At 43.9% G+C, this 57,671-nt stretch carries 57 protein-coding genes (2 of these 57 running past the window's edge); 36 read left to right on the top strand and 21 right to left on the bottom strand.

Going from position 1 to position 57,671, the window contains the following annotated elements:
* Positions 1-602: the 3' portion of a thiopurine S-methyltransferase gene (locus Q4486_RS07080; protein ID WP_303416117.1), read on the top strand. It extends 37 nt beyond the left edge of the window; the window shows 602 of its 639 coding nt (coding positions 38-639); the start codon falls outside the window, past its left edge; the stop codon is at positions 600-602.
* Here Q4486_RS07080 and ispB read toward each other — a convergent pair.
* Complete coding sequence (ispB, locus tag Q4486_RS07075; RefSeq protein WP_303518897.1) at positions 599-1,567, bottom strand: octaprenyl diphosphate synthase; 969 nt, start codon at positions 1,565-1,567, stop codon at positions 599-601. The genes Q4486_RS07080 and ispB overlap by 4 nt on opposite strands.
* A gap of 287 nt (positions 1,568-1,854) precedes the next feature.
* On the opposite strand from ispB, the gene rplU reads away from it, so the two are divergent.
* The 4 genes from rplU (at position 1,855) to proB (ending at position 4,984) form a co-directional block, all read left to right on the top strand.
* Entirely contained in the window at positions 1,855-2,166 is a 312-nt protein-coding gene (rplU, locus tag Q4486_RS07070; RefSeq protein WP_067862785.1) for a 50S ribosomal protein L21, read from the top strand.
* A gap of 26 nt (positions 2,167-2,192) precedes the next feature.
* Positions 2,193-2,450 carry a 50S ribosomal protein L27 gene (gene rpmA, locus Q4486_RS07065; protein ID WP_303416119.1) on the top strand — a complete coding sequence of 86 codons (258 nt, stop codon included), beginning with the start codon at positions 2,193-2,195 and terminating at the stop codon, positions 2,448-2,450.
* Between the two features lie 154 nt (positions 2,451-2,604).
* Positions 2,605-3,804 (top strand): Obg family GTPase CgtA, encoded by a 1,200-nt coding sequence (cgtA, locus tag Q4486_RS07060; protein WP_303518896.1) that lies wholly within the window; start codon positions 2,605-2,607, stop codon positions 3,802-3,804.
* A gap of 55 nt (positions 3,805-3,859) precedes the next feature.
* Positions 3,860-4,984 (top strand): glutamate 5-kinase, encoded by a 1,125-nt coding sequence (gene proB, locus Q4486_RS07055; protein WP_303518895.1) that lies wholly within the window; start codon positions 3,860-3,862, stop codon positions 4,982-4,984.
* A 58-nt stretch (positions 4,985-5,042) separates the two neighbouring features.
* Here the strand turns inward: proB and rpsT are convergent, their stop codons facing one another.
* The gene (rpsT, locus tag Q4486_RS07050) at positions 5,043-5,306 is read right to left on the bottom strand and encodes a 30S ribosomal protein S20 (protein WP_067862774.1); all 264 of its coding nucleotides are present in this window, start codon (positions 5,304-5,306) and stop codon (positions 5,043-5,045) included.
* A gap of 176 nt (positions 5,307-5,482) precedes the next feature.
* Here rpsT and murJ point away from each other — a divergent pair, with 176 nt between their 5' ends.
* From murJ to thiO, 13 genes are all read left to right on the top strand, one after another.
* On the top strand, positions 5,483-7,060 hold the full coding sequence (gene murJ, locus Q4486_RS07045; RefSeq protein ID WP_303518894.1) for a murein biosynthesis integral membrane protein MurJ: 1,578 nt from the start codon (positions 5,483-5,485) through the stop codon (positions 7,058-7,060).
* Positions 7,061-7,181: 121 nt separating this feature from the next.
* Entirely contained in the window at positions 7,182-8,114 is a 933-nt protein-coding gene (ribF, locus tag Q4486_RS07040) for a bifunctional riboflavin kinase/FAD synthetase (protein ID WP_303416125.1), read from the top strand.
* A 17-nt stretch (positions 8,115-8,131) separates the two neighbouring features.
* A complete protein-coding gene (gene ileS / locus Q4486_RS07035; RefSeq protein ID WP_303518892.1) occupies positions 8,132-10,951 on the top strand; it encodes an isoleucine--tRNA ligase in 2,820 nt (939 codons plus the stop codon).
* Positions 10,951-11,493, top strand: a complete 543-nt coding sequence (lspA, locus tag Q4486_RS07030) for a signal peptidase II (RefSeq protein ID WP_368389430.1) — start codon at positions 10,951-10,953, stop codon at positions 11,491-11,493. The genes ileS and lspA overlap by 1 nt, the downstream gene beginning before the upstream one ends.
* Positions 11,494-11,922, top strand: a complete 429-nt coding sequence (locus Q4486_RS07025; RefSeq protein WP_067983882.1) for a peptidylprolyl isomerase — start codon at positions 11,494-11,496, stop codon at positions 11,920-11,922.
* Between the two features lie 163 nt (positions 11,923-12,085).
* Positions 12,086-12,592 carry a GspH/FimT family pseudopilin gene (locus tag Q4486_RS07020; protein ID WP_303518890.1) on the top strand — a complete coding sequence of 169 codons (507 nt, stop codon included), beginning with the start codon at positions 12,086-12,088 and terminating at the stop codon, positions 12,590-12,592.
* A complete protein-coding gene (gene pilV, locus Q4486_RS07015; protein ID WP_067862761.1) occupies positions 12,589-13,035 on the top strand; it encodes a type IV pilus modification protein PilV in 447 nt (148 codons plus the stop codon). The genes Q4486_RS07020 and pilV overlap by 4 nt, the downstream gene beginning before the upstream one ends.
* Before the next feature lie 3 nt (positions 13,036-13,038).
* On the top strand, positions 13,039-13,998 hold the full coding sequence (locus Q4486_RS07010) for a PilW family protein (RefSeq protein ID WP_067862759.1): 960 nt from the start codon (positions 13,039-13,041) through the stop codon (positions 13,996-13,998).
* The gene (locus Q4486_RS07005) at positions 13,995-14,438 is read left to right on the top strand and encodes a PilX N-terminal domain-containing pilus assembly protein (RefSeq protein WP_067862757.1); all 444 of its coding nucleotides are present in this window, start codon (positions 13,995-13,997) and stop codon (positions 14,436-14,438) included. Before Q4486_RS07010 ends, Q4486_RS07005 begins: the two co-directional genes overlap by 4 nt.
* A gap of 31 nt (positions 14,439-14,469) precedes the next feature.
* On the top strand, positions 14,470-19,014 hold the full coding sequence (locus tag Q4486_RS07000; RefSeq protein WP_303518888.1) for a pilus assembly protein: 4,545 nt from the start codon (positions 14,470-14,472) through the stop codon (positions 19,012-19,014).
* Positions 19,014-19,406, top strand: coding sequence for a type IV pilin protein (locus Q4486_RS06995; RefSeq protein ID WP_303518916.1), 393 nt, complete (start codon positions 19,014-19,016; stop codon positions 19,404-19,406). The genes Q4486_RS07000 and Q4486_RS06995 overlap by 1 nt, the downstream gene beginning before the upstream one ends.
* A gap of 51 nt (positions 19,407-19,457) precedes the next feature.
* Positions 19,458-20,012, top strand: coding sequence for a GspH/FimT family protein (locus Q4486_RS06990; protein WP_303416132.1), 555 nt, complete (start codon positions 19,458-19,460; stop codon positions 20,010-20,012).
* A gap of 77 nt (positions 20,013-20,089) precedes the next feature.
* Positions 20,090-21,175 (top strand): glycine oxidase ThiO, encoded by a 1,086-nt coding sequence (gene thiO, locus Q4486_RS06985; RefSeq protein ID WP_303518887.1) that lies wholly within the window; start codon positions 20,090-20,092, stop codon positions 21,173-21,175.
* 104 nt (positions 21,176-21,279) lie between these two features.
* Here thiO and nadE read toward each other — a convergent pair whose 3' ends face one another.
* Positions 21,280-22,113, bottom strand: coding sequence for an ammonia-dependent NAD(+) synthetase (nadE, locus tag Q4486_RS06980; protein ID WP_303518886.1), 834 nt, complete (start codon positions 22,111-22,113; stop codon positions 21,280-21,282).
* 126 nt (positions 22,114-22,239) lie between these two features.
* Positions 22,240-23,160, bottom strand: coding sequence for an outer membrane protein assembly factor BamD (locus Q4486_RS06975; protein WP_368389431.1), 921 nt, complete (start codon positions 23,158-23,160; stop codon positions 22,240-22,242).
* A 155-nt stretch (positions 23,161-23,315) separates the two neighbouring features.
* Here Q4486_RS06975 and rluD point away from each other — a divergent pair, with 155 nt between their 5' ends.
* From rluD to Q4486_RS06925, 10 genes are all read left to right on the top strand, one after another.
* Positions 23,316-24,284 (top strand): 23S rRNA pseudouridine(1911/1915/1917) synthase RluD, encoded by a 969-nt coding sequence (gene rluD / locus Q4486_RS06970; protein WP_303416138.1) that lies wholly within the window; start codon positions 23,316-23,318, stop codon positions 24,282-24,284.
* Between the two features lie 6 nt (positions 24,285-24,290).
* Positions 24,291-25,022 carry a peptidoglycan editing factor PgeF gene (gene pgeF / locus Q4486_RS06965; RefSeq protein WP_303518885.1) on the top strand — a complete coding sequence of 244 codons (732 nt, stop codon included), beginning with the start codon at positions 24,291-24,293 and terminating at the stop codon, positions 25,020-25,022.
* Between the two features lie 47 nt (positions 25,023-25,069).
* The gene (locus Q4486_RS06960; protein ID WP_303416140.1) at positions 25,070-25,696 is read left to right on the top strand and encodes a M15 family metallopeptidase; all 627 of its coding nucleotides are present in this window, start codon (positions 25,070-25,072) and stop codon (positions 25,694-25,696) included.
* A 316-nt stretch (positions 25,697-26,012) separates the two neighbouring features.
* The gene (locus tag Q4486_RS06955; protein WP_303518884.1) at positions 26,013-26,975 is read left to right on the top strand and encodes an ATP/GTP-binding protein; all 963 of its coding nucleotides are present in this window, start codon (positions 26,013-26,015) and stop codon (positions 26,973-26,975) included.
* Positions 26,972-27,322 carry a hypothetical protein gene (locus Q4486_RS06950; protein WP_303518883.1) on the top strand — a complete coding sequence of 117 codons (351 nt, stop codon included), beginning with the start codon at positions 26,972-26,974 and terminating at the stop codon, positions 27,320-27,322. Before Q4486_RS06955 ends, Q4486_RS06950 begins: the two co-directional genes overlap by 4 nt.
* Before the next feature lie 201 nt (positions 27,323-27,523).
* A complete protein-coding gene (locus Q4486_RS06945) occupies positions 27,524-28,480 on the top strand; it encodes an ATP/GTP-binding protein (RefSeq protein WP_303518882.1) in 957 nt (318 codons plus the stop codon).
* Positions 28,464-28,790, top strand: a complete 327-nt coding sequence (locus tag Q4486_RS06940) for a hypothetical protein (protein ID WP_303416144.1) — start codon at positions 28,464-28,466, stop codon at positions 28,788-28,790. Before Q4486_RS06945 ends, Q4486_RS06940 begins: the two co-directional genes overlap by 17 nt.
* A 170-nt stretch (positions 28,791-28,960) precedes the next feature.
* Positions 28,961-31,540: an ATP-dependent chaperone ClpB gene (clpB, locus tag Q4486_RS06935; protein WP_303518881.1), complete on the top strand. Its 2,580-nt coding sequence runs from the start codon at positions 28,961-28,963 to the stop codon at positions 31,538-31,540.
* Between the two features lie 117 nt (positions 31,541-31,657).
* Positions 31,658-32,338, top strand: a complete 681-nt coding sequence (locus Q4486_RS06930) for a hypothetical protein (RefSeq protein ID WP_303518880.1) — start codon at positions 31,658-31,660, stop codon at positions 32,336-32,338.
* Positions 32,339-32,469: 131 nt separating this feature from the next.
* Positions 32,470-33,255, top strand: a complete 786-nt coding sequence (locus Q4486_RS06925) for a response regulator (protein WP_303518879.1) — start codon at positions 32,470-32,472, stop codon at positions 33,253-33,255.
* A gap of 76 nt (positions 33,256-33,331) precedes the next feature.
* On the opposite strand, the gene Q4486_RS06920 is transcribed toward Q4486_RS06925, so the two are convergent.
* The gene (locus Q4486_RS06920) at positions 33,332-33,598 is read right to left on the bottom strand and encodes a hypothetical protein (protein ID WP_067983930.1); all 267 of its coding nucleotides are present in this window, start codon (positions 33,596-33,598) and stop codon (positions 33,332-33,334) included.
* Positions 33,599-34,057: 459 nt separating this feature from the next.
* On the opposite strand from Q4486_RS06920, the gene Q4486_RS06915 reads away from it, so the two are divergent.
* Positions 34,058-35,779: an acetolactate synthase 3 large subunit gene (locus tag Q4486_RS06915; protein WP_303416148.1), complete on the top strand. Its 1,722-nt coding sequence runs from the start codon at positions 34,058-34,060 to the stop codon at positions 35,777-35,779.
* Between the two features lie 2 nt (positions 35,780-35,781).
* Positions 35,782-36,276 (top strand): acetolactate synthase small subunit, encoded by a 495-nt coding sequence (ilvN, locus tag Q4486_RS06910; protein WP_067862709.1) that lies wholly within the window; start codon positions 35,782-35,784, stop codon positions 36,274-36,276.
* A gap of 141 nt (positions 36,277-36,417) precedes the next feature.
* Here ilvN and Q4486_RS06905 read toward each other — a convergent pair whose 3' ends face one another.
* Both Q4486_RS06905 and Q4486_RS06900 read right to left on the bottom strand, forming a co-directional pair.
* Complete coding sequence (locus tag Q4486_RS06905; RefSeq protein WP_303518878.1) at positions 36,418-36,696, bottom strand: hypothetical protein; 279 nt, start codon at positions 36,694-36,696, stop codon at positions 36,418-36,420.
* A gap of 138 nt (positions 36,697-36,834) precedes the next feature.
* A complete protein-coding gene (locus Q4486_RS06900) occupies positions 36,835-38,007 on the bottom strand; it encodes a cytochrome-c peroxidase (protein WP_303518877.1) in 1,173 nt (390 codons plus the stop codon).
* A gap of 176 nt (positions 38,008-38,183) precedes the next feature.
* Between Q4486_RS06900 and Q4486_RS06895 the strand changes: the two genes are divergently transcribed.
* On the top strand, positions 38,184-39,620 hold the full coding sequence (locus Q4486_RS06895; protein WP_303518876.1) for a sensor domain-containing diguanylate cyclase: 1,437 nt from the start codon (positions 38,184-38,186) through the stop codon (positions 39,618-39,620).
* On the opposite strand, the gene Q4486_RS06890 is transcribed toward Q4486_RS06895, so the two are convergent.
* The 3 genes from Q4486_RS06890 to Q4486_RS06880 all read right to left on the bottom strand — a co-directional run bounded on the left by Q4486_RS06890 (position 39,621) and on the right by Q4486_RS06880 (position 43,102).
* A complete protein-coding gene (locus tag Q4486_RS06890; protein ID WP_303416152.1) occupies positions 39,621-39,902 on the bottom strand; it encodes a peptidylprolyl isomerase in 282 nt (93 codons plus the stop codon). It abuts the gene before it with no gap.
* 84 nt (positions 39,903-39,986) lie between these two features.
* Positions 39,987-40,814 (bottom strand): NAD-dependent protein deacetylase, encoded by an 828-nt coding sequence (locus tag Q4486_RS06885; protein ID WP_303416154.1) that lies wholly within the window; start codon positions 40,812-40,814, stop codon positions 39,987-39,989.
* Between the two features lie 110 nt (positions 40,815-40,924).
* On the bottom strand, positions 40,925-43,102 hold the full coding sequence (locus Q4486_RS06880; RefSeq protein ID WP_303518875.1) for a malate synthase G: 2,178 nt from the start codon (positions 43,100-43,102) through the stop codon (positions 40,925-40,927).
* A gap of 276 nt (positions 43,103-43,378) precedes the next feature.
* Between Q4486_RS06880 and Q4486_RS06875 the strand changes: the two genes are divergently transcribed.
* A complete protein-coding gene (locus Q4486_RS06875; protein ID WP_303518874.1) occupies positions 43,379-44,353 on the top strand; it encodes an alpha/beta hydrolase in 975 nt (324 codons plus the stop codon).
* A gap of 54 nt (positions 44,354-44,407) precedes the next feature.
* On the opposite strand, the gene serA is transcribed toward Q4486_RS06875, so the two are convergent.
* The 3 genes from serA to Q4486_RS06860 form a co-directional block, all read right to left on the bottom strand.
* Positions 44,408-45,640, bottom strand: coding sequence for a phosphoglycerate dehydrogenase (gene serA / locus Q4486_RS06870; RefSeq protein ID WP_303518873.1), 1,233 nt, complete (start codon positions 45,638-45,640; stop codon positions 44,408-44,410).
* Between the two features lie 258 nt (positions 45,641-45,898).
* The gene (locus Q4486_RS06865; protein WP_067862691.1) at positions 45,899-46,180 is read right to left on the bottom strand and encodes a pyrimidine/purine nucleoside phosphorylase; all 282 of its coding nucleotides are present in this window, start codon (positions 46,178-46,180) and stop codon (positions 45,899-45,901) included.
* A 65-nt stretch (positions 46,181-46,245) separates the two neighbouring features.
* Positions 46,246-47,145 carry a LysR family transcriptional regulator gene (locus Q4486_RS06860; RefSeq protein ID WP_303518872.1) on the bottom strand — a complete coding sequence of 300 codons (900 nt, stop codon included), beginning with the start codon at positions 47,143-47,145 and terminating at the stop codon, positions 46,246-46,248.
* 92 nt (positions 47,146-47,237) lie between these two features.
* Between Q4486_RS06860 and Q4486_RS06855 the strand changes: the two genes are divergently transcribed.
* The 4 genes from Q4486_RS06855 to Q4486_RS06840 are packed head-to-tail and all read left to right on the top strand — an operon-like array spanning position 47,238 to position 50,355.
* Entirely contained in the window at positions 47,238-48,443 is a 1,206-nt protein-coding gene (locus Q4486_RS06855) for an MFS transporter (protein ID WP_303518871.1), read from the top strand.
* A gap of 43 nt (positions 48,444-48,486) precedes the next feature.
* A complete protein-coding gene (locus tag Q4486_RS06850) occupies positions 48,487-49,149 on the top strand; it encodes a fumarylacetoacetate hydrolase family protein (RefSeq protein ID WP_303518869.1) in 663 nt (220 codons plus the stop codon).
* Positions 49,150-49,202: 53 nt separating this feature from the next.
* Positions 49,203-49,931: a DUF2927 domain-containing protein gene (locus Q4486_RS06845; protein ID WP_303518868.1), complete on the top strand. Its 729-nt coding sequence runs from the start codon at positions 49,203-49,205 to the stop codon at positions 49,929-49,931.
* A gap of 10 nt (positions 49,932-49,941) precedes the next feature.
* Positions 49,942-50,355, top strand: a complete 414-nt coding sequence (locus Q4486_RS06840; protein WP_303416161.1) for a CopD family protein — start codon at positions 49,942-49,944, stop codon at positions 50,353-50,355.
* A gap of 28 nt (positions 50,356-50,383) precedes the next feature.
* Here the strand turns inward: Q4486_RS06840 and Q4486_RS06835 are convergent, their stop codons facing one another.
* From Q4486_RS06835 to Q4486_RS06800, 8 genes are all read right to left on the bottom strand, one after another.
* Entirely contained in the window at positions 50,384-50,995 is a 612-nt protein-coding gene (locus Q4486_RS06835; protein WP_303518867.1) for an SCP2 domain-containing protein, read from the bottom strand.
* 10 nt (positions 50,996-51,005) lie between these two features.
* On the bottom strand, positions 51,006-51,764 hold the full coding sequence (gene ubiE, locus Q4486_RS06830) for a bifunctional demethylmenaquinone methyltransferase/2-methoxy-6-polyprenyl-1,4-benzoquinol methylase UbiE (protein ID WP_303416163.1): 759 nt from the start codon (positions 51,762-51,764) through the stop codon (positions 51,006-51,008).
* A gap of 105 nt (positions 51,765-51,869) precedes the next feature.
* Entirely contained in the window at positions 51,870-52,253 is a 384-nt protein-coding gene (locus Q4486_RS06825; protein ID WP_303416164.1) for a DUF971 domain-containing protein, read from the bottom strand.
* 16 nt (positions 52,254-52,269) lie between these two features.
* On the bottom strand, positions 52,270-53,610 hold the full coding sequence (gene hslU / locus Q4486_RS06820; RefSeq protein WP_303416165.1) for an ATP-dependent protease ATPase subunit HslU: 1,341 nt from the start codon (positions 53,608-53,610) through the stop codon (positions 52,270-52,272).
* A 15-nt stretch (positions 53,611-53,625) separates the two neighbouring features.
* Positions 53,626-54,159, bottom strand: coding sequence for an ATP-dependent protease subunit HslV (gene hslV / locus Q4486_RS06815; protein WP_303416166.1), 534 nt, complete (start codon positions 54,157-54,159; stop codon positions 53,626-53,628).
* 182 nt (positions 54,160-54,341) lie between these two features.
* Positions 54,342-54,983, bottom strand: coding sequence for an SPOR domain-containing protein (locus Q4486_RS06810; protein ID WP_303416167.1), 642 nt, complete (start codon positions 54,981-54,983; stop codon positions 54,342-54,344).
* Positions 54,984-54,987: 4 nt separating this feature from the next.
* Positions 54,988-56,673: an arginine--tRNA ligase gene (argS, locus tag Q4486_RS06805; protein ID WP_303518866.1), complete on the bottom strand. Its 1,686-nt coding sequence runs from the start codon at positions 56,671-56,673 to the stop codon at positions 54,988-54,990.
* A 166-nt stretch (positions 56,674-56,839) separates the two neighbouring features.
* Positions 56,840-57,671: the 3' portion of a primosomal protein N' gene (locus tag Q4486_RS06800; protein ID WP_303518865.1), read on the bottom strand. The gene runs 1,364 nt beyond the window's last position; only the last 832 of its 2,196 coding nucleotides appear in the window; the start codon falls outside the window, past its right edge; it ends in the stop codon at positions 56,840-56,842.

The raw sequence follows: 57,671 nt of genomic DNA, 5'->3' as shown, positions 1-57,671 counted from the left end.
AGCGTATTGGCTTTCATCAGCCCGAGGTAAATAAATATCTAGAAAAGTTTTTTGAAAGGCTTAATTTGGCCGATTCTGAGCAGGTTTTCGTGCCTTTATGCGGGAAAAGTTTAGATATGCTGTGGTTGCGAGAGCAAAATTGCAGCGTTTTAGGTGTTGAAATCAGTGAGACTGCCTGTGCTAGTTTTTTTTCAGAAAACGGTATTGATATCGAGGCTTGCCCTCAGGGGGATTTTTCAGCGAGAGAAGTGGATAGTATAAAGCTGCTATGTGGTGATTTTTTTAGACTAAGCGCAGATGAATTGGTGAGCGTTTCTGCTGTTTATGATCGGGCAGCTTTAATTGCGTTACCGAAAGAGATGCGATTGCGCTATGTGCAGCGATTGTTGGATATTCTGCCGGCGGGGGTGAAAATCTTATTAATTACTTTGGAGTTTGAGGGTGAGCAAGGCCCGCCTTTCAATGTGCCTGCGAACGAGGTGAATGAGCTTTTTTCTCCTCGATTCCATATAACTCGTTTGTATGAAGAGCGCCCAGCGGATCCTAAGGATGCTGGGCGTACCGAGGTGGTTTGGTTGCTATCCGATAAGATGACTAATTAGCTTTTGCGTTTAACGGCTATATTAGCTAATTGAATGAGTGTTTCCTTAAAGGAACTGCTAGGCAAGGCTGATAAGGCGTCGATTGCGGCGTCTGCTTCAGTTTGGGCTTTTTGTTGGGTATATTCTATTGCGCCAGTCTCTTTGACTATATCCATAATGGGTTGTAGATCGTCTAGGCCGCCTTTGCGGATGGCTTGGCGTACTAAAAGCCGCTGCTCTTCCGTTCCTGTACGCATAGCATGAATAATAGGTAGGGTTGCTTTTCCTTCTGCTAGATCATCACCAACATTTTTACCCATCTCTTCTGCTGTGGATAGGTAATCCATGACATCATCAATAAGCTGGAAGGCTATGCCTAAATGGAGCCCATATAAGCGTAATGCTTCACGTTCATTAGTCGTGCTTTCGGCTAGAATGGCACCCGCTTCAGTTGCGGCCTCAAATAGCATGGCGGTTTTTCCGAGAATAACCTGCATATAGGCTTCTTCGGTTGTATCAGGGTTCTTAGTGTTGAGTAACTGTAACACTTCGCCTTCAGCAATTACGTTGGTTGCATTGGAGATAACTGACATGATCTCCATTGAGCCTATATCAACTAGGATTTGGAACGCGCGAGAGTAAAGGAAGTCACCCACTAAAACGCTAGGTGCGTTGCCCCATTTGGCGTTTGCGGTGTCTTTGCCACGGCGTAAATCAGAATTATCTACAACATCATCATGTAGTAGTGTTGCGGTATGGATAAATTCAATGATCGCGGCCAGAGGTATGTGAGCCGAGCCTTGATAGCCTGCAGCATTTGCGGCTAATAAAACGAGCAGTGGGCGAATTCTTTTTCCGCCGCTTTCGACTATATAGTGGCCAATTTTTTCCACCAACGGCACATTGGAGCCTAAGTGGTTGATAATATAATCATTTACGGCTTCAAATTGTGGTTCAATGGCCGGATTTAGTTGGTGTGGCTGCATAATATTGGCTGCTACTTACTTGGCGAATATTGGAGTTGTAGCGCGAATGCTAGGGGGCGGGCCGGATACTGTCAAGAAATGCGCCTGTAAACCAGCTGTATTGATTTGATCATGTTGTGTTTTTGGCGTGAATAGGCCTTTACGGTAGATTCCTGCTTGTGTCTGTTTTCTGTTTGAATTATAATCGCGCGCCCTGACCCATCCAAAATGGCTCCCTACCATATGGTGTATCCATTAGAAGTAGGCCTTTTTCATAGTAGCTGGTTGGGCAATAAACGGAGAAAATCATGTACGCAGTAATCGTAAGCGGTGGTAAACAGTACCGTGTCCAGGAAGGTGAAACCCTTAAACTGGAAAAGCTGCCAGTAGATGCAGGATCAAATGTAGATTTTGATCGTGTTCTATTAGTAGGCAATGGCGACGATTTAAAAATCGGCGCGCCTGTTGTAGAAGGTGCTAAAGTGACTGCTGAAGTTGTTCAGCATGGCCGCGCTAAGAAAGTTGAGATCATCAAGTTCAAGCGTCGTAAGCATCACATGAAACGTCAGGGCCACCGTCAGTGGTTTACTGAAGTTAAAATTACTGGCATTTCTGCCTAACTATAACCGATCTGGGAGACAGATAGATGGCTCATAAGAAAGCTGGTGGTTCTACTAAGAACGGTCGCGATTCCGAGTCGAAACGACTTGGTGTCAAGCGTTTCGGCGGACAAGCTGTAATTGCTGGAAACATCCTTATTCGTCAGCGTGGAACTAAATTTCATGCGGGTACGAACGTAGGCTGTGGTAAAGACCACACATTATTTGCGAAAGCAGATGGCGTTGTTAAATTTGAAGTTAAAGGCCCGCAGAAACGCAAATACATCTCTGTTGTAGATGCGTAAGTAAGGTTTTTACTTTTTAAAAAAGCTCCGCTATGGCGGAGCTTTTTTGTTTATGATGTTTTTTTGTAAAATTTAGGGTATCTACCGCTGAGTCTTGAAAATAAAGGCAGGGCTTAATTGTAGATTATCCTAGTGATAACTTTTGGGAGATAAAATGAAATTTGTCGATGAGGCGGTCATTACGGTGGAAGCCGGTAAGGGCGGCAACGGTTGTATGAGCTTTCGGCGTGAGAAGTATATCCCCCGAGGTGGCCCTGATGGCGGTGATGGCGGTGATGGCGGTTCTATCTTTTTTGAGGCAGATGAGAACTTAAATACGCTAATCGATTTCCGTTTCACCCGGCATTATAGTTCGGATAATGGTAAGAATGGTACAAGCCGAAATTGCACCGGTCCTAAAGGCGAAGACCTTGTTTTAAAGGTTCCTGTAGGTACGACTATTATTGATACGGATACTGAAGAGATCTTAGCTGATATGACCGAGATTGGTCAGCTAGAAAAGGTTGCTCAGGGCGGTTTTCATGGTTTAGGTAATACCCGTTTTAAAAGCAGTGTGAATCGCGCCCCTCGTCAGACAACGAAAGGGTCGATGGGTGAAATTCGTAACCTTAAGTTAGAGCTTAAAGTGTTGGCGGATGTTGGTCTGTTGGGCTTGCCTAATGCGGGTAAGTCTACATTGATTCGTGCGGTTTCTGCGGCTAAGCCTAAAGTGGCGAATTATCCTTTTACCACCTTAGTGCCTAACCTTGGTGTTGTTCGTATTGAGCAGGAGCGTAGCTTTGTTATTGCTGATATTCCGGGCATTATCGAAGGCGCGGCTGAAGGTGCCGGTTTAGGGATTCGTTTCCTTAAACATCTTGCGCGTAACCGTTTGTTATTGCATCTGGTTGATATGGCGCCTTGGGATGATGTAACGCCCGCACAGGCGGCAGAAGTGGCGGTGAATGAGTTAACTAAATTTAGTGCGACTTTGTCAGAGCAGCCCCGTTGGTTGGTGTTGAATAAGCTTGATATGGTGACCGAAGAGGAGCGTGAAGAGCGCTGTCAGGCGGTCATTGATGCCTTAGATTGGAAAGGGCCTGTTTATCGTATATCTGCGTTGAGTAAGCAAGGTACGGACGAGATGATGCGCGACATACAGATGTTCCTTGATAAGCGTCTTGAGGCGATAGAGGAAGATCCAAGCATCATCGAGCAGGAACAAGCTATCCGCGAGAAAGTTGATACTGAGGCACGTGAGCGTGTTGAGCGGATGCGTGCTGAAATGCGAGCGCGTAGGGAAGCAGATAATCTTGATGATGACGACTTTGACGATGATGATTACGATGTTGAAGTTGAATATGTGCGTGAGTAGAAAAACCTAAATGCTCGGTGTTTTTGCGGCTGTAGATAAAAGTCGGGGTGGTTAAGTGTCGTTGGGTAGGGAAAAGCTTAAGCGCAGTAAGCGCTGGGTTGTAAAAATTGGTAGTGCGCTACTAACGAATGATGGTCAAGGCCTTGATCTTGCGGCGATTGCACGCTGGGTTGATCAGATTGCTGCGTTGAAGCGATCGGGTATAGAGGTTGTTTTGGTTTCATCTGGCTCTGTTGCTGAAGGGATGACACGCTTGGGTTGGAGTGATCGGCCGCAGGAGGTGTACAAACTGCAGGCGGCAGCGGCGGTGGGTCAGATGGGGTTAGTGCAGGCCTATGAGACTAATTTTCGGCGTCACGACACCCATACTGCACAAATACTCCTAACCCATGAAGACCATTCAAATCGCAAGCGCTACCTTAATGCGCAGGCTACGTTACGTGCTTTGTTGGGTATGGGGGTTGTTCCGGTTGTTAATGAAAACGATACGGTTGTCACCAAAGAGATTCGTTTTGGTGACAATGATACCTTAGGTGCGTTGGTTGCTAATTTGGTTGAAGCGGATGCGTTGATTCTTTTGACGGATCAGCAGGGCTTATTTACCGCTGATCCGCGTCAGGATCCAACCGCAACATTGATTTCGGAAGCACGTACTGAGGACGACGCATTGGTGGCTATGGCTGGTGATGGTGGAAAGCTGGGTCGTGGTGGTATGGCAACCAAAGTGCGTGCAGCGAAGCTTGCAGCGCGCTCAGGGGCAGTAACAGTCATTGCGAGTGGTCGAGAAGAGAGTGTGCTGCTGCGGATACGGGATGCTGAATCTATAGGGACCTTGTTGGTGCCAGAGCAAAGTCCAGTTGTGGCTCGTAAGCAGTGGATCGCAGGCCATCTTCAGGCACGAGGCAATCTTGTGTTAGATGAGGGGGCTGTAAAAGCATTAAAAGAGCGTGGTAAAAGCTTGTTGCCTGCGGGTGTGCGTAGTGTGAGTGGTGATTTCTCTCGTGGAGAGATGGTCATTATTAGTGATGAGCTGGGTAGGATTGTAGCGCGTGGTTTAGTTAACTATGGTTTAGAGGATGCTGAGAAGATTATCGGTAAGCCTAGTCGTGAAATTGAATCGATTTTAGGGTTTATGGGTGAAGAGGAGTTAGTGCATCGCGATAACTTGGTGTTGGCTTAAATTTTAGATATAAAAAAACCGGCATATGCCGGTTTTTTTAATGTTGGGGCTGCTTAAATTAAGCGATACCAACGATCTGTTTTACCATGCGGCTCTTAGTGCGGGCGATCTTGTTTTTATGGAAGATGCCTTTGTTTACAGAACCGTCCAAGATAGGCTGTGCAGTTTTAAATGCTGCTTCTGCTGCTGCTTTGTCGCCAGCTTCAATAGCTACTTGAACTTTTTTGATATAGGTACGTACCATGGAACGCAGGCTAGCGTTATGCTGGCGACGCTTCTCTGCCTGGCGAGCACGTTTACGAGATCCTGCGGAATTTGCCACAGTTCGGCTCCTTAAAATTAGTTAGTGTGCAATATATCGGCTTAGCGCCGAAAAATAAGAGGCGAGATTATTCATATTTGTTGGCCCGCTGTCAATAAAACTACAGAAATTTTCTTGTTGAAGCAGTAATATGCCCATTCTCATGAGTGGAATTCATTTAATAACGGAATTTGTCAGTGCAGCAAGATAAACCACAAAAAGAGATTGAACCTCAAAAAACGGGCGGTTTGCTACGTTCTAGTGCGGTTGTTGGGGTGATGACGATGTTGTCTCGCGTATTGGGTTTGGCGCGGGATGTGGTGGTTGCTAATTATTTTGGTGCTAGCAGTAGTGCGGATGCATTTTTTGTGGCCTTTAAGATTCCAAATTTTATGCGTCGCCTCTTTGCGGAAGGTGCTTTTTCTCAAGCCTTTGTGCCTGTTTTGTCGGAATATCGTTCGCAGCGCGACCTGCAATCCGTTCAGCAGCTTGTAAATTATGTCGCGGGTACCTTAGGCAGTGTACTTATCGCTATTGTGGTACTTGGGGTTGTGGGTGCCCCTATGTTGACTGCGCTGTTTGCTCCAGGCTTTTATGTTGAAGATGGTGGTAAGTTTGAATTGGCGGCGCAGATGTTACGGATTACCTTTCCTTATCTTTTGCTGATCTCCTTAACAGCATTTGCAGGGGCGGTGTTGAATAGTTATGGGCGTTTTGCTATTCCTGCTTTTACGCCGGTGTTGTTGAATATTTCTTTAATCGGCTCGGCTATTTTTTTAAGCCCGCTGTTTGATCCCCCAGTGTTAGCTTTGGCGTGGGGGGTTATGATCGCTGGCTGTGCACAGTTGATTTTTCAATTACCTTTTATGGCTCAGATGCGTTTGCTTCCAAAGCCTCGTTGGGGCTGGAATGATCCGGGTGTTCGTCGAATAATGACTCTTATGGTACCCGCGCTGTTTGGTGTGTCGGTTACTCAGATTAATCTTTTATTAGATACTGTGCTGGCTTCTTTTTTACAAACCGGTAGTGTCTCGTGGTTGTATTACTCTGATCGATTGGCGGAATTGCCTTTAGGAGTTTTTGGTATCGCTATAGCTACAGTGATTTTGCCGAGCCTTTCTCGACGGCATGCAGGGGACTCTAAAGAGTCCTTTTCCTCTACTTTGAACTGGGCTATGCAGATGGTTATGTTGATCGGTATTCCTGCTGCTGTAGCTCTATTTATTCTTGCTGAACCTATGCTTATCACGCTGTTTCACTATGGCGCGCTTAGTGATCGTGATGTGATTATGGCTGCCATGAGCTTGCGGGCTTATGCTTGTGGGCTATTAGCTTTTATGCTGATCAAAGTTTTGGCGACAGGTTACTTCTCCCGACAGGATACAAAAACACCCGTAAAAATTGGTATTCAAGCGGCGGTCGTCAATATGATTTTTAATCTGTTGTTGATAGGGCCGTTTGATCATGTGGGCTTGGCTGCCGCAACGGCAGTATCTGCATTTATGAATGCAGGGCTTTTGCTGTATGGATTGATTAAGTCCGGTGTGTTCTCTTGGAGTCCGGGTTGGGGGATGTCTATTATTCGGATGCTTATGGCCAATTTAATGATGGCAATTGTGCTTGTGTGGCTGATGAAGTCTCCATCCCTATGGTTGGAATTGGGGTTGTGGCAGCGAGTTATTGAGATGGGAATCTTGGTAGTAGTTGGTATTGCTGTTTATGTCTTGGTCTTGATTGTTTTTGGTTTAAGGCCTCGGCATTTGAAACATAGTTAGCCTCAACCTTTAGGTTTGTTGAAAACAACTTTGCTCAGTGGTACTCGTTGGTCATTATCTGGGCTATAATGCCGCGTTTATTTTTAGCCAATAATGTTTAGGCAGCAATTAAGAGTTCTTAATGGAATTAATTCGCGGATTACATAACCTGCGGGAGAAACACCGAGGGTGCGTCGCGACAATCGGCAACTTTGATGGTGTGCATCTTGGTCATCGTCAGGTTTTGAGGCAGGTTAAAGCAAAAGCGGATGAGCTGGGTTTACCTTCAGTTGTAATTACGTTTGAGCCCCAGCCACGAGAGTTCTTTGCTGGCAGTGACGCTCCGCCACGGTTAACACGATTTAGTGAAAAACATCGTTTGTTGGCCGCAGAGGAGATTGATCGTCACCTTTGTCTTACATTCAATGAGCGTCTGCGTTCCATGACGGCAGATGCTTTTGTTGAAGAGTTGTTACTTAGAGGGCTTGCGGTTGAGCATTTTGTTGTCGGGGATGACTTTCGTTTTGGTTGTGACCGCTTAGGTGATTACAACATGCTACGAGCAGCCGGTGAAAAACATGGCTTTTCTGTGGTAAATACTGAAACGTTTCTTAGAGCGGATGAACGTGTGAGTAGCTCGCGCATTCGCCAGGCGCTTGAAAAAAACCTATTTGATGAAGCCGCCCTATTGCTAGGTAGGCCTTATACGGTTGCTGGGCGTGTTATGCATGGGCAGAAGCTTGGGCGCCAACTAGGTGTGCCTACGGCTAATGTGAGAATGCATCGTTTTCCTTGTCCTTTACGGGGTGTTTATGCTGTAGAGGTAACAGGGGAGGGCATTAAATCTCAAGGGGTTTGTAATGTAGGAATGAGGCCAACAGTAGGTGGTCGACAGCCTGTATTAGAAGCGCACTTGTTTGATTTTGAAGAAGATATTTATGGGCGGCTGTTAACCGTTGAATTTAAGCAGTTTATTCGTGCTGAACAAAAATTTGATGGATTAGAGCAGCTCAAACAACAGATTTTTGCAGATATTGATGAAGTGCGGGCTTTTTTTGCCCGTACTTGCAGTTAATTCGGAACTTACTAACCATGACCGATTACAAAGCAACGCTAAACCTTCCTGAAACTCCTTTCCCTATGCGTGGCAATTTAGCTCAACGCGAGCCTGAAATGCTCAAGGGTTGGCAGAAAATGGATCTGTACCAGAAAATTCGTGAGGCTAGTGCAGGCCGTAATAAATTTATCCTGCATGATGGGCCTCCGTACGCAAATGGTAATATCCATATTGGTCATTCGGTTAATAAGATCCTTAAAGATATTATTATCAAATCCAAAACAATGAGTGGCTTTGATGCGCCTTATATCCCTGGTTGGGATTGTCATGGTCTACCGATAGAACACAAGGTAGAAACCAAAGTTGGTAAGGCGGGTGTAAAAGTTTCCCATAAAGAGTTCCGTCAGAAATGTCGTGAATATGCACGTAAGCAAGTTGAAGGTCAGAAAAAAGACTTTATTCGCTTGGGAGTGCAGGGCGATTGGGATAATCCTTATTTAACAATGAATTTTGATACTGAAGCGAACATTATCCGTGCGCTAGGTAAAATTGTTGAAAATGGACACCTTGTTAAAGGTTTTAAACCGGTTTACTGGAGTGTTGTAGGTGGTTCTGCATTGGCTGAGGCTGAAGTGGAATATCAAGATAAAACCTCAACCGCTGTTGATGTGCGTTTTACTCCTGTAGATCCGAGCGGGTTTCTCTCCCGTTTTGACGATGCCGCATCGGGTGCTGGCGATATATCTGTTGTGATCTGGACAACCACACCTTGGACTTTGCCATCTAACCAAGCTGTATCTTTGAATGCTGAATTAGATTATGTCCTTGTTCAATTGGATCTAGGTCAGGGCCAGGAACGTATTCTTCTGGCTGAAGGTCTAGTGAAAGACGTGATGGTTCGTTACGGGGTGGATGATTACGCAATCGTCGGTCGCTGTCAGGGCGCTGCCCTAGAAAATATTGCGTTAGAACATCCATTTGCCGAACGCCAAGTTCCTATTATCTTAGGTGATCATGTAACCCTTGATGCGGGTACAGGTGCAGTGCATACCGCACCAGATCATGGTGTAGAAGATTTTGAAGTAGGTCGTAAATATGGCATAGGTACATTAAACCTAGTCAATGCTGCTGGTGTTTTAGGTGAAGGTGCGGGTGTCTTTGCTGGTGAACATGTTTACAAAGTTGATGATAAGGTTGTTGCGCTTCTGCAAGAGAAAGGCAAGTTGGTACTTGAGCATAAATTCCAACATAGTTATCCACACTGCTGGCGTACAAAAACACCGTTGATCTACCGTGCAACTCCCCAGTGGTTTATCAGCATGGAAAAAAATGGTCTTAAAGCCGCTGCGTTAGATGCGATTAAAGGTGTTGAGTGGTTCCCAGAGTGGGGACAAAATCGTATAGAGTCTATGGTAGAGCAAAGCCCTGATTGGTGTGTTTCACGTCAGCGTACTTGGGGCGTGCCAATTGCTTTGTTTATACACAAGGAAACACAGCAGTTACATCCAAATACAGCTGAGCTAATTGAACAAGTTGCTCTTCGTGTAGAGCAGGAAGGTATTGATGCCTGGTTTGATCTCGATGCAGCTGAGCTGTTAGGTGGTGAGGCGGATCAGTATGAGAAAGTAACCGATACCCTAGATGTTTGGTTTGACTCGGGCGTTACCCACTACTCAGTTATCGATCAACGGGATGAGCTTACTTTTCCTGCTGATATGTACTTGGAAGGCTCCGATCAGCATCGTGGCTGGTTCCAATCCTCTTTGAAAACCGGCATTGCAATCAAAGGTTGTGCTCCCTATAAGCAAGTACTTACTCACGGTTTTACTGTGGATGGACAAGGCCGGAAGATGTCAAAATCTGTAGGTAACGTTGTTGCGCCTCAGGAAGTGATGAATAAATACGGTGCTGATATTCTCCGTCTTTGGGTTGCTTCTACTGATTATAGTGGCGAGATGACCTGTTCCGATGATATTTTGAAACGAGCTGCTGATGCTTACCGTCGTATTCGTAATACAGCGCGCTTTTTCCTTGCTAACCTGAACGGTTTCAATCCCGAAACAGATATGGTGCCAACTGAAAAGATGGTGGCTTTAGATGCATGGGCTGTAGATCGTGCAGCACGTTTACAGGACGAGCTGTTAGGTCATTATGATCAATATGAGTTTTTGCTCGTATTCCAGAAGATCTCTCATTTCTGCTCTCAGGATATGGGTGGTTTCTATCTCGATATTATTAAAGACCGTCAATATACTGCTGCGACAAATTCCGCTGCACGTAAATCAGCACAAACTGCGCTGTATCACATAGTTGAAGCGCTAGTACGTTGGATTGCCCCTATCTGTAGTTTTACTGCAGAAGAGATCTGGACAACCTTAGCCGGTGATCGAGCACAATCAGTGCACTTGGATACTTGGTATCAGGGTTTAACAAAACTGCCTGAAGATAGCCCGTTCGGTAATGCGTATTGGGCGCAGGTTATGGCAGTGAAAGATGCGGTGAATAAGCAGCTAGAAGAGCAGCGTAATGCCGGTAATGTTGGCGGTAGTCTTGAAGCTGAAGTGACATTATATTGTGATGACGACCTATTGCAGACGCTGTCTCAACTTAAAGATGAATTGCGTTTTGTCTTGATCACTTCTCAAGCCCATATAGCACCCCTGGCTGATGCGGTTGATGCTCAGCAAACTGAGTTATCCGGCTTGCAGCTTAAGGTTGTTAAAAGCGCTGCTGATAAGTGCCCTCGTTGCTGGCATTATCGTGAAGATGTTGGTCAGCATGCTGATGAGCCTGAGCTTTGTGGTCGCTGTGTTGAAAATGTTCACGGTGACGGCGAAAGTCGTAGCTTTGCTTAATGACGAAGCCCACTGAGAGTATGGCAATGGAACCATCAAGCGAAATTAAAAACAGCTGCTTCATATGGGTGTGGTTTTCGTTTTTGGTGGTTTTACTTGATTTAGGTAGTAAACAGCTTGCTGATGCTTATCTAAGCTACGCTGAACCAAACCCGTTATTACCAGTATTTGATCTGACGCTGCTATATAACAAAGGTGCGGCGTTTAGCTTTTTGTCCGATGCGGGTGGTTGGCAGCGTTGGTTGTTTGCATTTATTGCTGTGCTCGTCAGTGTTGTGATTGTGATCTGGCTGCGCCGTATAGAGCGTAACCAATGGTGGTTGGGTTTGGCGCTTTCAATGGTCTTGGGTGGTGCGCTTGGAAACCTTTATGACCGTGTAGTTCTGGGATATGTAATTGATTTTATCTCTTTGCATTATCAAGGTTATTATTTCCCAGCGTTCAATTTGGCCGATTCAGCTATCACTTTAGGCGCTGTAATACTTATTTTTGATATGCTGTTTCTAGAAGCTAAGCGAAAACCCTCTAAAGAGAAAATGTAAATGAGTAAATTGATCGGTCCCGGAAAAACAGTCACCTTGAATTTTGCAATTAAGTTGGCAGACGGTCAGATTGTTGATTCCACTTTTGATAAAGAGCCTGCTACGTTTACGGTTGGTGATGGTAATCTACTCGAAGGATTTGAAAAAGCACTCTTTGGTTTGGAGGAAGGCGCAAAGCAAACGCTGAAAATTCTTCCGGAAAATGGTTTTGGTATGTCTAATCCTAGCAATATCCATAATGTTCCCCGTTCGCAGTTTAAGGATGTGGAACTTGAACTAGGTTTAGTGATCTCGTTTTCAGATGCTGGAAACGGAGAGCTACCTGGAGTAATATCGGAATTTGACGATAAGATGGTAGCGGTTGATTTTAATCATCCATTAGCAGGGAAACAGCTCGACTTTGAAGTAGAAATACTTCAAGTGAGCTAAGCGATAAACATGCCGCCCGAATAAAATTATTCGGGTTTTTTGTATTTTGATAATCTTAGGTCTATGCTTCTTTAAGACCCCCTCACATGTTTGTATGGCGTATGTTTCCCTAAACGACTAATCTTAGGTATATAAGAGAATTTTTATTTACTGGATGTAGGTAATGTCTAAACGGGAAAATGGTTTCACCTTATTAGAGTTGATGATCGCTATAGTGATATTAGGGATCATTCTCGGTCTTGGTGTACCTAGCTATAATTCAATTACCGAGTCATCCAGACTTCGGGCAGCCACTCATAGTTTAAATTCTGCTATTCAGCTTGCGCGTTCAGAGGCTTTGACTCGGCGAGAAACTGCGGCTGCCTGTCGATCTAATCTTGCATTCACAGCTTGTGAGTTCGGTGCTGATTGGAGTCGTGGGTGGATGGTTGTTACACAGCAGGGTGCAGATTTAGAGACGGCTGCCGATGTAACTGTAATACGTATTTGGGATAGCATTAATCTAGTTGCTTCTGGTGCAGCGAATGGTTTTGTGTTTGACCGTTTGGGGCGAGGAGAGGTTACAGGAGCTTTGCGGATTCAGAATGATACAGATCACCGGTGTTTGTCCACTAATGTAACTGGGCGTACGGCTGTACAAGAGATTAGTCCGGGGGATAGTTGTCCATGATGCATGGCCAAAATTATTTACAAAAGAAACAGCAAGGTACAACGCTGATTGAAGTTTTAATTGCTGTGGTAATTATTTCTATTGGATTATTGTCGGTAGCGGCTTTACAGACGGTTGCGTTAAAAAGTAACAATGGTTCGTACTATCGATCACAGGCGACATTTTTGGCTTATGATTTAGCCGATAGAATTCGAGCAGCTCCTGAGTCGGCTGAGGATGGGGATTACGACGATGGTCAAGCGGGTGATCGAGCTGAGTGGGATGCGCGGGTAGTAGATCGGCTTGGTTCTGGCGCTGTAGGGCAGGTTGTTATAGTTAGTGGCTCGACGGCGAATCAAGCATCCATCACTATACAATGGAATGATAATAGAGCGAGAATTCGTGCTGCTAGCGATGCTGATGATGCTACTGTGACGAGCTTTAATTATCGAATGGAGTTTTAGTTCATGTTGGTAAAGGATAGGCCGCTAGAAAAAGGTTTTAGTTTAATTGAGCTGATGATCGCCTTGGTCTTAGGCTTATTTCTCATTGGCGGTGTTATTTCTGTATTTATGGGGAGCTCTCGGAGTTTTAATTCTAATGAGGCGTTATCACGCGTGCAAGAGAATGGTCGTTTTGCTTTAGAGTTGATCGCTCAAGATGTTCGTAATACGGGTTACAAAGGCAATTGTTTCGTTGATGCCCTTGATATTATTGATACGAGTGATTCGGATTATAAAGCTGATGCTTATGATATTAATGATCCAATCAAAGGCTGGGATGACCCCACCGGAGAATTTTTTGTTGGGGATTTGACCGACTATGTAGCAGGCACTGATCTTATACTGGTTAAGCATGCGGCGGAGGATGCAGGAGCTGTGCTTTCAGTTAATGTTGATGCTACAGATAGTACATTTATTACCGTTGGAGGAGAAACGCCTGGTGCAATATTAGTAATGTCTGATGCAGCGGGTTGTGATATGTTCCAAAATACTGCAGCGAGTGATACTGCTGATCTGCAGCGAGGCACCGCAGGACAAACAATTAATAACCAATCAGTCGCCGCGAAGCCATTAAGTCATGCATATCTTGCTGGAGGAGGTACGAGTATTTCACTGTTCTCTAGCACGCTTTTTTATATAGGTTCAGGTTTGACCTCGTCAAGTGCTTTACGAAGTATTAGTTATGATAATGGTGCTCCTAATGATCAAGAGTTGGTTGAAGGTGTCAGTGATTTGACTATCACTTATGGTATTGCTTCAGGTGCAGGGTCTACGTTGGATTACTCTAATACGGCTACTCAGGTTCAAGCCGCTGGGGATTGGGATGATGTAGTTGCTGTTAGGGTAACTATAGATGTCGATGGTGATCAAAATATATCGCATCAGTTCTCTACAACCATTGCATTAAGGAACCGTTTAAGATGAAGCCTCAGTGCCAGAATAAAGTTAATGAAAAGGGCGCTGTCTTAGTTATAGCGCTAATATTTTTATTGATCTTGTCTTTGATCGGTGTGAGTTCTATGCAAGGGACGACCATGCAAGAAAAAATGTCGGGTAATTTGCGGGATCACTATTCTGCTTTTAATGCAGCTGAGGCTGCGTTGAGGGATGGAGAGCGGCAAGCGCGTACTGATTACTTTAATGATACATTGGATGAAGATACGTCTATTAATGGTGTTTATGCTTCATCATTTTCGTCAGCGGCTATACCAACGTGGAATGCTGAGTTGTTAGCAGAAATTTATGTGAGTACAGGTATAGATGCAGAGCCCTCTGGAGCTGTAATTAGGGTAACAGCATCATCAGCCGGTTTTACTGGACAGTCAGATGTTCGACTTGAATCAATTTATGTAGTGGAAGAGTAAGAGTATTAACTCTGCTATAGGAGACTTTTCAATGAAAAAAATTATACATACAAGCCCCTGTTGGTTAGTCTCTGTGCTTGTTTCTACTGGTATTTTGTTTTCTGCTAATAGCGGCGCTGATACCGTTGCCCAAACCCCGCTTTTTTTGGGTGAAGGTAATGTTCCAGGCAATTTAGCCCTGACACCATCTGTTGAGTACCCGACAGTAATGAGTGTTGCTAACTTGGGGAACTATGATGAGACGGTTAAAAGCGTAGGATATTTTGATTCAAATAAGTGCTATGGGTATGAGTACAGTGCAACAGAATCAGAGAGACATTTTTATCCAGTTAGTGTTAGCGCAGATTATACCTGTCCAGGGGATGTCTGGAGCGGAAACTATCTAAATTGGGCTGCGACCTCAACAATTGACCCATTTCGTTGGGCGTTAACTGGTGGGTATCGAGTTAAAGATACAGTAACAGAGACATGGATTGAAAAAGCACGCCATACGGGACAAGGTAGCCTTTTCCCAACTAGAACGATCTCTGGTGCGGCTGTTGTTAATAATGCTACGCCATTTTCTACTTCAAGTATCACGACCTATGTGAACGGTGAAGGTAATAAAATGGATTTTCAGTTACCTAATGGACACGGGTTTTCAAACACAGCTCCAGGAGTAGATGCCCCGGTCTTTAGTGATACTGACTTTGGCTCTATATCTATGACTCAATTTGGTTCTGGTACGGTTGAGCGCAGCTCTGAGTATTCCTATGACGCGGGAGGTTTTTCTCTTAAGAAAAAAACAAACAGCGATCCAAATGGTGCGCGGATAAAAGTAGTTGATTCAGGTAGTGTTGATTATGATAATTTTATCTTTACTGGGCGGATCTATCGTCCTGTCGGCGGGCCTACTAACGGTGGTTCTGATCGATTAGCTTTGTCTGATAGTGATGGGAATGGTTATGGTTTTTCGGTTTCCGGTAGTTCTATCAAGGTAGAAAAGCGTACTAAAAGTGGTTCATCTGTTAGTTCTAATACGCTAGGGAGTAGTGTTTCGATTAGTCGACCAACAGGGAGTTGGTATAGTTTTGTTTTTGAATCTGTATCCGGGAATAAGTTTAAATTAACCGTTTATAATGAAGGCGGTACAGAGTTAGGAAGCGTCACCAGCAGTTCATCTTCATCTCATTCAGATTTTAACTATTTATTTGTTCATGGTGGGTCAGATTATTATATTGATGATCTGAGTATTGTTGAGAGTGATGGAGGCGGTGGTATTGCTTACCATGCTATATCTGGTGATCGTTTTGAAACTAGCGTACGCGTTAAAGTATGCGATCCTGCCGTAGGTGTTGAAGATAACTGTCGGCTGTATGGTTCGAACTGGAAGCCTGAAGGGCTAATTCAACGCTATTCCGATAATGTACGTTATAGTGTATTTGGCTATTTAAATGATGATAACGGCCTGCGAGACGGCGGTGTATTGAGGGCTAAGCAAAAGTTTGTTGGGCCTGAGCAATTAGATCCTAGTTCTGGGTTAATAGCGAATCCAAATAAAGAGTGGGATGAAAGTACCGGTATTTTAATTCAAAATCCTGATGCGAGTGATGCGAGCGATGCCGCTGGTTATTATGGGGTGACCATTAATGATAGCGGTGTGATCAATTATATTAATAAGTTTGGTCAGCTTAATTCTAATTCTTTTAAAAGTATCGACCCTGTTAGTGAGCTGTATTACACCGCGTTGCGTTATTATAAAAATCAATCAAATGTTGCGGCATATTATTCTAAATCCCCTGCTCATAACTCTTCACCTAGCACTGGAACAATCTCGCAGTGGGTAGATAATTTTCCGGTAGTTAGAAGTTGGGATGACCCAATTCAATACGCTTGTCAGAAAAACGTGGTATTGGGAATTGGTGATGTGAACACTCATAGGGACAAAAACTTGCCTGGTAATACTTCAAGCACGAATGAGCCAACAAAACCCGCAGAAGTTAGCAGTGACACTACAGTTAATGTACGAACTGCCACAGATCTTATAGCTGATTTGGAAGGTATTAGTATTGATACGGCGGCAGGTAGTTATTCCGGGCGTAGTAACTCGGCATTTATGGCAGGTCTTGCCTACGATGCCAATACTTCAGATATTCGAGATGATTTTGCCGGTACCCAAACCGTTCAGACCTACTGGGTAGATGTGCTGGAAGGGCAGGTTCTTCAAGACAAAAGAGATAACCAATTTTGGTTAACTGCTAAATACGGGGGGTTTGAAGTACGCAAACACCCTAGTTGTTCTATAGCAAGCTATACCCCTGTAGGAACCGAGTGCGATGAGCAGAGTCTAGGTAATCCTTACTCAAGAACTGATCCGTTACCTGAATGGTGGTGGCATACAAATACAGATGTTTTGGATCCTAATTCGGGCAGCGATTATAAAAGAGCGGATACTTATTACACTGCAGGTGATGCTCAGAAAATGGTGGATGGGTTAACAGAAGCCTTTGCTTCAATTTCTGCATCTGTCCGTGGTGCCGCTTCTGCGTTGACAGCGAATACGTCACGTTTAGGTACTGACTCGGCATTATTCAATGCGCTTATGGATACTACTTTATGGTCAGGTGACTTAGTTGCCCGAGGTATCAGTTCTACAGGCGTATTGGATACTGCTGATACGTGGAGTGCAGCAGCCATAATGGATGCTATTCCTGAAGCTGATCTAAGCAATCGGAAAATATTTACCAGTACTTATGCAGCTAAAGACGCTTTAACCGGCGTTACTTTAAATTCTGGAGGGGTAGAATTTAAATGGGCCAGTTTATCTGCTGAGCAGAAAGAAATGCTGCAGGTGACGCCAGCGAGCGGTCCTTTAACTACAGAAGCTGTTGCTCAACAACGATTAGATTATTTGCGAGGAAGCCGTACACTAGAACAAACAAATATTAATACATCAAATCCTTTTCGTCAGCGTAGTAGTCGTTTGGGGGATATCGTAAATTCATCACCTCAGTACGTTAATAAAAATAACTATGGCTATAGCGCGTTAGGAACGCCTTTTCCTGCGTCTGTAGGCAGTGATTACCTCAGTTATCGACAATCAGCTACTTATATTGCGAAACCACCTATTATTTTGGTGGGTGCGAATGATGGGATGCTTCATGTATTCGACGCATCCTTAGGAGCTGATGGCGGGAAAGAACTCTTTGCTTATGTGCCATCAGGCGTATTTAGTAATTTGTATGAGTTAGTCTATCCAGAGTACAGCCATCGTTATTATGTTGACGGTATTCCTCGAGTGTTTGATGCATGGTTTGATCCTGTGGATGTGCCAACGGGAATTAGTTCTGGTTGGAAATCTGTGGTTGCTGTTACGCCTGGAGCTGGTGGCGCTGGGGTATCTCTATTAGATGTTAGTGATCCCGAAAACATGACTAAAGATGAAGTTTTATGGGAGTTTTCTCATGAAGATATGGGGGTGTTGATTCAGCAACCTTATATAACGCCTTTGCATAATGGGAAGTTCGGCGTAATAGTCACAAGTGGCTTTTCTCATGGAGTATCAGAAGGGCATATCTGGGTTTTAAATATTGCTGATGGTTCTATCATTAGAGATATTGTTGTTCCGACTACTGGCGGACTGGGTCAGCCAGCCATTGTTGATTTAAATAGAGATAAAATAGCTGACCGAATTATCGTAGGAGATACTTTGGGTAATGTTTGGCGTTTCGATATTACTAGCTCATTACCTGCCAGCTGGTCGCCACCGGCTTCTTTGCTTAGTGGCGTAACTCCTGTCCCATTTTTTGTTGCTAAAGATGCATCGGGAATACGTCAGCCGATCACAGGGCCGGTCAACACTGCGTTTGATAGTCAAGGTCGTCATATGGTGCTGTTTGGTACGGGTAGTTATTATCTGAGCGGCGACAACCAGATAAATGCCACACCTCAAGTACAATCTTTATATGGGGTATTAGATACGGGTGCAGTTATCAGTGACCGAACCCAGCTTTTACAGCAAGAAGTACTGTTTGAAGGTTATATTGGAGCTAATGGCGCTAGAGTGACAACTGATAATGAGTTGCAGTTGTCCGATAAAGGGTGGTACTTAGATCTGGCATGGAGTGCAGTACAGGGAGGCCCCGGTGGAATAGGTGAATTGGTTGATACTCGACCGGTGTTAAGAATAGGTCAAATGATTGTCGCAACCAAAATACCTTCATCTGACCCTTGTTTGGCTGGAGGTAGTAGCTGGATTATGGCGCTAGATTATGAAACAGGTGGAGCATTAAATAGCACTACATTTGATTATGATGAGGATGGAAACTTTACTGCCTCCGATTTAGTCGCTGTGCCTACTACGGATGAAGATGGGAACCCAATTGTTGAGGATCAAATCGGTTCTGGCTTAATGCTCCAAGGTGGAGGGTTTGCTAACCTAGGGGATGGGTCTTTTGTGAATGAAATCCCAGAAGACGATAGTTCTTCGACAACTATAAGGGCTTGTCTCAGTAATAGTAGTAGTACTGGTATTACCTGTCCTGAATTTAATGGGGCATTTAGCCAAGGGCGAAAAGGATGGAGAGAGGTAAGGTGATGCAAAGGAAACGTGAGCAGGGCTTTTCTTTATTAGAATTAATGATTGTTGTAGCGATTATCGGTATTTTGGCATCGATAGCTTACCCTAGCTATCAGGAAAGTGTTGCAGAAGGGCGTAGGATTGACGCGCAAGCGAATCTATTGTCGTTGGCTCAGCATATGGAACGAGATTTTACGGAGAATGGTTCTTATGCTGGCGCTGTGCTTCCTTATAATGAGGCACCGAAGGATGGTGATGATAAGTTCTATGATCTCGCTCTGACTGTACAAACAGCTACTACTTATACTATTAGAGCTCGACCTAAGAACGGTATGGCGGGTGATCGTTGTGGTGATATTTCTATTAATCATATAGGACAAAAAACTGCAGCTGAATCTGACTGTTGGTAGGAAGATCTAATAATTTAATTTACCAACCTGCAATGGATTGCGGGGGGATATATGGAAAAGGGATACTCTTCCGGTCGGTGCTGGCCGTTACCTATTGGTTTTTCAAAAGGTTTTTCTCTTATTGAGTTGTTATTGGCGTTAGCCTTGCTCTCAATCGTCTTGTTTGTGGGTGTGCCTAGCTTCTCTGCAGTACTATCAAGAGTACAGGTTGATGCAGATGTGTCTTCTATTCGAGGAGGCCTTTCTTTTGCACGGATGGTGGCTCTGACCGCACGCAAAGAGGTCATTGTTTGTCGTTGGGATGGGGACAGTAATTGTACGGGTGACAGCGGAAGTGGTTCACTGATATGGCCGGCAGGAATGCTTGTATATATTGATGAGGATACCGACGGGACATGGAACCCTTTAACTGACAGTGTTCTTAAAGTTATTCCGTTTTCAGCTCATAATGAAGTTTCATGGAATAATGGAGAAAAGGTTGTTTTTCAATCTGATGGAAGTAGTCCAGGATATAATGGAACTTTCAGTATAGTTGATGATACAGGCGAGCTTTCGGCGGAGTTAGTTCTTTCAATGACAGGTCGTTTACGTAATAAAACTTTATAATAAAATGATCTTGTTCATGGTATCTACGCTGGCTTACCGGCACAATATAGCCCATTTCTAATGTGTTGGAATTATATATGTCTGACTTTCTAATTATCGGTGGTGGTGTGATCGGCATGATGTTGGCGCGTGAGTTGGCGCAGTCAGGTGCGGAAATAACCATCGTAGATCGTAAAGCCTGTGCAAAAGAAGCTTCTTGGGCGGGAGGAGGAATTGTTTCTCCGCTGTACCCTTGGCGATATCCCGATGCTGTTACTCAGCTCGCTACATGGTCGCAAAGTAGTTATATACATCTATCTCAAGATCTACTTGAAGAAACTGGTTGTGACCCTGAGCTTCGCCAGAAAGGGATGTTTATGGTTGATGTTGAAGATCATGAAGAGGCCCTTGTTTGGGCGAAAAAGTTCCATCGCCCACTTCGGGAAGTGGATGCCTCTTTTGTTTATCAAAAAGAGCCCCATGTAGCTAAAGACGTTGATAATGCCTTATGGATGCCTGAAGTTTGTAGTATTCGAAATCCTCGATTAGGTCGTTCGCTACGAGAAAGTTTGGTAAAAAACCCTAAAGTAACTGTGCTTGAACATCATGAGGTGGAAAGCTTCTTAACCGCTGGAAATCGAGTTTTAGGTATTAAAACAAATCAGGGAGAAGTTCGTGGCGATAATGTAATTATAGCTGGGGGAGCTTGGAGTGCTGATCTGCTCCAGCTGGTAGGGAAAAGTCTTCCCATTGAACCTGTTCATGGGCAGATGATGTTGTTTAAAGCGGTTCCTGGCTTAGTTAATCGCGTCGTTCTTAAAGGAGGGCGTTATGTTATTCCGAGGAATGATGGGCGAGTATTGGTGGGTAGTACGCTTGAGCATTTTGGATTTAATAAGCAGACCACCGAAGAGGCGGCTAGCTCACTTTATGAAACAGCTTTAGGTATTATTCCTGAGTTAGAAAATTATAAAGTGGAACACCATTGGTCAGGCCTGCGTCCGGGATCGCCAGAAGGAATACCTTATATAGGTTTAGTTCCTGAATTTGAAAACCTGTATCTAAATGCCGGCCAATATAGAAATGGTTTAGTGTTGGCGCCAGCATCTACACGTTTGCTTGTGGATATTTTATTGGGGCAGGAGACGATCATCCCCGCCAACCCTTATCGAGTGGATCGATAAATTCTAAGATAAGGCTTTGGAAGAAGGTTCACCTCCGATAGAGATCCAGTACCATTCTGTTCACGGGTGAGCTCTTGTTAAAGAGAGCTTACCCTGTTGTCGGCCTAATCGTAGATGGTTGGAATGGGTGCGCGTTTGTGTTCAGTTTTTATATAGATATCGATAATACGTTGCTCGATCTCCTTAGAAACGGGCTTGCCTTCTAGAAAATCGTCTATTTCATCATAGCTAAGGCCGAGCGCGTGTTCATCTGCTTTTTGTGGCGTTAAGCACTCTAGGTCGGCTGTTGGTGTTTTGTCTACCAATTCCATTGGTGCGCCGAGTGTTTTTGCCAATAAACGGACTTGACGTTTGCTCAGTCCAAAGAGCGGAGCTAAATCGCAGGCACCATCACCCCATTTTGTATAAAAGCCAGTTAGATTCTCGGCCGAATGATCTGTACCAAGTACTAAGGCACCTACTATGCCGGCTACTTCATACTGGGCAACCATACGTGCTCGGGCTTTTACATTGCCTTTCGCAAAATCTACTGCAGCTTCTGAGGCTCTATTTAAACCGAGAGCATTAAGGGACGTGCATACTTCGCTATGAATGCCTTCAACGGCAGGTTTTACGTTGACAGTAATGCGCTGTGTGGGCTGAATAAAGTCGAGAGCCATCTGAGCATCATCTTCGTCATGTTGACTGCCAAATGGTAAGCGCATAGCAATAAAACTATATTCATTGCTGTTACTTTCTGCGTTGAGTTCATCTACTGCAAGTTGGGCAAGTCGGCCACAGGTGGATGAATCCACACCACCACTGATGCCTAATACTAGGCTTTTGAGCTTAGATCTTTTTAGCGTATTTTTTATAAATGCAGTTCTACGCGTGATTTCTGTTGTAGGGTCAACTTCCGCTAAAACTTTCATCTCTTGAATAATGGTTTCGGCCTGCATTGTAAGTCTCTCTGCTTAGTTGAACGCTTTCAATATGATTATGCTACTTGAATTGGGTGTCGTAGGTAAATTATGTTTTAGCATTTAGCCATTAAAAAAGGCACCCTAAGGTGCCTTTGTGATGGATTAGTTACTTTCGTCATCATCATCGAAGACGCCAAATGTGATAGTGCTAAAAATACCACGTTCAGGCTTTGGTGCCTCTTGGCTCATTCTAATAGGTGTAGCTACAGGGGCTTCTTTAGCGTCACTGAAAAGGTCGAAGGTTGCGGCATCAAATAAGGTTTTTTCTCCTTTGTAGACAGGAGTGTATTGATATTCTGGGAAGTTTTTAGCTAAGACCGATTGGGTATCTGCTGCTAAGTCTTGCTGCCCTAAATGAGTATAGGCTTCTATCATGACGGCAAGAGCATCAGGAACTGCAGGTGTTTCTTGCATATTCTCAATGACGTAACGGCCACGATTGGCGGCAGCGACAAAGGCTTCACGTTGTATATAGTAGCGAGCAACATGAACTTCATAGGCGGCTAAACGGTTTTTTAGATAGACCATACGTTTCTGTGAGTCAGGAGCATATTGGCTATCAGGGTAGCGGTTAACCAGCGTTGAGAAGCTTTCAAAAGAATCAAGCGCAGCGCCTGGGTCTCGTTGTGTCTCATCGATAGGTAAATATTGTGTGATCCATGAGATATCTTGTTCAAAGGAGGTTAGGCCTTTGAGGTAGTAAGCGTAATCAATATTTTCATGGTTTGGATGTAATCGAATAAATCGATCCGCGGCAGCGCGTGCAGCTTCAGGTTCGTAGCTGTTATGGTAAGCGTAGATCAATTCTAGCTGAGCTTGTTCTGAAAACCGTCCGAAGGGATAGCGAGCTTCCAGCAGTTGCAGTTTCTCAATTGCTAGATCGTAGTTCTGTTGATCCATCGCAGACATAGCTTCTTTATAAAGCTGTTGTTCGGGGATATCCGGTATCTCTTGGATATCTTCAAACCATGAGCATGCCGTTGTCATAAAACAGAACAAAGCAATAATAAGTAATTTGGTCATTCGCATCTTTTATTAATCCCAGTGTAGTCTCGGGCCCGAACGGTTATACTGGGCACAAAGAGGCTATAAGCAATTCAACGGCCTATTTAACCACAACTGGTTGGGCCTGTTAACACACTCAGGCCTAACAATTAAGAAAGTTCTGCTAGGTTCTGATGTCTGATCAAATACAACTCCAAGCACAAGTGGGAAATGATCTCGTTGGTAAGCGACTTGATCAAGCTGTAGCCCAGCTATTTCCAGATTACTCTCGTTCTCGCCTACAAGGCTGGATTAAAGACGGCTCGCTAACTGTTGATGGGGTCGTGAAACGCCCACGCGATAAGTTATTTGGTGGTGAAATTGTCGCTATTGATGCTGAACTTGAGATGATCGAAGATCATAAACCGCAAAATATACCTCTTGATATTGTTTATGAAGATGAGCATATTCTGATCGTCAATAAGCCAGCAGGTTTAGTGGTTCACCCTGCCGTTGGACATCGAGATGGTACGTTATTAAATGCATTGCTCTACCATTGTCCAGAGATAGCTCAAGTCCCTAGAGCAGGTATTGTTCATCGACTTGATATGGATACAACAGGATTGATGGTGGTTGCTAAAACAATCGTGGCACAAACAGAGTTAGTTACGCAGTTACAAGAGCGCTCTATGGGGCGTGAATACGAAGCAGTTGTTAATGGTGTAATGACCGGTGGTGGTATGGTCGATGAGCCCATGGGACGTCACTCTAAGCATCGTCAGAAGATGGCGGTGGTCGGTGTAGGTAAAGAAGCGGTTACTCACTATCGCGTATTGAAAAAGTTACGTGCCCATACACATATTCGTTTAAAGCTTGAAACGGGGCGTACCCATCAGATCCGTGTGCATATGGCGCATATTAATTACCCGCTTGTGGGTGATCAGCTTTATGGTGGTCGCTTTCGACTCCCAAAAGGTTGTAGTGAGGATATGCTGCAAACCTTGCGGAATTTTAAACGCCAAGCTTTACATGCTAAAAAACTGGAGCTTTGGCATCCACATAGTGGCGAGTTGGTTTCTTGGGAGGTTGACCTTCCTGATGACTTTAAACATTTGCTGGATGTGCTTACCGTTGACGCAGAAGCATCGAATGATGAGATTTGATAGGACGTGAAATTTATACCGGCTAAGTGGCAAGCTCCCTCCAAGGTTCATGCGCTAACTACAACACGTTTAGGTGGTGTTAGTCAGGGCGTCTATCAAGGATTGAATCTTGGTGATCATGTGTCTGATCGGATTGTTGATGTACAGGACAATCGTCAAAAACTGATAACTGAACTGAACTTAACGATCCCCCCGCAGTGGTTATCACAAGTACATGGTACCGATTTGATTCAAGCGTGTGGGGATGGGGTGCGACGTAAAGCTGATGGTTGTTGGACGGATGAGCTAGGCTTAGCTTGTATTGTTATGACTGCGGATTGTTTGCCGGTTTTTTTTACCAATTCAGCAGGCAGTAAAGTAGCTGTTGCCCATGCAGGTTGGAGAGGTTTGCTAAATGGGGTATTGGAAAATACGTTAAAAGTTTTCCCAGATCCATCCGATCTGCATGTTTGGTTTGGGCCCGCTATTGGCCCTAAGGCTTTTGAGGTAGGTTCTGAGGTGTACGAGCAGTTCTGTGATTCTAGTTTAGAAGCTCAATCTGCGTTTTCTAAAATTGATGATACCCATAACAAGTATTTAGCAGATATTTATTCTTTAGCTTCACAGCGATTAAAAAAAGCAGGTGTTGTTAATATCACTAGCTCTTCTCTTTGCACTTATTCAGATGCAGAACGTTTTTATTCCTATCGTCGAGATGGTGAAACAGGACGATTAGCCAGTTTGATTTGGATTGAATAATTCAAGTTTTCTAACTTTATCTTATGAATCTTTATTAGGAGACAAGTTTGCCTGAGGTAACTATAAAGCCTGCATCGTTTGTGGACCTGCTCACAGTAATTCCGAACCTATTAATAGATCTCAAATATTTTACTGGGGATAACTTTGTAGGCGTTCCTATCAATGGTTATGAACGAAATGTCGGTTTGATAACAAACCCAGCGGCTCAGGCGTTACTCCGCGTTCAGAATGAACTCGCTCATTTTGGGCTAGGTCTTAAAATATTCGATGCTTACCGTCCTCAGCGAGCTGTTAACCATTTTATTGATTGGTGTGAGGAGGAAAACGAGTGTGTGACTCAAGCGCGTTTCTTTCCTGATTTAGATAGAAGTGAGCTATTCAGTAAGGGGTATTTAGTTCGTCACTCTAGCCATAGCCGCGGCAGTACTGTTGATTTGACATTAATTGACCTGTCTAGCGGAGAAGAGCTGGAAATGGGAACTGAGTTTGATTTCTTTGGGGCTGAATCATGGATAGATAGTCAGACGATTTCTTGTCAAGCTCGAGCTAATCGCATGTTGTTACAAGGGTTAATGATGCAACATGGTTTTGTTCCTTATCATCATGAATGGTGGCACTTTACCTTACAGGGTGAGCTTTATACAGATACCTATTTCGACTTTATAATTGAATAAGTGTGTTTTATTTAAATGAATACGAGATATGAGAATAGGGCTTCTTCACGTTTTGCGGGAAGAGTCTATGGCTTTTTACTATATTAGTAATATCGGATAATTATTTTTTATTTAGGCTGATATCTGTTAAAACCTTAAGTGATTAACGTACAAATTTTCTTATTTAGGCTAAGAATTAGCTTACTTCTTACGTACTTCCCGCCTAAATTGCTGTGAAAGTGGCTATCACTGATATGGCTCAGGTATAGTTAATCTGTTCTGTGTGACAGTGTCTATTGCTTCGTGTTGGTTATTTTGAAGCTATAAGGGATTAATAATGACTGATTATAAAGTTTTATTCACAGGCTCAGTGTGTTCAGGTAAAACCACAGCTATTCGCTCATTGAGTGATATTGAGACGGTTGATACTGATGCCCGCGTAAGTGATTCTGCTATTCGCCGTAAGAAAAAAACCACAATCGCCATGGATTATGGCGTTCTTGATCTATCAGATAGCGCCCGCTTACATCTCTATGGGACGCCGGGACAAGAGCGTTTCAAGTTTATGTGGGAAGTCATGATGAGTGACTTAGTGCATGACGCTGAGGGGCTTGTTTTGTTGGTAGATAATACGCGTAATGATCCTTTTAAAGATATCCGTTTTTATGTGGAAGAGTTCCGAGACTTTATAGTTCGTCGCCGTTTGATTATTGCCGTCACCCATTCCGATGAGAAAGCGGAGCCCGATCATGATTATTATATGCAAGAGCTCAAGGCTATGGGCTTGTTTACAACCGTTATTTTTATTGATGCACGAGACCCATCCTCGGTACTTAAAATAGTAAAAGAGTTGGTTGGGCATCGAGAAAAAGATATTGCTTGGTCTGAACTAGAGCAGCGACTAGCCGTCAATAGCACAATGCCTCAGGCGAATGGAGAGGGCGATTCCTCGGCTATTGAGGTTGATGAAGAGGTCACATTACTTGAAGCTGCGATGAATACACGAGGTATTACAGGCGCAATTCACCTTGGGGCTGATCGCAAAGTTTTGAGCTCTAATGTTAGTAGTAAACAAAATAAAGAATTACTACGTTCAATGATTAATTTAGTGACTGCATTAGAAGCTAAGGCTTCTTTTTTAGGGCATATAGATGATTTGGTTTTATATGGCCCGCAACAAGAAACCCTCTCGGTGTTTGTTGAAGAGGAGCAGGCACTTGGATTGTGTTCCCATAAAGATTTAAGTATCAATGTAGTTAAACAGCAAGCTGTGGATCTTTTGCAGTGGAGTCGGCGATGAATGAATTACTTGGAACAATAGATAAACCTAATGTTGTTGAAAGTAGTTGTTTTCTTGAAGGGAAAGAGGTGACCACATCTTCTTTTACCAAAGCAAATCGACATTATGAGACGGTTGCAAGGCAGACGTTTAGCTATATATTTTTAAATGTTGGTAAGCATAAAAGCAAACATAACGAGGCTCACCTAGAAATAGGTGATAAACGTTTAAGTGGCTTTCTGTTAAAAGCAAATAGAGTACTCGTTTGTTTATCAGAGAAAGAAACTAATATTTCCAATGTAAGAGCTCATATTCAGCAGGTTCAGCATCTTATTGCAAAAGCTGAAGTTGAGCGCATGCTCGCCTAGATAGGGGCTAAAAGTCTCTATCTATTACGTCCTGTCTAAGGTGTTCGACTTATTCGTCATATCAATCCAGTGTTAAGCATGCGATAAATATCATCTTATCAGATGGAAATCTGAATGTTTTTTGAGGTGTTTTAGTTTTCGTTCAGCTGAGTATTGCTACACTGGCACTACTAATGTTCCTCTGAAATAAGGAATGCATGAATGAAGGATTATAAGATCCTATTCACAGGGTCAGTTTGCTCAGGAAAAACAACAGCGATTCGTTCAGTCAGTGATATTGAAACACTTGATACGGATGCTCAGGCCAGTGATGTAACTGTTAGGCGTAAGAAAAATACCACGATAGTTATGGATTACGGGGTTTTAGACTTAAATGCTGAAACACGTGTTCATCTATATGGCACACCTGGTCAAGAAAGATTTCGTTTTATGTGGGATATGCTAACCAGTGAATTTGCCCACGACGCTATTGGTATGGTCCTTTTAGTAGACAATACGCGCAAAGACCCTTTTCGAGATATACGTTTTTATGCGAAAGCGTTTGGTGATTACCTGCGTAAACGTAGGCTGATTATTGCTGTTACTCATTCAGATGTGGAACCTAACCCAGATTACAATCGTTATTTAAGCGAGTTAAAAGATCTCGGGGTTATGAGTACGGTTATGTTTGTCGATGCTAGAGACCCACGAGCAATTTTAGGTGTTATTGAAGAGCTAATTTCAGCGGTAGAAAGAGATATAGATTGGGACCAGGTTCGGGATCGATTACTGGATACTAATGGTTTCTCCCTTGATTTTTATAAGCCTTTATATGAAGAAACCCTTTTAGATGCCGCGATGAATAAGAGGGGGGTTTTAGGCGCTATGCATATTGGAGAAGGGCAAGATGTACTGTGTTCTAATATTGATGATGCCTCTATTAAATCATTGTTGCTCAATATTAATCGTTTAACTGATGCTATATCAGAAAAGGCGAGTTTTTTAGGTGCGGTTAATAATGTTGTTATTGCTGGCCCTAAGGTCGATACCTTATCGGTCTTTAATGATAAAAATCAGTCTTTATGTTTAAAATCAGATAAGGATATATCGCTACCTGTATTGAAGCAGCAGGCAGGTGATTTGTTGCAATGGAGTATCGACAATGACTATTTGGCATGAAATGCAGGATAAAGGGTTAATACTCTACGGTTGTGTATTACAGAGTGGGGATGTGCAGGCATCTAGCTTCCCTCCTGAAGCTAAAAAACAGCTCTCTGTTGCTAAACAGGCATTGGCATATATCTTTCGCTCTGTTGAAAAAAGCGCTAAAAGTCACGATGAAGCCCACTTAGAAATTGGAGACTGCTTATTTAGCGGCTTTCAGCTAGATCCTAATACGTTACTTATCTTTTTAAGTGAGCATGATACTAATACGTTACAGATCCGTCAGTTTATTGATCAGAATAAAAAACGATTTCTTGATGTGTAAAATGGCCTCAAGTCATCTTAATATAAGAAATATCTAATTTTTGTTTACTTGCCTCTTGAAGCCGACCCGATTCACCCTCATATCTCTGGTATACGATAAATCATTCAATCCTCCCTGTTCTTAAAATACAACTAAGATCGGGGTGAATTGGATTAATCAGCGGAGGGCATATGCGTCCAGATAAATTTACGTCCCAATTGCAAGAAGCTCTGGCAGACGCTCAATCTTTAGCTGTAGGCCGAGATCATAATTACATTGAGCCTGTCCATCTTTTACAAGCATTACTAGATCAGCAGCAGGGTAGTGCTGTGCAGTTATTAGCTCAGGCGGGTGCAGATATGCAGCGTTTGAAAAACCAAACTGCACAGTACATCGACCGTTTGCCGAGTGTGCAAAACCCTGATGGTGAGATTCGTTTCTCTCAAGATGTTGCACGGGTCTTTAACAAGACAGATAAGATCGCCCAGCAACGGGGTGATCAATATATTGCCAGTGAACTGATTCTTTTAGCCCTGCTAGATGATAAATCTGATGCAGGTAAAGCGCTGCGCGAATCAGGTGTCAGCAAAGACAGACTAGAAGCTGTTATCAATCAAATTCGTGGAGGGGAGTCAGTGCAAGATCCTAATGCAGAAAGTAATCGTCAAGCTTTAGATAAGTATTGTATTGATCTTACTGAACGTGCGGAATCAGGCAAGCTCGACCCTGTAATAGGACGTGATGATGAGATTCGTCGAACTATTCAAGTTCTACAACGCCGTACTAAAAACAACCCTGTACTTATAGGGGAGCCGGGCGTCGGTAAAACTGCCATTGTAGAAGGGCTTGCACAGCGTATTGTTAATGGTGAAGTTCCTGAAGGGCTTAAGCGTAAAAAAGTGCTCTCGCTTGATATGGGATCGCTAATTGCTGGTGCGAAATTCCGAGGTGAATTTGAAGAGCGTCTAAAAGCTGTATTGAATGAGCTATCTAAACAGGAAGGGCAGGTTATTCTGTTTATCGATGAGCTACATACCATGGTGGGCGCAGGCAAAGGTGAAGGCGCAATGGATGCGGGTAATATGTTGAAGCCTGCATTAGCTCGAGGTGAGTTGCATTGTGTTGGTGCCACTACCTTGGATGAATATCGCCAATATGTTGAAAAAGATGCAGCTCTTGAACGTCGTTTCCAGAAAGTAATTGTCGATGAGCCAGATGAAGAATCCACGATTGCTATTTTGCGTGGTTTAAAAGAGCGGTATGAGATTCATCATGCGGTTGATATTACCGACTCTGCAATTATTGCTGCGGCTAAATTGTCCCAGCGATATATCACAGATCGTCAACTTCCCGACAAAGCGATAGATCTAATCGACGAAGCCGCTTCTCGTATTCGTATGGAGATGGATTCTAAACCAGAAGATATGGATCGCTTAGAGCGCCGTTTAATTCAGTTGAAAATGGAACGCGAGGCGCTTAAAAAAGAGAAAGATGCTGCTGCTAAACAGCGATTGAAAGAGCTAGAAGAGACTATAGGGAACATCGAAAAAGAGTTCACTGATCTGGACGAAGTCTGGAAAGCAGAAAAGCTAGCGCTCCAAGGTTCTCAAAAAGTTAAAGAGGAGTTGGATTTAGCGCGAATCGAACTTGAGAAGTATACCCGTGCGGGTGATCTTCAGAAGATGTCCGAGCTACAGTATGGTCTTATTCCGGAGCTTGAGAAGGAGCTTGCCGCTGCAGCCCAAGCAGAAGAGCAGGGGCAGCAGGGAACTAAATTACTGCGTAATAAAGTGACGGAGGAAGAGGTCGCTGAGGTGGTTTCCCGTTGGACAGGGATTCCGGTCAATCGCATGCTGGAAGGTGAGCGAGAAAAACTATTACGTATGGAATCAGAGCTGCATAAGCAAGTTATCGGGCAGGACGAAGCCGTGATTGCTGTCTCTAATGCGGTACGCCGTTCACGAGCGGGTTTATCTGATCCTAATCGGCCTAATGGTTCATTTCTTTTCCTTGGCCCTACAGGGGTGGGTAAGACCGAGCTATGTAAAGCCCTTGCAAGTTTTTTGTTTGATACAAAAGATGCGATGGTGCGTATCGATATGTCTGAGTTTATGGAGAAACACTCCGTTGCACGTTTAATCGGTGCGCCTCCAGGCTATGTCGGTTACGAAGAAGGGGGGTATCTGACTGAAGCGGTGCGACGTAAACCTTACTCTGTTTTACTGTTGGACGAGGTCGAAAAAGCGCATCCAGATGTTTTTAATATTCTGTTGCAGGTATTGGAAGATGGGCGCTTAACTGATGGTCAAGGGCGGACAGTTGATTTCCGCAATACGATTGTAGTGATGACCTCTAATTTAGGGTCTGATCTTATTCAGAACTTCAGTGATGACGATGATTATCAGCTCATGCATAACGCGGTAATGGAGTCTGTGGGTATGCACTTCCGCCCAGAAGTGATTAACCGTATTGACGAAGTCGTTGTGTTCCACAGTTTGAAGAAAAGTCAGGTGGCCGGTATCGCTACTATTCAGCTACAGCATTTGCAAGATCGTTTGGCTGAACGCGAGTTGAAACTAACGTTAACTAGCACAGCGATGGATAAGCTGGTGGATGTAGGCTTTGAACCTATCTATGGGGCAAGGCCGTTAAAACGAGCCATTCAGCAGTGGATAGAAAACCCGTTGGCACAGGAGATATTAGCGGGCAAGTATCTACCGGGTACAGAGATCGCTGTAGATGTGGAACAAGGGGAGTTTATCTTTCGATAGTATGAACCTCTAAGGGTAACGCCGTAAGCCTGTGAATTGATCTTCGCAGGCTTTTTTATTGGCGGCGATCCGTTATGCTAAGTGTCTGTTATTACTTTTAGATAAGGTAGGGTTTTGATGCGGTTATGGTTTATAGTTTTTTTATTACTGGCTGGATGTGCAACACAAAAGCCGCAAGAGCAGGCTCCGCCCATTTCAAAGGTTACAACCGTCACGCCCATTGAGATCGGTTTACCCACACAATATGCATTTTCACCTTATGCTGATTATCTATCGCCTCTCTTATCTAATTTGAATCAAGAACCTTTCTATCACTTGAGTAACCCCCAGCTACTGGTTAATTACTACCGCTATAGTGATGAAATTAGTGCTAATGACCCACAGAAAACGGTTTATGCATTTACAAGTAAGGCAGGGGGTGAATGGGGCTATATAACCACGAGTGTGGGTCGTTCACCTATTGCTAATGGGTTTGTTATTGAGCATAGCCCTCTCGGAACCGTTTATGCATTAGTGCTGAAACAGACTAAGCTTTGTTTATCGACCCAAGCGAAAGGTTTACCTGTGTTTACACATGGGCGGTGGTTATTTAATGAATCCCCCGGTTTTTTTGAATGTACTGGGTTGACCAATAAGAGCATTTATAAAGTGGGTTCAGGCTTGCCAGGTCTGCTTGGGCCATATTTTGATGACAAAGATACGGTTTTGGTTTTTCGTTCGCGAGGTCAACTACAGCAGATTATCCTTGCGCTTAAATATCAGTTCCCTCAACTACTGGTTCCAGCCATAAATCGTTGATTCTCTGTTTTTAAGCAGCCTAACTGGACGGAAAACAATGTGTTTGTTATACCTGATAGGCTAAAAGATCGTTATTGTTTCTGATGAGTGGCCCAATTTTAGTTAATGGGTGGATGTTGTAGAGGGGAAGAATGAGTCAAATTAAAGTACTGATTGTTGATGATGCTCGATTTATTCGTGATCACGTGTCACGGATTGTAAAAGAGCACTTCCCTGAGTATCAGATTGATTCTGCTGAGGATGGTGAAGCTGGGCGCAAGCAGATGAATAATGAAAATTACGATCTTATTCTTTGTGATTGGGAGATGCCGGGTATGTCTGGCTTGGATCTTCTGCAATGGGCTCGTCAGCAAGCTAACTATGTCGATATACCGTTCATCATGATTACCAGCCGTGGGGAGCGAGATTATGTGCTTAAAGCGATCCAAGCTGGTGTTAACGACTATATGGGTAAGCCTTTCGAAGATAGGCAGTTAGTTGAGAAAATTAAGAAGTACGTGGGTAAGCGTTTCACTACTAGTGCAGAATCACGTCGAAAGGCAGCTCAAATGCTGGCGGCAGGAAAAACCGCTGCCGTGGCGAAGGCGGCGAAAAAACCTAAAGGCTTAGCTCAGCTACGTGTTGCTTCTGGTGTGTTGCGTTGTGCTATTAAAGAGGTAACCTTGCAGTCAGTACAAGTCGTGGTCAAACGGGAGGATGGAGTACCTCAGCTTCTTGAGCAGTCAGTGGTTGATATTGAGCAGGTGAATGGTAATAGTGTTGCTCAGATGAATGGTTTTATCTCAGGTTTACAGGCAAACGAAAAAAGCACACAAACGAATTTTATTAGTGTTGATATACAGTTCGTTGATAATGATCCAGAAAAACTAGAAGTATTAACGCATTATATTGCGAGTTTGACTAAACAGTCGGATTAATGCTGAGGGTGTTTTGGCATAGTGAAGGCTGCCAAGAAGCAGCCTATAGATCAATTAATAGGTATTGATTGTTCTCTTAATATAGTGCTTTTTCATCTTTTATTACGTCGATCAACACCTCAAGGAAAAGGCGATCGGCTTCGCTGTGTTCTAGCGGTATTTTAATGTTAGTGACTGATGACAGCTCATCCGCGATAACCACCGCTGCATTATCATCATTTATATGCTCTCGAGCTATTTTTAGTGCTGTCTCGCAAATTTCAGGTTCAACAAGTACTTTTCGTATGAACGACATCAGTTCGTTAATCACGCGTTCTTTGTTTTTAATCTCAGCAATACTCATAGGGATCTCCTGTACACGTATAGTTGGAGCGAATTGGATTTTGGCGCTCCGCCTCTGAGTTTTATATAGCAAAACTATAACGCGATCTGGCTGTTCTGGGTAGTAGATTACTACAAACAAGCGCAATGCCTCAGTTTTCCCTCCTTTGGGTTGAAAAAATCAACCTGAATGGGCTACAATTACCGCCTCGAATTTTGAGGCCTTGAGTGTGTAGGTAACCCCGAAACTCAGGGAGACAGCTTTCTGTGAGCCGTTTCTCAAAGGTCTGTCGGTTGGGAGATCCCTAACACCGGCACACACCCGAACGTGAACCTTCAGCTCTACCCCTGGAATGGTTCAGAGTGAGATCGCTAGAGAGTCAAAAAATATTGTCTGGTACAGGCACGTTCAACGTTACAGAAACAAAAACTGTTAATTTCGTCAGTAACGAGACACTGACGTCGTTAGAGGGTGAATAAAGTGGAATTACTTTCAGGCGCAGAAATGGTTGTTCGCGCACTTCGTGATGAAGGCGTTAAATTTATCTACGGATATCCTGGCGGTGCATTACTGCACATTTACGATGCAATCTTTACTCAGGATGACGTCGAACACATTTTGGTCCGCCATGAGCAAGCTGCCACTCATATGGCAGATGCGTATGCACGTGCAACCGGTAAAGCGGGTGTGGCACTTGTAACTTCAGGTCCAGGGGCGACCAATGCCGTTACAGGTATTGCTACGGCTTACATGGACTCAATCCCAATGGTTGTTCTTACAGGTCAGGTTATGTCACACCTGATCGGTGAAGATGCTTTCCAAGAAACCGATATGATCGGTGTCTCGCGTCCTATCGTGAAACACAGCTTCAGTGTTCAGCGTCCGGAAGATATTCCAGAGATTATAAAGAAAGCGTTCCATATCGCTGAGAGTGGCCGTCCAGGCCCCGTTGTTGTCGATATCCCTAAAGATATGACAACCCCAACAGAGCGTTATGAGTATGAATACCCTAAGAGTGTCAAAATGCGCTCTTACAACCCTATCTCTAAAGGGCATTCCGGCCAGATTAAAAAGGCTGTGGATATGCTGTTGGCTGCCAAGCGTCCCGTTATTTATGCGGGCGGTGGTGTCATTATGGGTGATGCGAGTAAAGAGTTGATCGCACTCGCTAAAGAGTTAGGTTGCCCTGTTACAAATACGCTGATGGGCTTGGGTGGTTTCCCAGGTACTGACCCTCAGTTTATTGGTATGTTAGGTATGCATGGTAGCTATGAAGCGAATATGGCGATGCATCATAGTGATATGATTTTAGCGGTCGGAGCTCGTTTTGATGACCGAGTAACGAACGGTACCGATAAGTTTTGCCCAACGGCAAAAATTGTTCATATTGATATTGATCCTGCATCAATCTCTAAAACGATTAAAGCTGATGTGCCAATCGTAGGGCCTGCGCAAGCGGTCTTAAAAGAGATGTTAGAGCAACTGCAAGCGGCGAAAAGTACGCCATCTGCTGAAAGCCTGAAAACATGGTGGGAGCAGATTGAAGAGTGGCGTGGTCGTCATGGCGGTCGTTATAAAACAGATGACTCCAAGCAAATGAAGCCTCAGCAGGTTATTGAGATGCTAAGCAAAGTCACTAATGGTGATGCTTATGTTTGTTCTGATGTAGGTCAGCATCAAATGTTTGCTGCTCAGTATTATAAGTTTAACAAACCTAACCGTTGGATTAACTCCGGTGGCTTGGGAACTATGGGCTTTGGTTTACCTGCTGCAATGGGCGTTAAACTTAACTTTCCTGAAGAGGAAGTTGTATGCGTAACGGGTGAAGGTAGTATCCAGATGAATATCCAGGAACTATCTACCATTAGCCAATATGGTATCCCAGTTAAAGTTATCTGCTTGAATAACCAGTCATTAGGCATGGTACGTCAGTGGCAGGATATGAACTATGAGTCCCGCCACTCGCAGTCTTATATGCAGTCGTTACCTGATTTCGTCAAACTGGTTGAATCTTACGGTCACGTAGGAATTAAGGTTGAGCGTTATGAGGATCTTGAAGGCGCTATGCGTGAAGCATTCGCTATGAAAGATCGTATGGTATTCATGGATATCGCAGTAGATCCGTTTGAGCACGTTTACCCTATGCAGGTACCGCGTGGTTCTATGCGTGACATGTGGCTAAGCAAAACGGAGAGAACATAATCATGCGTCATATTATTTCTGTATTGATGGAAAACGAACCGGGTGCACTATCCCGTGTAGTTGGATTGTTCTCTCAGCGCAATTTCAATATTGAGTCGCTAACCGTTGCACCGACAGAAGATGAGACATTGTCTCGTTTGACGGTAACTACTATTGGCGATGACCGTGTGGTTGAGCAGATTACTAAGCAGCTGAATAAGCTGATTGATATAGTGAAGGTTGTTGACCTGACTGAAGGCGATCATCTTGAGCGCGAGCTTATGATGATTAAAATGAAAGCCAACAATGGTACTGTTCGCGCTGAGATTAAGCGTACGACAGATATCTTCCGTGGCACTATTATCGATGTGACGCCAAATACCTTTACCGTACAGCTGGTGGGAGCAAGCAGTAAGCTGGATGCTTTTATCGAAGCCTTAGGGACGTCCAATATTATGGAAGTTGTACGTTCTGGTGTATCGGGTATTGCCCGTGGTGAGAAAGTTCTGAGCGTATAAATTCAGACAAAGGTTAGAATCAAGCGGCATTCTGGTAACGGGATGCCGCTTTTTTTATGCCGCAACGATGTGTTTTAGTAGCGCTTTTAGTCTAGAGATCTTTATTTATTATTGGAGAGGAGGCTGGTAACTGACCGAATGTTAGGCAATGAGGAGTTGTTTAAGCTCGGATATTTTCTCGCGAGATATATCTAAATCAACTTTAATTGTTGTATCGGCAGCGCGTCTTCGTATCGTGTGATGTTTATCACAGGCAGGTTTGCGGCGCTCAGGACCTGAATAATTGACGCGCTGTTGTTGCACAAACCAGTCTTCTGCATGGTTCAGCGTAGGGAAATAGGGGCTAGTTCTACCCCCACTTTTATCATACCAATAATAAACAAATTGATAGTTACGAAAATCTTTAATGAGTTTTGGCATCGCTTTCTACAACAGTCAGAGCAAAATATGACTCGTATTCTATGGTAAGAAAGCTGAACAGCAGCTGATAATTGTTGGCTGTTTTAGAAAAATATTAATAAAACAGCCTATGGATAAGTTGTGCAAGGATTAGGGGAGTTATTCTTTATTATTTAACAGATGCTCATAACGTTTATCAGTGAGTGTTTTCATAAATGCAACTAGCGCATCTACGCGTTTATCATCAAGTGCTGGCCCTGTTTCTAACTCTTTGAGTGATAAGTTTTGCGGTACTTCAGGTGTAGCCCAAACCTGTCCTGTTTCGGGATTGATTTGGCGTTTACTACTGCGGCTGTTGTATTTATCGTAAAACAGAACAACAGTACGTAAATCTTGAAAAACACCGTTGTGCATATAAGGGGCTGTTACCGCGATATTACGCAGTGTCGGGACTTTAAATTTACCCGCTTGTTTAGGGTCATCAACCTGTGGATGATTGAGTAAGCCTGTATCTGCTGTATCAATAGGAACACCATTTTTCTTGCGTCCCTCAATATTGGTTGGAATGCCAATATTATGATATTCGTAGTTAGTGAATGTCTCTTGTGGATGACGCTGAGATTTATTCAGCTGATGGCATAGATTGCAGTTGGTGAATTGTTGGGAGAAAAATAGCGTGCGGCCTAATTCCTCCTGCTCTGTCATCTTATATTCGCCTTTTAAGTAGCGGTCATATTTTGAATCAAATGGTGCGAATAGTTCAGTACGTTCGAAATGGGCGATGCTGTCGGCCATCGCTGCATAACTGTTTTCCGCATTGGTGAAAATATTATCACCATAAAGTGATTTAAATGCAGAGAGATAAAACGGATTTTCCTGCAAACGTTTAACTATTACTCTTTTGTTGGGCATGCCCATCTCTATAGGATTCGTAGGTGGTCCTCCCGCTTGGCCTGCCAAGTTGCTTTCACGGCCATCATGAAACTGCCCTCCAATATATTTGCCTTCTTTATTGAATGTGAAATCCGGGCTAAACATTGCGTAGGCGGCTGTGGGGGCATTACGATCACCGAGTGAATGACCATCATCACCTAGTGAATAGGCACCTTGAACGCCATTGTCGCGAGGGTCAGTAAAAGCATGACTAGCGGAATGGCAAGTGGCGCAGGATTGAGTTCGCTTAAAGGATAGGTTGGTATCAAAAAACAACTGCTGCCCTAGCTGTTCTTTAGTTGGGGTATGTCGGGTATCATCTGTATCATTAGCATTACTGTATGTAGCAAGTAGTAATAGCAAGAAAGGCAAGATATTGTGGCGAGTGCGTATATGCATATGAAATATATTCGATAATGTGAATGTAATTGATAACCGTTATCAATAATACCCTTTTTTGAGATTTTATTATATTGATACCCATCAAATATTATAGATTCAGAACATCAATACGGTGTTTATCTTGGTATTTTTTAACAAAGCTGAAATGGGCTTAAAGGGTTAGGTGGAAGTTCGTGAAGTTTAAACAGCGTATGCTTGTGGTTGTCAGTCTGCTTATTATTGTCGGGTTCATGTTGACGGCTAGCGTCAGTTTTTATCTTTCTCGGCAAGCGGCCTTAAATTCGCTAGTTGAGCATGAGATGCCGTTAACAAGCGATAATATTTATGCTGAAGTACAGCGGGATTTAATTAAACCAAGAACGGTTTCCTCGTTTATGGGGAATGATACGTTTCTAGAAGATTGGATTTTAGGTGGGGAGAGGGACTCTGCGGCGGTTACCCGTTATTTAAATGAGATTAAACAGAAATATGGTGCGTTTACTGCTTTTATGGTCTCAGATTTAACTCGTAATTATTACTATGCTGGGGGGGTGCTTAAGCAGGTTTCGGAGAAAGATTCGCGCGATGATTGGTATTTTCATCTACGCCAACTACCTGGCGATAGTGAGTTAAATCTAGACCCTGATTTAGCGAACGGGGATGAATTAACTATATTTATCAATTTTAAGATTCGTACCTCTGATGGTACTTTTCTTGGTGCGACAGGGCTTGGACTTAATCTAGCAAGTATTACTCAGATTTTTTCTGACTATCGTGCTCGTTATGGTAATAACGTTTATCTCGTAACGCCGACGGGTAATCTTTTGTTACAGGGGCGTGCAGGGGCTGAGCCGCAAAGTCTTTATCAAAAGGTGGGTGTTAAATCTGTTGTGGAACAGGTTTTGTCTCAGCCCGAAGGACGTTTTTCCTATGTAAAAGATGGAAAGACCTATCTTCTAAATACTCGCCATATAGAAGAGTTAGATCTAATTCTCTGTGTTGAAGCGGAAGAGGGGCAGGTTGATGAGGCGCTTTTCCCACCGCTGTTTATTACCTTATTTGTCAGTTTTGTTGTGACGGGTGTTGTTCTCGCACTGCTCTTAAAAGCGATCAACCATTATCAGCAGGAGCTGGAGAGCGTTGCTTGGCAAGATCCATTAACAGGTCTGTTAAATAGACGAGCTTTTACGGAACGTTATGAGCGGATTAAAAGTGGTCATCTACGTAGTGGTAAGCCGCTTTCTTTGCTGATGATCGATGTGGATCATTTTAAAACGATTAATGATAGAGGGGGGCACTCATTGGGAGATCAGGTATTGCAGCATATTGCTGACTTACTGGATGATAACCAAAGACCCACCGATTGTTTAGGCCGTTGGGGCGGTGAAGAGTTTATCCTCTTATTGCCGGATACGGGTTTGGAACAGGCAGCGCAAATTGCTGAACGTATCAGAGCTAAGCTCGAGGAGCATCAATTAGTGTTTCAGTTGTGTCAGCAAGAGGTGACATTGAGTATTGGCGTGGCAGAGCAGCAAGGTCTGTTTGATTTAGATGCTCATGTATTGGCCGCTGATATGGCGCTATATAAGGCTAAGCAAGATGGTCGTAACTGTGTACGATTGGAAGAGTAATTACTTACGGTAGATTGTTTCGATTAGATGCCAGCCGAACTGGGTTTTTACAGGGCCGTGAACAATATGAAGCGGCTTTTTAAAGACAACATCATCAAAAGGTTTCACCATCTGGCCGCGTCGGAACTCTCCTAGATCACCAAAACGTTTGGCGGAAGGGCAAAAGGAGTGTTTTTTAGCCAATTTCCCAAAATCAGCCCCTCGCTTTAACTGCTTTTTGATTGCTTCTGCTTGGTCGCGTGTTTTTACCAATATGTGTCGTGCGCAGGCGCGATTAGCCATGATTCTACCCCTTAAAATATATCTTTCTATTTTACTGCAAAAGGGTATTAATTGCAGAAAGATTCTATAGACGGGTGACTGTGTTCACAGTAGTGGTAGTGTTGCGGTGAGTGTTTCGCTAATGGGTGCGCTAATTTTCAAGCTGAGTAGGGAGTCAGCGCGAGTGACGCCTAAGTTAAGTGCGGCAATAGGTTTGTTCCCTTCTGCGGCTTTTTTACAGAACCTGAAACCAGAATAAACCATCAGTGAGCTTCCAATAGTGAGCAAAGCATCGGCTTGTTCCAGTGCATCCAGTGCGCTAAAGACTGTTTCTTTAGGTACATTATCCCCAAAGTAAACAACGTCAGGTTTTAAAATGCCTCCACATTCAGCGCAGTCAGGCACTTTAAAGTGTTTAAACTGATCGGTTTCTAAGTCGGCATCGCCATCAGGTTTTGCTGTTGCCTCAAATATCTCAAATTGAGGGTTTGCCTGAGCACTGATTTCATGGATATAGGTTCGATTGTAGCGCTGCGAACATTGCATGCATTTTACTTTGTCGGAACGCCCATGCAGGTCGATAACCTGATGGCTTCCCGCTTTTTGGTGTAAGCGGTCGACATTTTGTGTAATGAGCAAATGGATATGACCTAGTTGCTCTAGCTTGGATAGGGCTAAGTGGGCTGGACTGGGTTGCGCATCGCGAATCATTGGCCAGCCGAGTAAACTCCGTGCCCAATAACGCTGACGGGCATAATGGCTGTTCATAAACTCGTGGTGTTGTACGGGAGCTGTGTGCTGCCAGTTACCCTGTTTATCTCTGTAGGCGGGGATTCCCGAGTCTGTGCTCACACCTGCGCCAGTCAGGACGACTAGCCGTGGGTGCTGGTTAATAAACTCGGCTAGCTGCTCTGCGTAGGTTGAGATATTCATCAAAATTGACTCGTAAACGGTATCTGTAGTCTACCTTATACGAAAAAACCGCGCTCTTGGTTTAGAGAGCGCGGTTTTATGTGTCATTCAGTCGCTATGAGTGAAACTAATTATGCACCAAATTTTGCTTTTGCTTCGATACGGCGACGGTGCAGAACCGGCTCGGTATAACCGTTTGGCTGTTTGCACCCTTCGATAACCAGCTCACAAGCTGCTGCGAAGGCGATGCTGTCGTCAAAATTAGCGGCCATAGGACGGTAAAGAGGATCGTTTTCGTTCTGGCGATCTACAACGGCCGCCATGCGTTTCATGGTTTCCATTACTTGCTCTTCAGAGCAGATACCATGACGTAACCAGTTAGCAATATGCTGGCTAGAGATACGTAGTGTTGCACGATCTTCCATTAAGCCAACATCGTTGATGTCTGGTACTTTTGAACAACCTACACCTTGATCGATCCAGCGAACAACGTAGCCTAAGATACCTTGTGCGTTGTTATCCAGTTCCTGTTGAATCTCTTCAGCAGACCAGCTTGGATTAGCTTCAACTGGGATCGTTAGAATGTCGTCTAAATTTGCACGAGGACGTGATTTTAGTTCATCCTGACGGGCAAAAACATCTACCTGATGGTAATGGGTAGCATGAAGAACAGCGGCGGTTGGTGAAGGTACCCATGCGGTATTCGCGCCCGACATAGGATGACCGATCTTAGCTTTCAGCATGTTTGCCATTTGATCAGGAATTGGCCACATACCTTTACCGATCTGTGCACGACCTTGTAGGCCACAAAGTAGACCGTTATCAACGTTCCAATCTTCGTAAGCACCAATCCAAGAGGCGGCTTTCATGTCACCTTTACGGATCATTGGGCCAGCTTCCATTGATGTATGTATCTCATCGCCGGTACGGTCAAGGAAACCTGTGTTGATGAATACCACGCGCTCTTTAGCTGCGCGGATACACTCTTTTAGGTTGACAGTTGTGCGGCGCTCTTCATCCATTATGCCCATCTTCATTGTGAAGCGTGCAAGGCCAAGCATATCTTCGATACGAGCAAATAGTTCATTAGCAAAGGCAACTTCTTCAGGACCATGCATCTTAGGTTTTACGATGTAGGTGGAGCCTGTTGTTGTGTTGCTAAATTTACCAGTGCCTTTCATATCGTGGATGGAGATAAGTGTTGTAATAACACCATCCATAATCCCTTCAGGAATTTCATTACCGTCTTTGTCCAAGATCGCTTCGTTAGTCATTAGATGACCTACGTTACGAACGAACATTAGACTGCGACCTTTAAGGGCGATGTTGGAACCATCTAGTGCAGTAAATTCACGGTCTGCATTAATGCGGCGAGTAAAGGTTTTACCCCCTTTACTTACTTCTTCAGTAAGATCGCCTTTCATTAGACCTAACCAATTGCGATAGATAACAACTTTATCGTCGCCATCAACAGCAGCAACAGAGTCTTCGCAATCCATGATAGCAGTCAGGGCCGCTTCCATGATGATATCTTTAATGCCGGCGGCATCTTCTTTGCCTATTTGGCTGTCACGGTCGATCTGAACTTCAAAGTGTAGACCGTTATTTTCAAACAGAATAGACAGTGGTGCAGAGGTCTCGCCTGTATAGCCGATAAGCTTTTGAGTATCCGCTAGTGTTGTGGTGCCGCCATTAGTCATAGCAACAACTAGCTGTCCATCAACGATAGTGTAACCGGCTGAATCTTTGTGTGAGCCTGTCGCTAAAGGTACTGCCTGATCAAGAAACTCGCGAGCAGCGGCGATAACTTTTGCGCCACGTGCTGGGTTATAACCGGCAGTTTTCTCGGCTCCATTCTCTTCTGAAACAGCATCAGTACCGTAGAGAGCGTCGTAAAGACTTCCCCAACGGGCATTCGCTGCATTCAATGCAAAACGTGCATTCATGACAGGAACAACGAGCTGAGGGCCAGCCATCGTTGCCATTTCAGGGTCAACATTTTCTGTTGTCGCGGTGAAATCTTCACCTTCAGGCAATAGATAGCCGATCTCAGATAAGAAACCTTTATAGGCTTCTAGATTGAAAGCTTGACCTTGGCGTTCGCGGTGCCATGCGTCGATCTGCTCTTGGATCGCATCACGTTTAGCTAACAGATCGCGATTTTTAGGTGCTAAATCGTGAACAAGTGCATCAAAGCCAGCCCAAAATTGTTCGCTAGTTACGCCAGTGCCTGGCAGTGCTTCATTGTTTACGAAATTATATAGAGACTCTGCAACTTGAAGGCCGCCGCTCTGTACCCTTTGACTCATAATTACTTGCCCCAGTTATATGTTCCGACAGTCCAGGTGCGAGGCAACCGTGAACTGAGTGGAGTAGAAACTGCTTTTGATTGCAGTTGTCATTGTGCAATGCAACAGTAGCTCAAAGAAGAAAAAAAGTCGCCTAACTAGATCCTAAAGTATGATAAGTACGCCTTATATTCGGTATAAGTTGAGCGAATAGTTATCGTGATAAGCTAGAGTTAAGGGAGTAACTTGTTGTTTTTCTACAGGGCTATTTCCATAGTTGTTTCTTCAGGAGTGTATATGGGTTTGTTCGAACGAGACTTATTGATTAGGAGCTTACCTGCCTACACAGATGCAGCCGCAGGTGTATTGAATGATCAAATTAGGGCTTATTTGAAAACTTATCAGCTGATGCCGTTGGTAAACCGGTCTAAATATAGAATAGGTCGTATTAAGCTAGATGGGATAGAGGTGACCCTTCAGTCCTATTCGCAGGAAAAAGGGAGCGCTTGCCGAGGAACCGTTATTGTTCTTCATGGGTATATGGATCATGTAGGGCTGTATAAACACCTAATTGATAGGTTGCTCAGGGATGGTTTTGATGTGTTGTGTTATGACTTAAGTGGCCATGGCTTATCGGATGGGGATCCTTTATCTGTGGAGGACTTTAAACATTATGCGACTCAATTAGCGGACCTGATCTCTTTTGTTAAATCTGATATTAGAGGACCTTTGCATTTGATTGGGCAAAGTACAGGAGGGGCTGTCATTATGGCTCACCAGTTGTTGTTTACACATGAGAATACGCCTCTTATTGGTGAGAGGGTTTTGTTAGCGCCGTTAGTTCGTTCATCTTCATGGCGTGCCATCCAACGAAAATTCCGCTGGCTTAAATATATAGTAAAGAGAGTTCCGAGAGGGTATAGCAACAACACGCATGACTTGAAATTTAGGCAATTTATTAATGAGGAAGACCCACTGCAATATAAAGAGATACCGGTGAATTGGGTGGGAGCTATGTTGGCATGGGGGCGTTGGATTGAATCCCATGAACCTGTGAGTGGGATTATTCATATGATTCAAGGAACCGATGATGACACGGTTGATTGGCGTTATAACCTAGCTATATTAGGGCGTTTGTATCCAGAATTGGAGCTAACGTTGATTAACGGTGCAAAACACCATTTAGTGAATGAAACCGAAATCTATCGAGATGAAGTGTTTGAAAAAGTGGGGCAGATTTTTGATCGTTGGGAAAACAAAAACGGGCACTGATCGCGCGCCCGTTTTATCTAAAGCCGATAAAGGCTTATCTTGTTGGTCGATCTATTAAAACAAGCGACGGCAGCGGATTGTGCCTTCGATCTGTTTTAAGTTTTCTAACGCAACTTTAGAACAATCAGCATCTACATCAATTACAACGTAGCCTACTTTTTCGTTTGTTTGTAGGTATTGGCTGCTCACGTTTACACTGTTAGCAGAGAAAACATTGTTAATCGATGCCATGATGCCAGGTACATTGTTGTGAACGTGTAGCAAACGGTGAACATTTGGATGCTCTGGCAGTGCTACTTCAGGGAAGTTCACAGAGGTAATTGAAGAACCGTTATCACTATATTTGATCAGTTTTTCAGCTACTTCGTAGCCAATGTTTTCCTGTGCTTCCATAGTAGAACCACCGACGTGAGGCGTCAGAATAACATTGTCATATTTACGTAGTGGGGAGATGAACTCATCATTGTTAGAGCGAGGTTCAACTGGGAATACATCGATTGCTGCGCCTAACAAACGGCCTGAATCCAGCGCGTCACATAGATCATCAATAACTACAACGGTGCCGCGAGCGGCGTTTAAAAAGATAGAGCCTTGCTTCATCTCTGCAAACTGGGCTGCACCCATCATATCTTTAGTTGATGCAGTTTCAGGAACATGTAAGGTAACAATATCACTAATATTTAGTAGTTCTTTTAACGATCCCACTTGTTTTGCATTACCAAGGGACAGTTTTGTAACGACGTCATAAAAGTAAACATCCATGCCCATTGCTTCAGCAATAACACTTAATTGTGAACCTATGCTGCCGTAGCCAACGATACCTAGTTTTTTACCACGAATTTCGTAAGAGTTTTTAGCCGATTTTTGCCATTCACCACGGTGGGCTTTAGCACTTTTTTCAGCAACGCCACGAAGCAATATGATCGCTTCAGCAATGACTAACTCTGCTACAGAGCGTGTGTTTGAGAAAGGCGCATTAAAGACGGCAACACCATTCATGGTTGCTGCTTCTAAGTTCACTTGGTTGGTGCCGATACAGAAACAACCTACAGCTACTAATTTTTTAGCAGCATCAAAAACTTTATCCGTTAGCTGAGTGCGGGAACGAATACCAATGAAGTGAACATCTTTTACACGGGCGATCAATTCGTCTTCTGGTAGTGAGCCAGTTAAGAATTCGATATTGGTGTAACCATTCTGATTAAAAGTGTCCACCGCAGATTGGTGTACGCCTTCTAGTAGCAAGATCTTGATTTTGCTTTTATCAAGAGAGGTTGTATTACTCATGGTAGTAGCTCTTTAATTGCGTGGTGATCGCCTATAACAGGTGCGCCACAGGTTTAGTCGCTGAAAATTTATGCGGGCATATTATCACAGCCTAAGTTGAAAAGGATGAATGAACAGTCCAGATTGCGGGAAAAATATTCAACTTAAGTTGAGGCAGATTGTATTGAATAAAGAAATTGTCAAATTTTGCCCGCCAACTAAAAGCGAAAGATTGTGCGATTCTTTTAGTCGGCAGGTATTCTATAGCTAGGGAATTATTTAGCTATAGAAGCATAAGTAAGCAGTAGGTTGCTCAACTTTTAGTTGGAAGCTTTGATTAGCTGCTACTTTAAATTCAGTACCTGTCGGAAACGATTGGAAGGTTTCAGTACCTGGAAGCTTAACAATAAGTTCGCCGCTGACAACTTTCATTAATTCATCTTCACTGGTGCCGAATTCATATTCACCAGGCGCCATCACACCGACTGTTGCTTTACCTTCAGTGTTTGTAAAACCAATCGATTTGACGGTTCCGTCGAAGTACTCATTTACATCCAACATTATCGTAATCTCCTCAAATTTTCGCGAATCATAGAGATAAAATAAGGTTGCTGCAAGCTGAGTGTTTAGCGGGCTTTATCTTGTTTTTTCTTCTCTTGGCTATGTTCTAAAAGAAATTCCACAAAGGTGCGGTTAGCATGTGACAGGTAACCCCCTTTACGCCAAGCAATAGATAGATCAAGCCATACGGATTTGGTGAAGGGCCTAGCTACGAGGTCGGGTTCATCTTGAATCACCATCTCCATTAAGGTGGAGATAGCAAACCCCTGCTTGACGATCGATTTAATGAGCGGGATTAGGTTGGTTTCAAAGCTGATATTAGGTGTGACATCTGATTCGGCGGCAATACGGTCGACAACGTTACGGTGGAAATACCCGCTGTTAAACATGACCAGCTCTTCGGCGAAGAGCTGTGGATAACTAATGCTCTCTAATGCGGCGAAGGGGTGGTCTTTGGGACATACCACCATCATCTGTTCACGTAGGAATACTTTAGTTTCCAAAAAGTCAGAGGTTGTTTCATCTACAATCACCGCTAGGTCGAGCTCACCGGTTTCAAGTAGTTGCTGCAGTTTCCCCGCCCCACCATCGATAACGGTAAGGTTTAATTGTGGATAGCGGTGACGAAAAGCCATCAGTATGGGAGGAAAATGATAGGACCCCAACATACTGGGTATACCGACACGGACATCGCCTTGGATTAAGCCTTTCAACTCCTGCATCTCCAGTAATGCATCCTCTGTTGCCTGCAGTATTTTGCATGCATGCTGATAGAGATGTTGGCCTTCATCGGTAAGGCTGATTTTTCGATCCTGGCGATGGAATAGAGTGAGTTCCAACTCAGCCTCTAGCTTTTTTATGGCCATGCTGATCGCCGGTTGGGCTATATGAAGATGTTCGGCGGCTTTTGTAAAGCTGCTGAAGTCGGTGACGGTTTTGAAGTAGGTCAGGTGTTTTATGTCCATGCATAATATTTTCTTATGAAATCAATAAAAAGTATATATTTTTATTATTCGCTGTTGATTGCTAATCTGCATCCATAATTAGAGGTGCAAAGATGATAGAAGTAGGTACAGCCCAGTTTTGGCGAGCTACATTGGCGTTATGTTTAGGCTCATTTATGGTTTTCTCCAATGTCTATATTACTCAGCCACTTCTTCCGATGTTGGCAAATGAATTTCAGATAACACCTTTACAGGCGAGCTGGAGTTTAACTGTTACAACGCTCACTTTGGGTATCTCTTTGCTGCTTTTTGGGCCGATCTCTGATGCTATAGGTCGTACACAGTTGATGCTAGGCAGTATGGCAGGCGTTGTTTTATGTAGCTTTGCCTTGTCTCAGGTTAGCAGTTTTGAGCAGCTTGTATTGTTAAGAGCTATACAAGGGGTTTGTTTAGCAGGCTTACCCGCTATTGCTATCGCCTATATGGGGGATGAGTTTGGACGAAATGCAGTAAGGGTTGCGGTTGGTTTATATATTAGTGGTAATACACTCGGAGGCATTGGTGGGCGTTTGATCGGTGGTTTTGTTGGCGATTGGCTGGGGTGGCAGGAAGCTTTTGCATTGATGAGTTTAATCAGCTTCATCTGTTTAAGTGTTTTTGCTTGGATGTTACCTGTGTCTGAAAACTTTTCGCCAACCCTGTTACGTCCTAAACGCGTCTTCTCTGATATTTTATCCCATTTACAGAATCCATTGTTGGTGTTGGCATATATTATTGGCGGGTTAAATTTCTTTATATTTATTAATCAATATAGTTATGCAACCTTCCTGTTAGCTGAGGCGCCTTTTAATCTCCCCGCTAGTTTATTAGGCATGTTATTTCTTACCTATTTAAGCGGTACATTTGGTTCAGCTATTTCTGGCAATATAGCGGCTAGAATACCTCAGCCCTTGGTCATTGCGCTTGGTTGTTTGGTTTTAATGCTGGGAACTCTAGTTACGCTTATACCTTCATTATGGACAATTATAGTTGGCTTCCTGATTAGTGCTTTTGGCTTTTTTGTTGCCCATTCAAGCGCGAGTAGTTGGGTTAGCCAAAACGCGCGGCATGCACGTGCCACGGCTTCTTCTATCTATCTCGTGTTTTATTATTTAGGTGCGAGTAGCGGCGGCTTTTATCTCGATCCTTTTTGGCATTGGCTCGGCTGGCATGGTGTTGTTGTTGGGTCTTTAATTGTGCTGACATTAACCTTTATTTTATCTGTGGGGTTGTATCTACGTTCGCGTCTCTCTCTAGCTACTGGGCAAGGGTGCGGGTAAACTTAGCCTATAAATTGGCCTTTGGAATAGTTGGGGAGCATTGATGAGTTATCAACATCGTTTTATTGACGGTAGATCTGCTGGTTTGCCTACAGGCAAAGTGATTTGTGTGGGACGTAACTATGCTGATCATGCCGCTGAGCTAAATAATCCCATTCCTACTGAGCCAATGTTGTTTATCAAGCCATCAACGAGCGTGGTTGATATGGCTGAGCCTTTTATTGTTCCTCAGGGGTATGGCTCAGTACATTTTGAGACTGAGATGTCTATCTTGATCGGTGAGCGTTTAAGTCATGCATCGGAAGGGGAAGCGCTTGCTGCGATTGCGGGCGTTGGTTTGGGCTTAGATCTTACTCTACGCGATTTGCAAGGTAAGTTGAAAGATAAAGGTCACCCTTGGGAAAAGGCTAAAGGCTTTGATGGGGCTGCACCTTTATCCGTTTTTGTCGCACCTAGCTGTGTTCCGGATTTGCAGAATGTAGATATCAAATTGATGGTTAATGGTGAATTACGCCAGTCGGGTAACAGCTCGCATATGTTGAATCGCGTTTTGCCCTTGATTAGCCACAGTAGTGAATTTTTTACGCTGGAACCGGGTGATGTGATTTTAACGGGGACGCCAGCGGGTGTTGGACCTATCTTGCCGGGTGATCAATTGGAAGTGTCATTAGCTGATCTTCTAAGCATCTCTACACGTGCTATTTGATAATGTTTCCGTTCTGTCGGAGATTTCTTTTTTTAGCCTTATTTAGTTGCTCATTGACTGCCAGTGCTGATTATCGCTGGCAGCAGCCCAGTTATTTAGTACAGGCTTTTACTCAGGTAGCTCTTCGTAATGAGTACTCGCAGCAGGGGCGTGTGGTGCGCCGTTGGGAAAAGCCGATTACCTTGTGGTTGGATCACAAGGTTGGTGATAAAAGCTTACATGCCGACTTAGTACGTATGCATGTCACCCATCTATCTTCGTTGATACAGCATCCTATTAGTTTTGTGTCCTCTCCTGAGCAGGCTAACCTGAAAATTGTGTTTACTCAGCAGCGTGACTGGATTGAACAGGTTGGTCAGCTTTTTGGTGAAAAGGCGGTAAAAGTCATGCATGGGGCGGTTTGTATGGCTAACTTTCGTGTTAACAGCAGGTATGAAATAGAGAGCGCAGCTATTATTATTCCTGTAGATCAAGCGCGAATGCATGGGAAATTAGTGACCTGTATTGTGGAAGAGATTACTCAAGTGATGGGGTTGCCAAATGATTCTGAGGAAGTTTATCCCTCAATTTTTAATGATAAAACACCCGAGAGTTTGCTTTCCGGCTTAGATGGTCTGCTGCTGAAGATGCTATATAGCGCTGAGCTGAAAAGTGGTATGACAGAGAGTGAAGTGAAGCCCTTTTTAAACAAATTAATTCGTAAATGGCAGAATGACGGTACAATCAAGACTGCAAACCGTGATATTCGATCCGGTGAGCTTTACCCTCTTTTAGGCTATTAAGGAGATCGCCATGTTATGGGTTAAAACCTTTCATATTCTTGCGATGACAAGTTGGATGGCGGGGATCTTCTACCTTCCTCGTATTTTTGTACATTATGTTGAAGGTCGTGAGGCGGGACAAGATGTTACGCGTTTAGAGATTATGGCCGGTAAGCTTTATGGTTTTATGAGCATTATGGCGCTCTTTACGCTGGGTTTGGGGTTATGGTTGTGGCTAGGTTATGGTTTTAGTGGTGGATGGTTACATGCCAAGCTTGTTTTTGTGGTTTTGTTAATTGGTTATCATCACTGGTGTAAAGCGTATTTGAAGAAGATGAGAGCGGGAGTTTTAGATCGGAGTGGGCGTTATTTTCGCTTATTTAACGAATTACCATTATTGATCTTTATACCTATACTTATTTTTGTTGTTGTTAAACCTTTCTAAGATGTTTAAGTGTTGAGGATGGCTAAGGTTAGCTCTTAACCTTAGCTGCTATCTTGGCGCTTAAGCGCTCTACGCGCTCTCTTAAAACGTCTATCTCGCTGTAAAAATTGTTGATTTCAGGGCGAGTAGGGATCACCTTTAACTCCTCTTTTAGATATTCATCCAGATTCTGAATGACGCTTAGGCCTGCGTTTTTGTACCCGTTTGTTTTCCAAGTAGCATAGATGGCTAATTGGTGAGCCGGCAGCTCTCCAACTAAGTTCGCAAGCATACCCTCCCAGTCAATCTGTGTATCGGCCAAAATCTCTTGTAAACGTGTTGCTAGAGCCGTATCCCCTGAAAGCTGAATTGTTTTGCCAAACATGGCATCTGCTCGGTCTTTAGTTGCCAAAAGCTTAAGGAAGTCGAGAGCCTGTCCACTCAGCGTGGCATCGGGTTTGTCGTTATAAACCGATTGAATTTGGATTCCATCGGCATTAGGGAGTAGAAACAGGTTAAGTCTAGGATTCGTTACTTCTACGGCAATAACTTTACCGCTTAAACGTTCGAGATGTTGTAGTGTGATCGGGTCACGCTGTAATAACTGGCTGCATGCCTCTTCCGCTGTTGTGAGGAGGGTTGCTTGTAACATCTCGATCATTGGGAGACCTTTAAGGTTTAATGCCTGTATGCAGAGCGACAATACCGCCGGTCATATTTTGGTATTTGCAGTTTGTTAGCCCTGCATTTTGCATCATCGATTTGAGTGTTTCCTGATCGGGATGCATACGGATCGATTCTGCTAAGTAGCGATAGCTGTCAGCATCACCTGCAATCATGGAGCCCATCTGAGGTAGGATGTTGAAAGAGTAAAAATCGTAAGCTTTAGTTAATAATGGGTTGTCAGTTTTAGAAAACTCTAGGACCATTACTTTTCCGCCAGGTTTCAACACGCGAGCCATCGAGCGTAATGCCGCATCTTTGTCCGTTACATTACGTAGGCCAAACGCGATTGTAATAACATCGAAGGTATTATCAGGAAAAGGTAATGCTTCTGCATTAGCTTGCACAAACTCGACATTGCCGGTTACGCCTTTGTCCATTAGCTTATCGCGGCCAACTTTCAGCATAGAGTCGTTGATATCTGCTAATACAACTTTTCCCGTTGGGCCAACTAAGCGTGAAAAACGCATGGTTAAATCACCGGTACCACCTGCAATATCTAAAACAGTATTGCCTGTACGTACACCGCTTTGCTCTATAGTGATACGTTTCCAAAGGCGATGAACACCTCCCGACATCAGATCATTCATCAAGTCATATTTGCCAGCTACGCTGTGGAATACATCTGCAACACGTTGAACCTTCTCTTCTTTTTTTACGTCTTCGAAGCCGAAGTGAGTTGTGTCGTCATTGCGCTGGTCGGTCATGTTTAGATGTCCTGATGATGGTCTTAAATATGAATGCTGGAATTGTACCTATATGGAGCGGTATTGTCTTGGGAATGTATTCAAGATTTATTACTCTTAAATCGCTCAGCCTCGACCAATGGCGATAAGCCCGCCATCACGACTTTCGCCTGCGGCTTGGAGTTTTTCAAGGTAGGTTTGCCAGTACTGATCATAATTGTACGCTAGGTCATGTAGGCAGTCCCATGTGTAAAGGCCACTATCATGACCGTCGTCAAACACAATTTTAAGGGCGTAGTTACCCGTTGGGATGAGTTCTTTTATTCCTACGAGCTTTTTACCTGTTTGCAGTACGCCATTACCTATTCCGTGGCCTCGTACTTCGGCAGAAGGTGAGTGCACTCGAAGATACTCTGCTGTTAACTCGAACTTATCGTCTCCATAAGTCAATTCCAGAGTACGAGATTTTTTATGTAATTTAATCTCGTTAGGCAATGGCGCTTTTGACATGTGGATCTCCTTGTCGCTAGAGGATGTAGTGACTTAAGTCTTCATCCTGACTCAACTCGCTGAGTTGTTGGTCAACAAAAGCTTTATCTATCTTAATGGATTGGCCAGAGCAATCTGAAGCTGAGAATGATAGCTCTTCTAGTAAGCGTTCCATCATTGTATGTAAGCGTCTAGCCCCAATGTTTTCGGTGCTTTCATTTACTTGAAAGGCGAGTTCTGCAATACGGTGAATGCCGTCATCGGTAAACTCAACATTTACGCCTTCAGTTTTTAGTAGGGCGATATATTGTTCGGTAAGTGATGCATTCGGTTCTTTGAGGATGCGGCGGAAATCATCCGGTGTAAGTGCTTTTAATTCAACGCGAATCGGCAAGCGGCCCTGTAATTCAGGAATTAGATCTGAAGGCTTAGATAGGTGGAATGCGCCTGAGGCAATAAATAGTATATGGTCTGTTTTGATCATGCCGTATTTAGTGCTTACTGTGCAGCCTTCAATTAAAGGTAGTAAGTCACGTTGCACCCCTTCGCGAGACACTTCACCACTACTATTTGAGCCGTTTTTACAAACTTTATCTATCTCATCTAGAAAAACGATACCGTGTTGTTCAACTAACTCAACCGCACTTTGCTTGAGCTCATCTTCTTTCACCATACTAGCCGCTTCTTCATCGGTCAGCATTTTGAAGGCTTCTTTTATCTTCATGCGACGAGATTGTTTTTTTCCGCCACCCATGCCAGAAAACATGCTTTGTAGCTGATTTGTCATCTCTTCCATGCCTGGCGGTGCCATTATCTCAACGCCCACTTGGGGTTGGGCTACTTCGATATCGATCTCTTTGTCGTCTAACTGGCCTTCACGCAGCTTTTTACGGAAAACTTGGCGAGTCGCGCTATCTTCCCGTTCGGCAGGGGATTGTTGCTCGCCAAAGTTTGCAGGACGGGCGGGTGGCAATAATGCATCTAAAACGCGCTCTTCAGCTGCTTCCTCAGCTCGAAAACGAACCTTTTCCATCTCCTTTTCACGCAGCAGCTTGATGGACATGTCGACAAGATCGCGGATAATTGTTTCTACATCGCGTCCAACGTAGCCAACTTCAGTAAATTTGGTTGCTTCGATTTTTATAAATGGCGCATTAGCTAGTTTAGCTAAACGGCGTGCTATCTCTGTTTTACCTACACCGGTTGGGCCAATCATTAAGATGTTTTTAGGTGTTACTTCGGTGCGTAATTCATCATTTAATTGCATACGGCGCCAACGGTTACGTAGGGCAATAGCGACCGCTCTTTTGGCTTCATCTTGTCCGATAATATGGCGATCCAGCTCGGATACAATTTCGCGTGGGGTCATGTTAGACATATCTTATTAGTTTCCTTAGCTGGCGACAGAATCAAGTTCTTCAATAGTTAAGTTGCCGTTGGTGAAGACACAGATCCCTGCGGCAATATGCAGGCTTTTCTCAACGATCTCTTTTGCGTCTAATTCAGTATTATCAACGAGTGCACGTGCAGCCGCTAACGCAAAGTTGCCGCCAGAACCGATTGCAATGACGCCATCTTCCGGTTCAATAACATCTCCGCTCCCGGAGATTAAGTAGGTTTTTTCTTTGTTAGCAACGAGCATTAGGGCTTCTAAACGGCGTAGTACTCTATCGCTGCGCCATTCACGTGCTAAATGGATTACCGCATTAACGATATTGCCTTGGTGTTTTTCAAGTTGCTGTTCAAATAGATCACGTAGTGTAATCGCATCAGCGGTAGAGCCTGCAAAGCCTGTTATGACGGCGTGTTTAGCGAGCACATTCACTTTTTTTGCGCTGCCTTTCATTACGGTGTTGCCTAAAGATACTTGGCCATCACCGCCGACTACTACTTTGTCTCCACGACGTACGGATACAATCGTTGTCATCTTCTGCTCCTAATGGGAGATTTAATTACCAATAACACGCAAAAAACGATGTGGCGGGCGTGATATTGCTTTCTTTAAGGGGTTTACAGAAAGATGGTGACGCTGAGATGAATTTCAAGGCTTAATTGACTAAAAAGCCCAGCTTTATCGCTGGGCTTTCTCGTTTGTTTCTGTATTGCGCCTTATTGCTTGATGCGCAGAGGTTGGATATTGAGTTGCACAAGCTTATCGTAGGCTTTAGATAATTTAGATCGATTATCAAAAGGCCCTAAACGAACTCGATACCAAAGGGTACCGTCTTTGTTTTTACTGGTATCTGTATGGACATCGGGCAAGCCTTGAAGGATGAGTTGTGCGCGCATTCTTTCTGCATCAGCCTTCACTTTGAAAGAGCCTGCCTGTAAAAGGTATTTGTGTTCAGACTTTGCGTTTTTAGGCGTCGATTTATAAGCGTCAACCTTGACGGTTTCTACTTCACTCTCTTTTAGCATTTCGTAAAATTCGAAGCGGTTGGTGTTCTCTGTCGTAGTGGCTGCCGTTGTTGTTGATTTCTCAACTACCGGCGCTTTGCTTTCAGGTGCTTTCTTTACGCTGGGTTTAGGAGCCGAATGATTAGCTATAGGTGTTGTACTCGGATCCCTATCGATTTGGGTGAGTTTGAATAATCCATAGCCTAGGCCTCCCAGTAAGATAAGGGTGATTGCAAGTAGACCTGTGGGAAAGCGCTTTTTAGCTTTAGCGGGCGCTTTTTTAGTAGAGGGTCTAGAGCGGCTAGCCGAAGCTGCGCCGCGTTTGTTTTTTGCATAGTCCTTACGGGAGGCCATAGTGTTACATCTGCTCCGGTGCGGTAACGCCAAGTAGATCTAAGCCGTTTGCTAAAACATGACGTACGGCAACGGCCAGAGTTAGGCGTGCATTACGTAGGTTTTCATCATCGACTAAGGTTTTTTCTGAATTATAGTAAGTATGGAAATCACCGGCTAGATCACGTAAGTAGTTGGCGATCTGGTGAGGCTCACGGGCACTGGCTGCATTTTTTACCACTTCTGGATAGCGTCCAAGGTTGATAACCAAGTTCTTTTCAGATTCTAGTTCTAAGCAAGATAGAGCTGCTTTACCTGTTTCAAGATCCCAGTCTAAATTGTTCTCGGCGAGTTTGCGGAAAATGGAGCAAACACGGGCGTGGGCGTATTGAATATAGTAAACCGGATTGTCTGCGGATTGAGAGCGGGCAAGATCTATATCAAACGTTAAATGACTATCTGATTTGCGCGCAGCCAAAAAGTAGCGTGTTGCGTCACGGCCGACTTCATCGATAAGGTCTCGCAGGGTTAAGTAGCTGCCTGCACGTTTGGATATTTTTACCTCTTCTCCGCCGCGCATAACGGTAACCATCTGGTGAAGGACGTAATCAGGCCAGCCTTTAGGGATGTCTGCATTAAGTGCTTGAAGGCCTGCGCGGACACGAGTGATAGTGCTGTGATGATCGGCGCCCTGTTCATTTAATACGCATTCAAATCCGCGTTGCCATTTGTCCAAGTGATAAGCAACATCTGGTACAAAGTAGGTGTAGCCCCCATCTTTTTTGCGCATTACTCGGTCTTTGTCATCACCAAAATCGGTTGTACGTAACCAAAGTGCGCCACCATCTTCATAGGTGTAACCGTTTTTGATTAGTGTTTGTACAGTACGTTCTACTTTTCCTTCCTCGTAAAGGGACGATTCAAGGAAGTAAACATCAAAATCAACAGCAAACGCTTTTAGGTCGAGGTCTTGTTCGCGTCTTAAATAGGCAACGGCGAAATGACGAATCGCTTCTAGATCTGCAGAATTTTTTGTCCCAGTAAAGGATTGGTCTTCAGATTTAACGGTATCACCGCGCATAAAGCTTTCGGCAAGGTCGATAATGTAATCACCACGGTAGCCATCTTCAGGCCAGCTTGCGCCATCAGGTGTTAGGCCCTTGCAGCGAGCTTGTACCGACAGTGCTAAGTTGTTGATCTGTTGGCCAGCATCATTGTAATAAAATTCACGGGTTACATCCCAGCCATTGGCATCCATTATGCGACATAGGCAATCACCTACAGCGGCGCCACGGCCATGGCCAATATGCAACGGACCTGTTGGGTTTGCCGAGACGAATTCGACCTGCACTTTACGTCCCGCACCGTCGTTGTTGCGGCCATAACTCTCTTTCTGATCCAAAATAGTGGTTAGTAAACTGTTGGTTGAGGCTTCACTAATGAAAAAGTTAATAAAGCCTGGTCCTGCTATCTCAGTACGCGTTAGATTGTCAGATTGAGGCAACGCGGCAACTAGTTTTTCTGCTAATTGGCGAGGATTGCTACGCGCAGGCTTAGCTAAGGTCAGTGCAATGTTGGATGCGTAATCACCATGTGACTTGTCACGTGTGTTTTCAACCATGATATTTGGTTGTACATCTTCCGGCAAAGTGCCATTTTCAATCAGTGTTTTTAGGGCAGAATCGATAAGTCCTGCAATAACTTGTTTCATTAGCGTACATATACCGTTTGGATGAATCGGTGGGCCTGAAGGCGGTTTTGGTTTTAGCAAGGGTATTATACGCTTGCGGCTACCATCATCGAAGTTAGGCCTCTGAAGAACCGCGTATTATCCCTGTAAATCAGAATTTTGTTAAGAGGTAGAAGGGTTCTTTGGTTTAAAAAGTATCTGCAGGATCTACATCTATAGACCAACGGACCTTTCTGGACTCTTTGTTTTGCTCTAAATACCAGCACAAGTTAGCCAAAAGCTGGTGGAGTACTTTTCTGTTTTCAGCATAGATCATAAGCTGTGCACGGTGCATGCCTGCTCGTTTTTCCATAGGTGAAGGGAATGGGCCTATCCAGTGAACATTCTCAGGGAGGAGAAGGTCGTCTTCTAGTTGTTGTCTTAGCGCGGCTAAAAATGATTCTGCTCGATACTGCGTTGTTGTTTCTGCGCGAAGCAAAGCATAGTGAGTATAAGGTGGAAGTTTTGCGGCTTTGCGGTTGTGAAGTTCTTCGAGTGCAAAGGCGCTGTAACCATGCTCGACAAGCGTTTGCAAAGTAGGGTGGTCGGCATGATAGGTTTGCATTAAAACTGTGCCAGGGTCTTCAGCTCTGCCTGCACGTCCAGCTACTTGGAGTATGAGTTGTGCGGTTCTTTCCATGCCTCGAAAATCAGAACTAAAAAGTCCGCTATCGGCATTGATAATTGCAACTAATGTTACTTTTGGAAAGTGGTGGCCTTTAGCGAGCATTTGCGTGCCAACAAGGATGCATGGATCGCCGGAGTTAACTTTGTCCATAATGTCATGCATGGCATTTTTTCGTTGAGTACTATCTCTGTCAACACGAATAACGGGGAAATCTGGAAAGAGTTTCTGTAATGCTTGCTCGCTACGCTCAGTGCCTACGCCTACTGGTTGTAATTGATCGCTATTACACTCGGGGCAAACGCGTGGGATGCCTTGTTGTTTATCACAATGATGGCAGTGAAGGTGTGGCGGC

The sequence above is a fragment of the Neptuniibacter sp. 2_MG-2023 genome, assembly GCF_030547495.1.
Classification (GTDB): Bacteria; Pseudomonadota; Gammaproteobacteria; order Pseudomonadales; family Balneatricaceae; genus Neptuniibacter.
The sequence above is the reverse complement of the archived record's forward strand: the minus strand, read 5'-3'. Positions and strand labels throughout refer to the sequence as shown.

Bases quoted from the DNA above. Each gene is read 5' to 3' on its own strand.
- Q4486_RS06860 (WP_303518872.1), bottom strand. From the start codon at position 47,145: ATGGACATAAAACACCTGACCTACTTCAAAACCGTCACCGACTTCAGC.
- Q4486_RS06825 (WP_303416164.1), bottom strand. From the start codon at position 52,253: ATGTCAAAAGCGCCATTGCCTAACGAGATTAAATTACATAAAAAATCT.
- Q4486_RS07000 (WP_303518888.1), top strand. From the start codon at position 14,470: ATGAAAAAAATTATACATACAAGCCCCTGTTGGTTAGTCTCTGTGCTT.
- Q4486_RS06930 (WP_303518880.1), top strand. From the start codon at position 31,658: ATGCGGTTATGGTTTATAGTTTTTTTATTACTGGCTGGATGTGCAACA.
- Q4486_RS06940 (WP_303416144.1), top strand. From the start codon at position 28,464: ATGACTATTTGGCATGAAATGCAGGATAAAGGGTTAATACTCTACGGT.
- Q4486_RS06920 (WP_067983930.1), bottom strand. From the start codon at position 33,598: ATGAGTATTGCTGAGATTAAAAACAAAGAACGCGTGATTAACGAACTG.
- Q4486_RS07020 (WP_303518890.1), top strand. From the start codon at position 12,086: ATGTCTAAACGGGAAAATGGTTTCACCTTATTAGAGTTGATGATCGCT.
- ilvN (WP_067862709.1), top strand. From the start codon at position 35,782: ATGCGTCATATTATTTCTGTATTGATGGAAAACGAACCGGGTGCACTA.
- lspA (WP_368389430.1), top strand. From the start codon at position 10,951: ATGACGAAGCCCACTGAGAGTATGGCAATGGAACCATCAAGCGAAATT.
- Q4486_RS06875 (WP_303518874.1), top strand. From the start codon at position 43,379: ATGGGTTTGTTCGAACGAGACTTATTGATTAGGAGCTTACCTGCCTAC.
- Q4486_RS07005 (WP_067862757.1), top strand. From the start codon at position 13,995: ATGAAGCCTCAGTGCCAGAATAAAGTTAATGAAAAGGGCGCTGTCTTA.
- Q4486_RS06880 (WP_303518875.1), bottom strand. From the start codon at position 43,102: ATGAGTCAAAGGGTACAGAGCGGCGGCCTTCAAGTTGCAGAGTCTCTA.
- Q4486_RS06975 (WP_368389431.1), bottom strand. From the start codon at position 23,160: ATGACCAAATTACTTATTATTGCTTTGTTCTGTTTTATGACAACGGCA.
- Q4486_RS06900 (WP_303518877.1), bottom strand. From the start codon at position 38,007: ATGCATATACGCACTCGCCACAATATCTTGCCTTTCTTGCTATTACTA.
- rluD (WP_303416138.1), top strand. From the start codon at position 23,316: ATGTCTGATCAAATACAACTCCAAGCACAAGTGGGAAATGATCTCGTT.
- Q4486_RS06890 (WP_303416152.1), bottom strand. From the start codon at position 39,902: ATGGCTAATCGCGCCTGCGCACGACACATATTGGTAAAAACACGCGAC.
- ileS (WP_303518892.1), top strand. From the start codon at position 8,132: ATGACCGATTACAAAGCAACGCTAAACCTTCCTGAAACTCCTTTCCCT.
- rplU (WP_067862785.1), top strand. From the start codon at position 1,855: ATGTACGCAGTAATCGTAAGCGGTGGTAAACAGTACCGTGTCCAGGAA.
- Q4486_RS06905 (WP_303518878.1), bottom strand. From the start codon at position 36,696: ATGCCAAAACTCATTAAAGATTTTCGTAACTATCAATTTGTTTATTAT.
- serA (WP_303518873.1), bottom strand. From the start codon at position 45,640: ATGAGTAATACAACCTCTCTTGATAAAAGCAAAATCAAGATCTTGCTA.
- clpB (WP_303518881.1), top strand. From the start codon at position 28,961: ATGCGTCCAGATAAATTTACGTCCCAATTGCAAGAAGCTCTGGCAGAC.
- thiO (WP_303518887.1), top strand. From the start codon at position 20,090: ATGTCTGACTTTCTAATTATCGGTGGTGGTGTGATCGGCATGATGTTG.
- Q4486_RS06835 (WP_303518867.1), bottom strand. From the start codon at position 50,995: ATGATCGAGATGTTACAAGCAACCCTCCTCACAACAGCGGAAGAGGCA.
- ribF (WP_303416125.1), top strand. From the start codon at position 7,182: ATGGAATTAATTCGCGGATTACATAACCTGCGGGAGAAACACCGAGGG.
- Q4486_RS06865 (WP_067862691.1), bottom strand. From the start codon at position 46,180: ATGTTGGATGTAAATGAGTACTTCGACGGAACCGTCAAATCGATTGGT.
- Q4486_RS06855 (WP_303518871.1), top strand. From the start codon at position 47,238: ATGATAGAAGTAGGTACAGCCCAGTTTTGGCGAGCTACATTGGCGTTA.
- ubiE (WP_303416163.1), bottom strand. From the start codon at position 51,764: ATGACCGACCAGCGCAATGACGACACAACTCACTTCGGCTTCGAAGAC.
- Q4486_RS07010 (WP_067862759.1), top strand. From the start codon at position 13,039: ATGTTGGTAAAGGATAGGCCGCTAGAAAAAGGTTTTAGTTTAATTGAG.
- ispB (WP_303518897.1), bottom strand. From the start codon at position 1,567: ATGCAGCCACACCAACTAAATCCGGCCATTGAACCACAATTTGAAGCC.
- argS (WP_303518866.1), bottom strand. From the start codon at position 56,673: ATGAAACAAGTTATTGCAGGACTTATCGATTCTGCCCTAAAAACACTG.
- hslU (WP_303416165.1), bottom strand. From the start codon at position 53,610: ATGTCTAACATGACCCCACGCGAAATTGTATCCGAGCTGGATCGCCAT.
- Q4486_RS06885 (WP_303416154.1), bottom strand. From the start codon at position 40,814: ATGAATATCTCAACCTACGCAGAGCAGCTAGCCGAGTTTATTAACCAG.
- hslV (WP_303416166.1), bottom strand. From the start codon at position 54,159: ATGACAACGATTGTATCCGTACGTCGTGGAGACAAAGTAGTAGTCGGC.
- Q4486_RS06810 (WP_303416167.1), bottom strand. From the start codon at position 54,983: ATGGCCTCCCGTAAGGACTATGCAAAAAACAAACGCGGCGCAGCTTCG.
- pilV (WP_067862761.1), top strand. From the start codon at position 12,589: ATGATGCATGGCCAAAATTATTTACAAAAGAAACAGCAAGGTACAACG.
- Q4486_RS07025 (WP_067983882.1), top strand. From the start codon at position 11,494: ATGAGTAAATTGATCGGTCCCGGAAAAACAGTCACCTTGAATTTTGCA.
- Q4486_RS06950 (WP_303518883.1), top strand. From the start codon at position 26,972: ATGAATGAATTACTTGGAACAATAGATAAACCTAATGTTGTTGAAAGT.
- Q4486_RS06990 (WP_303416132.1), top strand. From the start codon at position 19,458: ATGGAAAAGGGATACTCTTCCGGTCGGTGCTGGCCGTTACCTATTGGT.
- Q4486_RS06955 (WP_303518884.1), top strand. From the start codon at position 26,013: ATGACTGATTATAAAGTTTTATTCACAGGCTCAGTGTGTTCAGGTAAA.
- nadE (WP_303518886.1), bottom strand. From the start codon at position 22,113: ATGCAGGCCGAAACCATTATTCAAGAGATGAAAGTTTTAGCGGAAGTT.
- Q4486_RS06945 (WP_303518882.1), top strand. From the start codon at position 27,524: ATGAAGGATTATAAGATCCTATTCACAGGGTCAGTTTGCTCAGGAAAA.
- Q4486_RS06840 (WP_303416161.1), top strand. From the start codon at position 49,942: ATGTTATGGGTTAAAACCTTTCATATTCTTGCGATGACAAGTTGGATG.
- cgtA (WP_303518896.1), top strand. From the start codon at position 2,605: ATGAAATTTGTCGATGAGGCGGTCATTACGGTGGAAGCCGGTAAGGGC.
- rpmA (WP_303416119.1), top strand. From the start codon at position 2,193: ATGGCTCATAAGAAAGCTGGTGGTTCTACTAAGAACGGTCGCGATTCC.
- Q4486_RS06925 (WP_303518879.1), top strand. From the start codon at position 32,470: ATGAGTCAAATTAAAGTACTGATTGTTGATGATGCTCGATTTATTCGT.
- Q4486_RS06850 (WP_303518869.1), top strand. From the start codon at position 48,487: ATGAGTTATCAACATCGTTTTATTGACGGTAGATCTGCTGGTTTGCCT.
- Q4486_RS06995 (WP_303518916.1), top strand. From the start codon at position 19,014: ATGCAAAGGAAACGTGAGCAGGGCTTTTCTTTATTAGAATTAATGATT.